Source organism: Mesorhizobium sp. M0496 (genome assembly GCF_040321205.1).
GTDB lineage: Bacteria > Pseudomonadota > Alphaproteobacteria > Rhizobiales > Rhizobiaceae > Mesorhizobium.
This window is the reverse complement of sequence record NZ_JAMYRC010000002.1, coordinates 221925-276417: the sequence shown is the minus strand read 5'-3', so window position 1 is coordinate 276417 and position 54493 is coordinate 221925. Positions and strand designations below refer to the sequence as shown.

62 protein-coding genes (2 of these 62 only partly in view) are annotated in these 54493 nt (G+C 61.6%); 40 read left to right on the top strand and 22 right to left on the bottom strand.

What is annotated here, in order from left to right:
- A protein-coding gene (locus NKI73_RS04550) for a diacylglycerol/lipid kinase family protein (protein WP_352627655.1) crosses the window boundary here: on the bottom strand, nucleotides 1–803 show its 5' portion. 136 nt of this gene lie to the left of the window's left edge; only the first 803 of its 939 coding nucleotides appear in the window; the start codon lies at nucleotides 801–803; the stop codon falls past the left edge of the window.
- Between the two features lie 676 nt (nucleotides 804–1479).
- On the opposite strand from NKI73_RS04550, the gene NKI73_RS04545 reads away from it, so the two are divergent.
- The 3 genes from NKI73_RS04545 (at nucleotide 1480) to NKI73_RS04535 (ending at nucleotide 3762) form a co-directional block, all read left to right on the top strand.
- The gene (locus tag NKI73_RS04545) at nucleotides 1480–1914 is read left to right on the top strand and encodes a DUF4383 domain-containing protein (RefSeq protein ID WP_352627654.1); all 435 of its coding nucleotides are present in this window, start codon (nucleotides 1480–1482) and stop codon (nucleotides 1912–1914) included.
- A gap of 6 nt (nucleotides 1915–1920) precedes the next feature.
- Nucleotides 1921–3051, top strand: coding sequence for a hypothetical protein (locus NKI73_RS04540; protein WP_352627653.1), 1131 nt, complete (start codon nucleotides 1921–1923; stop codon nucleotides 3049–3051).
- Between the two features lie 189 nt (nucleotides 3052–3240).
- Nucleotides 3241–3762, top strand: a complete 522-nt coding sequence (locus tag NKI73_RS04535) for a hypothetical protein (RefSeq protein ID WP_352627652.1) — start codon at nucleotides 3241–3243, stop codon at nucleotides 3760–3762.
- Nucleotides 3763–3829: 67 nt separating this feature from the next.
- On the opposite strand, the gene NKI73_RS04530 is transcribed toward NKI73_RS04535, so the two are convergent.
- From NKI73_RS04530 to NKI73_RS04515, 4 genes are all read right to left on the bottom strand, one after another.
- Nucleotides 3830–4360, bottom strand: coding sequence for a dihydrofolate reductase family protein (locus tag NKI73_RS04530; protein ID WP_352627651.1), 531 nt, complete (start codon nucleotides 4358–4360; stop codon nucleotides 3830–3832).
- A gap of 104 nt (nucleotides 4361–4464) precedes the next feature.
- Complete coding sequence (locus NKI73_RS04525) at nucleotides 4465–5088, bottom strand: hypothetical protein (RefSeq protein ID WP_352627650.1); 624 nt, start codon at nucleotides 5086–5088, stop codon at nucleotides 4465–4467.
- A gap of 18 nt (nucleotides 5089–5106) precedes the next feature.
- Entirely contained in the window at nucleotides 5107–6729 is a 1623-nt protein-coding gene (locus NKI73_RS04520; RefSeq protein ID WP_352627649.1) for an FAD-binding oxidoreductase, read from the bottom strand.
- A 218-nt stretch (nucleotides 6730–6947) separates the two neighbouring features.
- Nucleotides 6948–7190, bottom strand: a complete 243-nt coding sequence (locus tag NKI73_RS04515; RefSeq protein ID WP_140745412.1) for a DUF1344 domain-containing protein — start codon at nucleotides 7188–7190, stop codon at nucleotides 6948–6950.
- A gap of 109 nt (nucleotides 7191–7299) precedes the next feature.
- Between NKI73_RS04515 and NKI73_RS04510 the strand changes: the two genes are divergently transcribed.
- The gene (locus NKI73_RS04510) at nucleotides 7300–8136 is read left to right on the top strand and encodes a YegJ family protein (protein ID WP_352627648.1); all 837 of its coding nucleotides are present in this window, start codon (nucleotides 7300–7302) and stop codon (nucleotides 8134–8136) included.
- Between the two features lie 6 nt (nucleotides 8137–8142).
- Here the strand turns inward: NKI73_RS04510 and NKI73_RS04505 are convergent, their stop codons facing one another.
- Together NKI73_RS04505 and NKI73_RS04500 are read right to left on the bottom strand one after the other, a co-directional pair.
- Entirely contained in the window at nucleotides 8143–9111 is a 969-nt protein-coding gene (locus NKI73_RS04505; RefSeq protein ID WP_352627647.1) for a hypothetical protein, read from the bottom strand.
- Between the two features lie 65 nt (nucleotides 9112–9176).
- The gene (locus NKI73_RS04500) at nucleotides 9177–10235 is read right to left on the bottom strand and encodes a CapA family protein (protein WP_352627646.1); all 1059 of its coding nucleotides are present in this window, start codon (nucleotides 10233–10235) and stop codon (nucleotides 9177–9179) included.
- A 107-nt stretch (nucleotides 10236–10342) separates the two neighbouring features.
- Here NKI73_RS04500 and NKI73_RS04495 point away from each other — a divergent pair, with 107 nt between their 5' ends.
- The 8 genes from NKI73_RS04495 (at nucleotide 10343) to NKI73_RS04460 (ending at nucleotide 20802) form a co-directional block, all read left to right on the top strand.
- On the top strand, nucleotides 10343–11599 hold the full coding sequence (locus NKI73_RS04495; protein ID WP_352627645.1) for a hypothetical protein: 1257 nt from the start codon (nucleotides 10343–10345) through the stop codon (nucleotides 11597–11599).
- Between the two features lie 495 nt (nucleotides 11600–12094).
- Entirely contained in the window at nucleotides 12095–13717 is a 1623-nt protein-coding gene (locus NKI73_RS04490; RefSeq protein WP_352627644.1) for a DUF2778 domain-containing protein, read from the top strand.
- Between the two features lie 129 nt (nucleotides 13718–13846).
- Nucleotides 13847–16924, top strand: coding sequence for an excinuclease ABC subunit UvrB (gene uvrB, locus NKI73_RS04485; RefSeq protein ID WP_352627643.1), 3078 nt, complete (start codon nucleotides 13847–13849; stop codon nucleotides 16922–16924).
- A 127-nt stretch (nucleotides 16925–17051) separates the two neighbouring features.
- Complete coding sequence (locus NKI73_RS04480; protein WP_352627642.1) at nucleotides 17052–17957, top strand: DMT family transporter; 906 nt, start codon at nucleotides 17052–17054, stop codon at nucleotides 17955–17957.
- Between the two features lie 305 nt (nucleotides 17958–18262).
- Nucleotides 18263–19789 carry an ABC-F family ATP-binding cassette domain-containing protein gene (locus tag NKI73_RS04475; protein ID WP_352627641.1) on the top strand — a complete coding sequence of 509 codons (1527 nt, stop codon included), beginning with the start codon at nucleotides 18263–18265 and terminating at the stop codon, nucleotides 19787–19789.
- Between the two features lie 87 nt (nucleotides 19790–19876).
- The gene (locus tag NKI73_RS04470; RefSeq protein WP_352627640.1) at nucleotides 19877–20155 is read left to right on the top strand and encodes a type II toxin-antitoxin system RelE/ParE family toxin; all 279 of its coding nucleotides are present in this window, start codon (nucleotides 19877–19879) and stop codon (nucleotides 20153–20155) included.
- Nucleotides 20156–20182: 27 nt separating this feature from the next.
- Nucleotides 20183–20491 (top strand): HigA family addiction module antitoxin, encoded by a 309-nt coding sequence (locus NKI73_RS04465; protein ID WP_352627639.1) that lies wholly within the window; start codon nucleotides 20183–20185, stop codon nucleotides 20489–20491.
- Between the two features lie 137 nt (nucleotides 20492–20628).
- Nucleotides 20629–20802, top strand: a complete 174-nt coding sequence (locus NKI73_RS04460) for a hypothetical protein (protein WP_352627638.1) — start codon at nucleotides 20629–20631, stop codon at nucleotides 20800–20802.
- 16 nt (nucleotides 20803–20818) lie between these two features.
- Here the strand turns inward: NKI73_RS04460 and NKI73_RS04455 are convergent, their stop codons facing one another.
- Nucleotides 20819–21433 carry a glutathione S-transferase family protein gene (locus NKI73_RS04455; RefSeq protein WP_352627637.1) on the bottom strand — a complete coding sequence of 205 codons (615 nt, stop codon included), beginning with the start codon at nucleotides 21431–21433 and terminating at the stop codon, nucleotides 20819–20821.
- 243 nt (nucleotides 21434–21676) lie between these two features.
- Here NKI73_RS04455 and NKI73_RS04450 point away from each other — a divergent pair, with 243 nt between their 5' ends.
- On the top strand, nucleotides 21677–22105 hold the full coding sequence (locus tag NKI73_RS04450; protein ID WP_352627636.1) for a VOC family protein: 429 nt from the start codon (nucleotides 21677–21679) through the stop codon (nucleotides 22103–22105).
- Nucleotides 22106–22179: 74 nt separating this feature from the next.
- Nucleotides 22180–22533 (top strand): DUF1428 domain-containing protein, encoded by a 354-nt coding sequence (locus NKI73_RS04445; protein WP_352627635.1) that lies wholly within the window; start codon nucleotides 22180–22182, stop codon nucleotides 22531–22533.
- A 160-nt stretch (nucleotides 22534–22693) separates the two neighbouring features.
- On the opposite strand, the gene NKI73_RS04440 is transcribed toward NKI73_RS04445, so the two are convergent.
- Both NKI73_RS04440 and NKI73_RS04435 read right to left on the bottom strand, forming a co-directional pair.
- Nucleotides 22694–24328, bottom strand: a complete 1635-nt coding sequence (locus NKI73_RS04440) for a tetratricopeptide repeat-containing sulfotransferase family protein (RefSeq protein WP_352627634.1) — start codon at nucleotides 24326–24328, stop codon at nucleotides 22694–22696.
- A gap of 186 nt (nucleotides 24329–24514) precedes the next feature.
- The gene (locus tag NKI73_RS04435) at nucleotides 24515–24739 is read right to left on the bottom strand and encodes a hypothetical protein (RefSeq protein ID WP_352627633.1); all 225 of its coding nucleotides are present in this window, start codon (nucleotides 24737–24739) and stop codon (nucleotides 24515–24517) included.
- 330 nt (nucleotides 24740–25069) lie between these two features.
- Between NKI73_RS04435 and NKI73_RS04430 the strand changes: the two genes are divergently transcribed.
- The 6 genes from NKI73_RS04430 (at nucleotide 25070) to NKI73_RS04405 (ending at nucleotide 27006) form a co-directional block, all read left to right on the top strand.
- Nucleotides 25070–25276: a cold-shock protein gene (locus NKI73_RS04430; protein ID WP_352627632.1), complete on the top strand. Its 207-nt coding sequence runs from the start codon at nucleotides 25070–25072 to the stop codon at nucleotides 25274–25276.
- Between the two features lie 143 nt (nucleotides 25277–25419).
- Entirely contained in the window at nucleotides 25420–25689 is a 270-nt protein-coding gene (locus NKI73_RS04425) for a hypothetical protein (protein WP_352627631.1), read from the top strand.
- On the top strand, nucleotides 25686–25934 hold the full coding sequence (locus NKI73_RS04420) for a hypothetical protein (protein WP_352627630.1): 249 nt from the start codon (nucleotides 25686–25688) through the stop codon (nucleotides 25932–25934). The genes NKI73_RS04425 and NKI73_RS04420 overlap by 4 nt, the downstream gene beginning before the upstream one ends.
- Before the next feature lie 45 nt (nucleotides 25935–25979).
- Nucleotides 25980–26117, top strand: a complete 138-nt coding sequence (locus NKI73_RS04415; protein ID WP_164482279.1) for a hypothetical protein — start codon at nucleotides 25980–25982, stop codon at nucleotides 26115–26117.
- Between the two features lie 98 nt (nucleotides 26118–26215).
- The gene (locus NKI73_RS04410; RefSeq protein ID WP_352627629.1) at nucleotides 26216–26440 is read left to right on the top strand and encodes a hypothetical protein; all 225 of its coding nucleotides are present in this window, start codon (nucleotides 26216–26218) and stop codon (nucleotides 26438–26440) included.
- A gap of 38 nt (nucleotides 26441–26478) precedes the next feature.
- Nucleotides 26479–27006 (top strand): flavodoxin family protein, encoded by a 528-nt coding sequence (locus tag NKI73_RS04405; RefSeq protein ID WP_352627628.1) that lies wholly within the window; start codon nucleotides 26479–26481, stop codon nucleotides 27004–27006.
- Here the strand turns inward: NKI73_RS04405 and NKI73_RS04400 are convergent.
- From NKI73_RS04400 to NKI73_RS04390, 3 genes are all read right to left on the bottom strand, one after another.
- Complete coding sequence (locus tag NKI73_RS04400; protein ID WP_352627627.1) at nucleotides 26999–27640, bottom strand: MAE_28990/MAE_18760 family HEPN-like nuclease; 642 nt, start codon at nucleotides 27638–27640, stop codon at nucleotides 26999–27001. The two genes, NKI73_RS04405 and NKI73_RS04400, sit on opposite strands and share 8 nt — an antisense overlap.
- On the bottom strand, nucleotides 27637–28719 hold the full coding sequence (locus tag NKI73_RS04395) for a GmrSD restriction endonuclease domain-containing protein (protein ID WP_352627626.1): 1083 nt from the start codon (nucleotides 28717–28719) through the stop codon (nucleotides 27637–27639). The genes NKI73_RS04400 and NKI73_RS04395 overlap by 4 nt, the downstream gene beginning before the upstream one ends.
- 229 nt (nucleotides 28720–28948) lie before the next feature.
- Nucleotides 28949–29365, bottom strand: a complete 417-nt coding sequence (locus NKI73_RS04390) for a Kazal-type serine protease inhibitor family protein (protein ID WP_352627625.1) — start codon at nucleotides 29363–29365, stop codon at nucleotides 28949–28951.
- 503 nt (nucleotides 29366–29868) lie between these two features.
- Between NKI73_RS04390 and NKI73_RS04385 the strand changes: the two genes are divergently transcribed.
- The 3 genes from NKI73_RS04385 to NKI73_RS04375 all read left to right on the top strand — a co-directional run bounded on the left by NKI73_RS04385 (nucleotide 29869) and on the right by NKI73_RS04375 (nucleotide 31221).
- The gene (locus NKI73_RS04385; protein WP_006202520.1) at nucleotides 29869–30081 is read left to right on the top strand and encodes a cold-shock protein; all 213 of its coding nucleotides are present in this window, start codon (nucleotides 29869–29871) and stop codon (nucleotides 30079–30081) included.
- A gap of 316 nt (nucleotides 30082–30397) precedes the next feature.
- Nucleotides 30398–30610 carry a cold-shock protein gene (locus NKI73_RS04380; RefSeq protein ID WP_352627624.1) on the top strand — a complete coding sequence of 71 codons (213 nt, stop codon included), beginning with the start codon at nucleotides 30398–30400 and terminating at the stop codon, nucleotides 30608–30610.
- Nucleotides 30611–30789: 179 nt separating this feature from the next.
- Nucleotides 30790–31221 carry a BA14K family protein gene (locus NKI73_RS04375; RefSeq protein WP_352627623.1) on the top strand — a complete coding sequence of 144 codons (432 nt, stop codon included), beginning with the start codon at nucleotides 30790–30792 and terminating at the stop codon, nucleotides 31219–31221.
- Nucleotides 31222–31348: 127 nt separating this feature from the next.
- Here the strand turns inward: NKI73_RS04375 and NKI73_RS04370 are convergent, their stop codons facing one another.
- The 3 genes from NKI73_RS04370 to NKI73_RS04360 all read right to left on the bottom strand — a co-directional run bounded on the left by NKI73_RS04370 (nucleotide 31349) and on the right by NKI73_RS04360 (nucleotide 33481).
- Complete coding sequence (locus NKI73_RS04370; RefSeq protein WP_352627622.1) at nucleotides 31349–31987, bottom strand: MBL fold metallo-hydrolase; 639 nt, start codon at nucleotides 31985–31987, stop codon at nucleotides 31349–31351.
- A 137-nt stretch (nucleotides 31988–32124) separates the two neighbouring features.
- Nucleotides 32125–32442, bottom strand: a complete 318-nt coding sequence (locus tag NKI73_RS04365; RefSeq protein WP_292189671.1) for a hypothetical protein — start codon at nucleotides 32440–32442, stop codon at nucleotides 32125–32127.
- 145 nt (nucleotides 32443–32587) lie between these two features.
- A complete protein-coding gene (locus tag NKI73_RS04360) occupies nucleotides 32588–33481 on the bottom strand; it encodes a branched-chain amino acid aminotransferase (protein WP_352627621.1) in 894 nt (297 codons plus the stop codon).
- Between the two features lie 249 nt (nucleotides 33482–33730).
- Between NKI73_RS04360 and NKI73_RS04355 the strand changes: the two genes are divergently transcribed.
- The 4 genes from NKI73_RS04355 to NKI73_RS04340 all read left to right on the top strand — a co-directional run bounded on the left by NKI73_RS04355 (nucleotide 33731) and on the right by NKI73_RS04340 (nucleotide 37714).
- Nucleotides 33731–34264, top strand: a complete 534-nt coding sequence (locus NKI73_RS04355; RefSeq protein WP_352627718.1) for a MarR family winged helix-turn-helix transcriptional regulator — start codon at nucleotides 33731–33733, stop codon at nucleotides 34262–34264.
- Nucleotides 34251–34970, top strand: coding sequence for a response regulator (locus NKI73_RS04350; protein WP_013530014.1), 720 nt, complete (start codon nucleotides 34251–34253; stop codon nucleotides 34968–34970). Before NKI73_RS04355 ends, NKI73_RS04350 begins: the two co-directional genes overlap by 14 nt.
- A gap of 49 nt (nucleotides 34971–35019) precedes the next feature.
- Nucleotides 35020–36435, top strand: a complete 1416-nt coding sequence (locus NKI73_RS04345) for an ATP-binding protein (protein WP_352627620.1) — start codon at nucleotides 35020–35022, stop codon at nucleotides 36433–36435.
- Nucleotides 36436–36691: 256 nt separating this feature from the next.
- Entirely contained in the window at nucleotides 36692–37714 is a 1023-nt protein-coding gene (locus NKI73_RS04340) for a glycosyltransferase family 4 protein (protein ID WP_352627619.1), read from the top strand.
- Here NKI73_RS04340 and NKI73_RS04335 read toward each other — a convergent pair.
- The 3 genes from NKI73_RS04335 to NKI73_RS04325 form a co-directional block, all read right to left on the bottom strand.
- The gene (locus NKI73_RS04335; RefSeq protein WP_352627618.1) at nucleotides 37711–38070 is read right to left on the bottom strand and encodes a tRNA-binding protein; all 360 of its coding nucleotides are present in this window, start codon (nucleotides 38068–38070) and stop codon (nucleotides 37711–37713) included. The genes NKI73_RS04340 and NKI73_RS04335 overlap by 4 nt on opposite strands.
- Nucleotides 38071–38095: 25 nt before the next feature.
- Nucleotides 38096–38596 (bottom strand): type III secretion system chaperone family protein, encoded by a 501-nt coding sequence (locus NKI73_RS04330; protein ID WP_013893499.1) that lies wholly within the window; start codon nucleotides 38594–38596, stop codon nucleotides 38096–38098.
- A 344-nt stretch (nucleotides 38597–38940) separates the two neighbouring features.
- Entirely contained in the window at nucleotides 38941–39243 is a 303-nt protein-coding gene (locus NKI73_RS04325; RefSeq protein WP_109659791.1) for an accessory factor UbiK family protein, read from the bottom strand.
- A gap of 162 nt (nucleotides 39244–39405) precedes the next feature.
- Between NKI73_RS04325 and NKI73_RS04320 the strand changes: the two genes are divergently transcribed.
- From NKI73_RS04320 to NKI73_RS04285, 8 genes are all read left to right on the top strand, one after another.
- Nucleotides 39406–39666, top strand: coding sequence for a type II toxin-antitoxin system ParD family antitoxin (locus tag NKI73_RS04320; RefSeq protein ID WP_352627717.1), 261 nt, complete (start codon nucleotides 39406–39408; stop codon nucleotides 39664–39666).
- Nucleotides 39663–39965, top strand: a complete 303-nt coding sequence (locus tag NKI73_RS04315; protein WP_352627617.1) for a type II toxin-antitoxin system RelE/ParE family toxin — start codon at nucleotides 39663–39665, stop codon at nucleotides 39963–39965. Before NKI73_RS04320 ends, NKI73_RS04315 begins: the two co-directional genes overlap by 4 nt.
- Nucleotides 39966–40042: 77 nt before the next feature.
- Complete coding sequence (lgt, locus tag NKI73_RS04310; RefSeq protein ID WP_352627616.1) at nucleotides 40043–40897, top strand: prolipoprotein diacylglyceryl transferase; 855 nt, start codon at nucleotides 40043–40045, stop codon at nucleotides 40895–40897.
- Nucleotides 40894–41982 carry a class I SAM-dependent methyltransferase gene (locus NKI73_RS04305; RefSeq protein ID WP_352627615.1) on the top strand — a complete coding sequence of 363 codons (1089 nt, stop codon included), beginning with the start codon at nucleotides 40894–40896 and terminating at the stop codon, nucleotides 41980–41982. Before lgt ends, NKI73_RS04305 begins: the two co-directional genes overlap by 4 nt.
- Before the next feature lie 126 nt (nucleotides 41983–42108).
- Complete coding sequence (gene pgeF, locus NKI73_RS04300) at nucleotides 42109–42903, top strand: peptidoglycan editing factor PgeF (RefSeq protein ID WP_352627614.1); 795 nt, start codon at nucleotides 42109–42111, stop codon at nucleotides 42901–42903.
- Nucleotides 42903–44054, top strand: a complete 1152-nt coding sequence (locus NKI73_RS04295; protein ID WP_352627613.1) for a M24 family metallopeptidase — start codon at nucleotides 42903–42905, stop codon at nucleotides 44052–44054. Before pgeF ends, NKI73_RS04295 begins: the two co-directional genes overlap by 1 nt.
- Nucleotides 44055–44097: 43 nt before the next feature.
- Nucleotides 44098–44733, top strand: a complete 636-nt coding sequence (locus NKI73_RS04290) for a hypothetical protein (RefSeq protein ID WP_352627612.1) — start codon at nucleotides 44098–44100, stop codon at nucleotides 44731–44733.
- Nucleotides 44734–44969: 236 nt separating this feature from the next.
- The gene (locus NKI73_RS04285; RefSeq protein ID WP_013530002.1) at nucleotides 44970–45905 is read left to right on the top strand and encodes a ribose-phosphate pyrophosphokinase; all 936 of its coding nucleotides are present in this window, start codon (nucleotides 44970–44972) and stop codon (nucleotides 45903–45905) included.
- Between the two features lie 15 nt (nucleotides 45906–45920).
- On the opposite strand, the gene NKI73_RS04280 is transcribed toward NKI73_RS04285, so the two are convergent.
- The gene (locus NKI73_RS04280; RefSeq protein ID WP_352627611.1) at nucleotides 45921–46805 is read right to left on the bottom strand and encodes an AraC family transcriptional regulator; all 885 of its coding nucleotides are present in this window, start codon (nucleotides 46803–46805) and stop codon (nucleotides 45921–45923) included.
- A gap of 150 nt (nucleotides 46806–46955) precedes the next feature.
- Here NKI73_RS04280 and NKI73_RS04275 point away from each other — a divergent pair, with 150 nt between their 5' ends.
- Nucleotides 46956–48206: an MFS transporter gene (locus NKI73_RS04275; protein WP_352627610.1), complete on the top strand. Its 1251-nt coding sequence runs from the start codon at nucleotides 46956–46958 to the stop codon at nucleotides 48204–48206.
- A gap of 62 nt (nucleotides 48207–48268) precedes the next feature.
- Here the strand turns inward: NKI73_RS04275 and NKI73_RS04270 are convergent, their stop codons facing one another.
- The gene (locus NKI73_RS04270; protein WP_352627609.1) at nucleotides 48269–49126 is read right to left on the bottom strand and encodes an alpha/beta fold hydrolase; all 858 of its coding nucleotides are present in this window, start codon (nucleotides 49124–49126) and stop codon (nucleotides 48269–48271) included.
- A 149-nt stretch (nucleotides 49127–49275) separates the two neighbouring features.
- On the opposite strand from NKI73_RS04270, the gene NKI73_RS04265 reads away from it, so the two are divergent.
- Complete coding sequence (locus NKI73_RS04265; RefSeq protein ID WP_352627608.1) at nucleotides 49276–49707, top strand: MarR family winged helix-turn-helix transcriptional regulator; 432 nt, start codon at nucleotides 49276–49278, stop codon at nucleotides 49705–49707.
- Between the two features lie 120 nt (nucleotides 49708–49827).
- On the opposite strand, the gene NKI73_RS04260 is transcribed toward NKI73_RS04265, so the two are convergent.
- Complete coding sequence (locus NKI73_RS04260) at nucleotides 49828–51834, bottom strand: putative bifunctional diguanylate cyclase/phosphodiesterase (protein ID WP_352627607.1); 2007 nt, start codon at nucleotides 51832–51834, stop codon at nucleotides 49828–49830.
- 294 nt (nucleotides 51835–52128) lie between these two features.
- On the opposite strand from NKI73_RS04260, the gene NKI73_RS04255 reads away from it, so the two are divergent.
- The 3 genes from NKI73_RS04255 to pth all read left to right on the top strand — a co-directional run.
- A complete protein-coding gene (locus tag NKI73_RS04255; protein WP_352627606.1) occupies nucleotides 52129–53163 on the top strand; it encodes a class I SAM-dependent methyltransferase in 1035 nt (344 codons plus the stop codon).
- 250 nt (nucleotides 53164–53413) lie between these two features.
- Nucleotides 53414–54055: a 50S ribosomal protein L25/general stress protein Ctc gene (locus NKI73_RS04250; protein WP_352627605.1), complete on the top strand. Its 642-nt coding sequence runs from the start codon at nucleotides 53414–53416 to the stop codon at nucleotides 54053–54055.
- Nucleotides 54056–54078: 23 nt separating this feature from the next.
- A protein-coding gene (gene pth, locus NKI73_RS04245) for an aminoacyl-tRNA hydrolase (RefSeq protein WP_352627604.1) crosses the window boundary here: on the top strand, nucleotides 54079–54493 show its 5' portion. Its footprint extends 311 nt past the window's final position; 415 of the gene's 726 nt are visible here — the first part of the coding sequence; the start codon lies at nucleotides 54079–54081; its stop codon lies beyond the right edge, outside the window.

Genomic DNA, 54493 nt, shown 5'->3' with positions numbered 1-54493 from the left:
CGCAGGATGGTGATGTCAGGATGGTCGCGGTGCCGGCCGCCATAGAGCAGGCGGATGTCCCAGATCAGCTTCAGCTTGCCGGCCGCGCGCAGGATGACGATGTCGAACTGCCCGTCGGTCAGTTCGGCATCCGGCGCGATCATCATGCCGCCGCCGAAGAATTTTCCATTGGCCACCGCCACCAGCGCCATGCGCGCCTCGACCGGGGCGCCTTCGTCGACGGTGATCCTGACGTCCTGGAAGCGGTAGCGGATGAACTCGACCACGGTGCGCCACAGGAACAGCGCCTTGGCCGACATCCTGCCCTTGCGCTTGTCGGCATTGACGGCACGATCGGTGGCGCCGGACAGGCCCAGGCTGGCGATGTTGATGAAGTGGCGGCTGGCCAGCGCGCCATGATCGTCGATGTAGCAGATGCGCCCGGCATCGACCTTGCGAGCCTTGGCCTCGGCGATCCGCTTCAGCACCGCATCCACCTCTTTCGGCAGGCCGAGGCCGCGCGCGAAATCGATGCCGGTGCCGCACGGCAAGAGGCCGAGTTCGGTCGTCCGGCCGGTCTCCTGGAATGCCTGCAGCAGGCCATCGGCCACTTCGCTGGCGGTGCCGTCACCACCGGCCGCGATCACCAGATTGAAACCTTCAGCCGCAAGATCGAGCGCCAGCCTTTCGGCATCACCTTCGGCCTGCGTCTCGCGCAGCTCGAATTCGCCGAAATGCTTTTTCAGCGACGCGGCGACATCAGGCCAATGCCGTTTCAGCCGGCCGCCACCGGCAATCGGATTGAGAACCACCCCGACTTTCAATACGCACCCTCCCCCAGCGCCGAGCAAGCAGCGCTCGATCCTTTGCCGGCATTGAAGCTCGCGCCCGCCGGCGGAGCAAGTGGCGAAACGCGCTGTCCTGTTTTCGGCGTGACCGGCAAATGCGGCAATGATCCCCGATAATCCCGCTATCCACAGGCCCTGGGCCATTCCCCAAGACCCTTACCCGGCGTACGTTAAACCCATCTCAGGCGGCTACCGATCGCCCAGCCGAAAGGCGAAGTGAAAGGCGGATTTCCTGAGGCCCGTACGGCCCGAAGCGAGAGCAGGCTTGCCTGTTTCGAGGGACGGAGCCGAAACCTACGGGGCCGCGGAAAGCGTGCCAACGCCGACGGCGGACCGATGCTGCCATGAAGGACGGCAAAAACCTTCGATGGTGCGCAGGGCAAAGCTCGCAAGGGTGGCGACCGGCGTGGTCCCGAACGGACGCTGCTTTCGGGTGGCGGACTGGCAGGACCGTCAAAATCAAGGCCGGCAAGGCGCGACGACTTTACGGAAGTTGCTGCCGCGACCGTGTCCTGATCTGACAGGGAGGCGCTGGGAGAAATCCCGGCGCCGACTGTCTTTTTGTCCCCATATTTTTACGGTGTTTTCGGTTGGGGCTGCAACCGGCGGTAAAATCAGCTAACGTTCGGCGTCACTCGGAGGGGGATACTTCATGACGCTGATCCAGAAGCTTGCTGTTGCCTATGCCTTCCTGTTTTTCGGTGTCGTCGCCATCGGCTACATACCGGCGTTCAACGATGCCAACGGCAATCTGTTCGGCCTGTTCTCGCTGCAATGGTATGACGACCTGCTGCACGCCTTCTCCGGCGTCTGGGCGCTCGCCGCAGCCTTCATCTCGCACCGCCAGGCGGTGTTCTATTTCAAGCTGTTCGGTTCGGTCTACCTGTTCGACGGCGTGCTCGGGCTGATCACCGGTTCCGGCTGCCTCGATGCCGGCATCTTCATCAACGGCTTCCGCTCCCTCAACGACATCGAATTTCCGGCCCGCTTCTTCGCCAACCTGCCGCACATCGTCATTGGCGGCTTCGCCGTCTATGTCGGCTTTTGGCTGGCAAAGCGCATACACGACCACTTCGCCACGGCCTGATCGGGCATGTTCCTGTTTCGCTGGCTGAAGCGTATCATCAAGACGATCCTCTGGCTGATCGTCATCGTCATTCTCATCCCGATCGCCGGGCTGAGCTATGGCTTCCTGACCACGTCGTCGCTCGACAAGACGCCGCTGCCCGGCATTGCCGACGGCGCTCCGCCCAAGGCGCTGGCCGACAAGGTCCGCGCCGAGATTCCCGGCTACCAGCGGCCGGAGGAATCGACCTTCCTCACCTACCCGGAATGGGCGATCGTCTACGCCGCACGCGAATATGCCGGCTTCGTCAACAAGGACCAGCCGAGCGGCTTCCCCTACTGGTCCTATGTCGGACGCTTCTGGCAGGACTACGCCATGGTGATCCGCGCCAGCTCTCCCTACAAGTTCAACTACGCCAACCACCAGATGCTGGTCATCATCGGCACCAGCCACTCGATCGAGCATATCCTGCAGTGGGCCTATGAAAACACCGTCGGCCGCATCACCGAGGCGACATCAGCCAAGCGAACCGCTGCCGACATCTATCAGGCCAAGGTGGCGGCCGACTATGCCGCCTTCCTCGATCAGGTGCCGTGGTACCAGTTCCCCTATGCCGAAAAGCGCGCCGGCCTGTTTGCCGTGCAGCCAGCGCCGGGCGACAGCTCCATCCGCACCAGCGAACGCAAGCTGGCATTCAGCCTCGCCGACACCATCAAGCAGGCCTATGCCGACCTGATCAAAAAGGCACTCGCCGCCACGACGAACCCGGCCTTTCTCGATATCCATGTCTGGGCCAAGGGGCCGGTCGGTGAAGCCACACGCGACGAGCCGGACACCTTGCTCGAACGCGACATGGGTGCCGACGGCGCCATCTTCGTCACCAAGCGCTATCAGGTGTTCACCGACATGATCCCGCGCCTGATCGACAAGGGCGTCTCCTTCGTCGAGATCGGCGGCAACGACGAGATCATGATCACCATGCTCTCCACTGACTCGATTGCCATCCCCGAAGGCATGCGCATCCTGTTCAGCTATCCTCTGCCGGCCGATCCGGGAACGCGCCGCACCGGCATGGTTGTCGCCGTACGCAAGCTGCATCTCGTGCTGCCGGCGCTGATCAAGTCGGGCGCCAGGCTCGAACATGTCTATGACTACTGAGACGATCCGGCCACTTTCCGCAAAGATCGGCTATCGCGAGCGCCCCGCCACGCTCATTCCACAATCGCGGCCAAATCCCGCCTTGTTCGCGCGCGATGGAATGTTGCATGTCGCCCAAAAGCGGAAACCGGTTTTGGGATCATGACATGCGAATGGGCTGCCAGGGAGCCATCTCGAAGGGACGAGACCGTGATCAAGACCGCCCTTGTCGCCATGACCATCGTCGGCTGCGACTGCGACGCCAAGCTTTGCGAATATATCGGCGAGACGCCGGCCAAGTGGTCGACCGTCGCCGAGTGCGAAGCGGCGATGAAAAGCCAGATGCTGCACGAGCGCAATTTCAACTATCCGCTCGTCTCCGGCATCTGCCGCACCAAGGGCTCGTCGTCCTCCTCGCAGCTGGCCGCGACCGCGTCGCGCCCTGAACTGAAGCCCGCCAGCCGCGTTGTCAGAACCGAAAGCCCGTTGCCGCCTGAACTGAGCCACCGGCCGAGCGTCTCGGTCGGTTCGCCGACGACGGCCATGGAAGCCGACGCCGCCCGGCCCGTCGCCTATGAACAAGTGGTCGATGGCGGAATTGGCGTGCTCTATCGCACGAAGAACGGTTATGCCGTGGTCAAGACCGATCTCGGCCGCGCCGCCTCTGCGACCGCCGATGCCGCGAGACGCTCTGTGAACTGGCTGGCCGGACTGGTGCCGAAGGGACTGTAGTCCGGCTAGCGTCTAGGTTTGACGACCGCAACATGCGGCATCCTATCGTCGCACCGGGTGTCCGAGATTAGGCAGGAATATAGGTTAACCTGATCACGTCATCGCCAATCAGATCGCTAGCCACAAAGCGAAGCGGCGGCCGGGGGCCGGCGAAGAATGGCTTGCCATGACCAAGCACGAACGGATGGAAGTAGAGTTGGTACGCATCGATAAGATCAAGGTCGGTCAGGCTTCGTGCCAGGTTTGGTCCAGAAACTGAAATCTCCCCAGCGAGTTGGGCCTTAAGCCCACGTATCACCGCCTCGACGTCATCCGCGACAAGTGTGGCGTTGGGGCCGACCGACTTCAGCGAGCGCGACACAACCCATTTCGGTTGGCTCCGCCACGCCGCCGCGAATTCATGCGCCTCCGCGCTCCACTCTGGATTGTCTTCGTCCCAATAGCGCATGACTTCGTACATGCCGCGACCGTACACACTGCCGCTCAGGTTGCGCACTTGCTCTATCCAGTGACGAAAGATTGTCGGGCCTGACGGCATTTTCTGGTGGTCGACATAGCCGTCGAGGGACTGGTTCATTCTGAAAATGAGCTTCGCCATGCTGCAAGGTCTCCAACCCAGGGTCTTCAGAATAACTGGGGCCGCCGTTACGCAAAAGAGTGGACCCCCAGCCGAAATCCAAACTGGGACACGACCCTGATCTCCTACAGCTTGACCTTCAGGCTCTGCCAGAACTTGTCGATCAGCGGCTTTTCGGTGGCCGCATCCTCGCCTGCAATTCGGGTGATGAACAACAGCCCATGTTCGGCAACGCCAAAGCCGACGATCTCGAAATCGGCCGTGTCGGTGCGTGTCTTCACCTGAGCGCGAATGCCGGTCAATTCCTTGCCGTCGGCGAGCTTGCGCGTCGTCGGCTGCTGCGTCAACTCAGCACCGGCCTGCACCGATTCCTTGGTCATCTCCTGCAGCATCAGCTGGCTGAGCGACACCGGATTCATCTCGCCGTATTCCTGCACGACGACGATCGTGCCCAGCGCCGACGCCATCAGGTACTGCGTGATATCATCGCCGAGATCGGTCTTGGTCACCGAAATGTCGCTCGGATGGACGAAGGAGAAATCGCTGCCGGAAAAGGTGGCGAAGTCGTTGCGCTCGAGCCTCACCTTGCTCTTTCTGCCGCCGGGCAGCGTCATGCTTGTGCTCTCGCCGGGATCGATATCGACGGTCACGCCGTCGATCGTCAGCTTGAAAGCCTTGATATCCTCGGCCTGGACCGGTCCAGCGCACAGCGCAATGAGGGTGAGTGCCGCCGCCGATGCCATCCGCATGGGTTGTTCTCCTGCTTTTTATGCCACCCCGCTCAGCGCCTTGATGGCACGGTAGAAGGTCGAGGAAAACAGTTCCGTCGGGTCATATTGCCGCTTTGCCGCCAGGAAGGCCGGCAGCTCGGGATAAGAGGCCAGCAACTCCCTGGCGGTATAATGCAGTTGGTAGGGCAGGAAGAACCGGCCGCCATGCTTGATCGTCACGTCGATCAGCGCCCGGGTCAGCGCCCGCATCCTGGCATTGCCGTCGGCATCGGTCGGCTGGTTGATGTAGAGCACCAGCGAATAGGCAGGCTCCGGCGCGTAGGTCAGCGCGACATCCTCCTTGTGGACGATGCGCACCGAGGCGTTGAGCACCGGCAGCGACTGGTTGCGCAGGATCTCGCGGGCTTCCGTGATGAACTCGACATACGCGGCGCGTGGAATAAAATATTCGTGCAGGATGTCGGTCTCATCCAAAAGATCGTTGAACAGATACGGTACTGAATCGTGCATCGGGTTGTTGCGGGTGACGAGGCAGGCCTCGCCTTCGGCCATGGCTGAGGTGCGCGCCACCGTGCAGCTCTCGAATTTCGGCTCCAGCGTCTTTTCGGTGAACCACTTCAGCTCCTGGAACAGGCTGCCCCATTTCGCCAGGTTGATGATTACCCGCTTCAGCCCGACCGAACCCGGCTCGCCGATACCAGGCTGGTCCGCCGGCGGCTGGTCGGCCACCTTGTCATAGCGGTAGACGATCATGTCCTCGAGGAAATTGCCCGGCGCCGTCGACAGATGGCCGTAAAACAGACCGATCGTCCTGTTCGGCTCCAGCACCTCGGCAAAAAATTTCGGGAAATCGTCGGATTTGATGATTTCGCGAGAGGTCCGGTAGACGGCATTGTCGACGATATCGAGCGTCGCCTCCAGCACAACGCCGAACAGGCCGTAGCCGCCGACGACGTGGCGGAACAGGTCGGTGTTCTCGGTGGGCGAACAGGTGGTCACCGAACCGTCCGCCAGCATCACCCGCATCGAGCGGATCGAACTCGCCACCGAACCCGCCTGATGGTCCATGCCGTGCGCGTTGACCGACAGCGAGCCGCCGACCGAGAAGATGTCGGTGGACTGCATCGCCTTCACCGCGAAACGCGGATGCAAGAGGTTCTGGATGTCGTGCCAGCGCGCACCCGGCTGCAGCGTCACGGTCTTCGCCACGGCGTCGACGGTCACCTTGTTGAATTTTCTGAGGTCGAGAACCAGCGCGTTGTCGTCGAAGGCGTGCCCGCCCATCGAATGACGGATGGCGGCCAGAGACAATTTCAAGCCATTGGCGCGCGCGAATGCCAGCGCGTTGGCGATGTGTTCTTCCTCGCTGACCTCGACGACGCCATAGACCGGCGTCCTCGACAGGCCGCTGGCATCGTTGATGTCGCCGCCCTTTGCCGACCAGGGCAGCGAAGGATCGAACGCCGGCGCATTCTCCAGCGGCTTCAGCGGCAGCGCGATGCCGTCGATATCGGCGATGCGGCCTGCGTTCTTCGGTCCCAAAGGCCCGCGCGCCAGCCGCGCCACGGTGGTGCCGCCCCACAGCACCGCGCCGCCGACGACAGCCGCGCCCAGTAGCAATCGCCGCGACAGGCGAAACCCTTTTTGTTGCTCAGCCATGAATATCCCCCGTTGGCCAAGGGATAGCGTGGCTTCCTGGCAAAAACCATAGCGGCGCTGTCTGGACGGCGTTGCGTCAGCCGTCTCTGGGATATCCAAGCGGGAGACCTCTGGTCGCCTGGCGTTAAGGGTGAAAGACTGTGAAAATGGCCGATCCCCGAAGGGACCGGCCGGGACAGGGAAAAATTCCGTCAACAGATCTGCTGACTCGCTACGCCTTACGAAGCCTTCTTGATCGACGTCACCATGCCGGTCTTGTCATCGACAGTCACCGCCACCTTGGCGCCCACTTTCAGTTTCCCGACCGTCGCTTCCGGCGACAGCTGGTAGATCTTGCCGTCGTCGAGGGTGATCGACTTGGTCGTCGGGTCGACGGCCTGGATGGTGCCCTGAACGGTCGCGGCATAGGCCGTGCCGAGGAAGGCGAGCAGAGCAGCGGTGGTTGCGAGGGTCTTCTTCATCGTTAGCACTCCGTGCTGTTTCACTTTTCCGGGCCGCCGCCTTGGCAAACGACAGCACCGAACGGCCTGAAACTGGAACGGAAAGCCTCCCCTTCGCAAATCACGTTGGGTGAATTTTCGCAAACAATATCATAGGCTTAATTCCGACACATTGCCTGAGACTGATACCATTTCAAGCCGCTTCGGCTTTCCCAACGAACGCACTTCTGTTCGCGAAAAGAGTCGTTTAGCCGGATTGTGGCAAGCGGCTTTCGATCACGGCGCAGCCGCGGCAATCCACCTCGGGCGGCATCACGAAACAGATCGCTGGCCGGTCATCGATACACATTTTGTTTCATGGACAAGTTCAAATCGCCACTCCGAAGCGGATGAAACTCGCGCTCCGGTTGCAAACCGGGAACGGATGCAGGATGGTGTCAACCTCTACGATGAAGGGGGGCCTTCCATGAAGCTTACAGTCCAGACCATGATATCCCTGATGCTGATGCTGGCGCTCGCTCCGGGATCGGCCGGCGCACAAGGCGCGGATCCGGGCGACGACAAGACGGTTATCTTTACCCCGGGCGATCCCGACATGGCGGCGGCGACCGCGCAGGCGCTCGCCGGCTTGGACGACTTCCTCGCACTGTCCGTGGCGCCGCCCTCGGGCACTGACAGGTTCAAATTGAAGGTTAAGGTGCGGGACGGGAACGTCACCGAACACTTCTGGGTCATACCGTTCCGCCGCACCGAGACCGGATTTGTCGGCATACTGGCCAACCAGCCGGAGGGAGTGCACAACGTCGTTCTCGGCCAAAACATAGAATTCACCAGGGACGACATTTCCGACTGGGGATACACACGCGACGGGCATCAGGTCGGCAGTTTCACCGTCTGTGTGATGTTCAAGAAAATGTCGAAGGAAGAAGCCGACTACATGCACGATCAATACGGCTTCGACTGCTGACAGCCATTAGCCGATCTTGTCCTTCGCGCCGATCTTGCGCACCAGCGCTGCCGTCGCCAGCATCGCGCCCATGTCTGATATCATCGGCGCGACATGCGTGGTGTAGTCGAGCGGCACTGAAATATCCGGCAGTTCGAAGAAGTTCTTCGTCTGCGGCAACAGCAAGAAACCGTCGCTGCCGTTGAGTGCGACGCGGGCCGGGTCGTCCGGCCAAGTTTCGCCAAGCCATTTCAGTGCCTGCGCCAGCCGGCCGGTCACCAGCGGCCGCGCCGCCTCGGCGTTGTCGGTGCGGAATTCGTAGGCGGCGTCGAGTTCGGGCACACCGGACGACAAGTCCTGCATCTTGCTGGCGAACATGCCGCGGAAGAAGCCGACGACCGCATTGGTCCGGCGCGTTGCCACCAATACCCCCGGGAACGGCTCGATCGCTTCGAAAGCAACAATGACACCCTTGAAGACTCGCGATGAATCCTTGCCCGACCCTACTCGCAGTTCTGCTTCGTAAAGCTCGAACGGAAATTCTTCGTAACGGCCCGAAACGACATCGTCGAACGACTGCTTGTTGAAGGCGCCGACCGCCTCGCGCGGCAGCCGGTCGAAAGAATTCGGCCTCCCTCCATGCTGGTAACGCATATCCGCGATGAAGCCGAAGATGATTGGCAGCAGAGTCTCGCGGAAAGATTGCTGCAGCCGCGTCGCCGGTCTCATGGCCTCGAAGTAGAGCACGCTCGAAGCCACCAGGCCGATGCCATAGAGAAACACATGTGGCGTCGAGAACCATTGCTCGTTGGGGTCGGCGACCTTGTTGAACAGCCAGGCGACCAGCGCCACGAACACCAGCACAAGGCCGACGAACAGTGGCACCCGCCAGCGCACCTGGCGGACCGCGGACGCCCTTGCCGCCTCATAGGCCCCGATGTCTTTCCGGATACCGGCAATCACCGCGTCGCCAGGCATGAAATCTGCTGTTTCCACCGCCACCCCCGCCAGCTTGCCTCTGCCGGCGCATGATAGCCGGTTTTGCAGGGGCCGCCAGATGGTTAGGCGGTGACGTCCTCTTCGCTTGAAGAGGCAGGAAAGATCGCTCTCAGCCGGCCCTCGGCCTTGCCGCGCATTTGCCCCACCAGTGCCTTCACCGGTACCAGCCGCTCATGGTCGCCGGGGCGCAGGCGCATGAAGGGATGCAGCCGGTAAGACGCAATGGCGCCGCGTGTGCCGGCATCGGCACTGACATCGACAATGAGGATGCAGCCGATGCGACCGGGCCATGGCTGGCGGGCAAAGGCGGTACCGAGGAAATCGCCGAGCCCATAAGCGACGATCGTCTCGTCGATCCTCTCCACCGGCTGCACGACATGGGCGTGATGGCCGGCAATCAGCCCGACCCCCTGCCCGGCCAGCCGCTTGGCCAGCGCTCGTGTTGCAGCACGCGGAAAATGCCTGAACTCCCAGTCCCAATGCGGCACGGCGCAAAGAAGATCGACACCGTCATGCGTCCAGCGAGCCGGATCGCTGTCCATCGACACGCGCCCGGCGAACAGGTTTTCATCCACGTTGCGCCACAGCGTGAAGGCGGCAAAGCCGATATCAAGCGGTCCGACCTGTACAGGCACCACCGGGCCGTCGGCGGCCAGGCCGATCATGCGGATGCCAAGCCGCTGCAACGCCGCGACCGTCACGTCGAAACCGGCGACGCCCTGGTCGAGCACATGGTTATTGGCCAACGACAGCACGAGCTTTTCGCGCGCAATGCCGACCGCCGCGAGCGCCTCGGCCAGGAACCGCACGCTCATCGCATGATGCGTGCCGAGCCTCGTCCCCAGCACCGCGCTTGGTCTGTCCACAACAGGGCTTTCGCAATTGCCGATCACCAGATCGGCAGCGCCGAGCAACGCCTTGATCTCCGGATCACAGTCCGGCGCGCTGCGGTTGGCCACAGCCGAGATATCGCCGACGAAGGCCAGCCGTACCGCCTGCTTTGGCGGCGGATCCATCAGCGTCCCGGCCATCGGCGCAAAGTCTTGCTCGTCACCGGCCAGCGACGGCTTCAGGAAGCGCGGCAGCCAGGACAGCTTGTAGGAAAGCGGATAATTCGACACGCGGCGCCCAATTGTTTGCCCTGTGTAGACCGTCCGCGGGGCGGGTTGAAGCGCGACGCTGCAAATGGTGTATATTTGCTCTGCGCGACAAATATTGGGGGGAAAAGATGACACGACTGGCAAGCCTGCTGACATCCGCTTTCATGCTGATTGTGCCGCTGTCTTCCGCGTCGGCGGCAATGCCCGAAGCGGCATCCGCTCTGTTCGAGGCGAAGACCGTGGCCGCGCGCGACAGCGCCCTGTCGACGCTGGAGGCCGCCGCGCCAAAAGACCCGGCATCAGCTTACGCCGCCGGCGCCGGCGAGTTCTTCACCGCGCTGGAGATCCTGGCCAGCGGCCTGCACCGTCATGGCTTCGAAAGCCCGCAATCCTTCGTGCTGCCGCTGATGCGGCTGCCGGTGCCCGACAATCCCAATCCCGAGCCGCTGACCTATGAGCAATTCCGCGCCATTCTGGTCGCCTTCCGCGACCGGCTGGAAAAATCGGCCGCCACCTTTGCGTTGGTGCCGGCGGACGCCGATATCGGCATGGCCATCGACCTCACCCATGCCGGCATCGACCTCAACGAGGACGGCACGATCGCGCCTGATGAAAGCATGGCGGCGATCATCGCCTCGTTATCACGCGGCGGCATCTCGTCGGACGACGCCGCCCCCACGCTCACATTCCGCTTCGACCGCGCCGATGGTTTCTGGCTGCAGGGTTATGCCGAGTTCCTGATGGCGCAGGCCGATTTCTGGCTGGCGCATGATTTCCGGAGCACTTTCGACGGCTCGTTCCACATGCTGTTCCCGCGCGCCAAGCTGCCGTTGCAGGATATTCTCGTGCCGCCGGCCGGCGACATGGGCAGCAGCATCTTCTCGTCGGAGTGGCGCATCGCCGATTTCATCTCGCTGGTGCATCTCGTCAACTGGCCGGTGGTCGAACCCGAGCGCCGGCAAGCGGCACGCCGCCATCTGCTGGAAATGATCCGGCTGTCACGCGAGGACTGGAAGGCGATCCGCGCCGAGACCGACAATGACCGCGAATGGCTGCCGGGACCGCAGCAGAAGGGCGAGAACCCACTCACCGGCCTCGAAGTCGGCGAGGAGCAGGTCCAGGCCTGGCTCGCCACCTTGACCATGGCCGAGGACCTCCTGGAAGGCCGCGTGCTGCTGCCGCATTTCCGCATTGCCGATAAGGGCATCAACATGAAGCGCTTCTTCGACGAGTCCAAAAACTTCGACCTGGTGCTGTCGATCACCGGCCCGGCCATCGCGCCCTACCTCGAAAGCGGCGAGATCGTCTCCAGCAGCGATTTCGACCAGATCCAGCGCCAGTTCGGCGGCGGCGGGTTCCTGACCTTTGCGCTGTGGTTCAATTGAGGGCGGTCGTCTCCGGCTGGGATTCTTGTGACCGGAGCGAGCCAGGCTCCTAACACGAGTCGATGGCCGTCCGGGGCGGCCGTCTGGGCGAGGAATTTGGGGCCGGACAGCGACAATTTGCCGATGCCATCGGCTTTTTCGGCCTCGCAAAATCGCCCTGCGATCACCGCGTGGCTCGCCGGACCTGCCTCTATCACAAATTGGCAAGGGCTGTTTTGCTTGACTCGGCTGTCAAAAACAGGCAGCAAAACCATCTCGGAGAGGCAACAACACCATTTTCCTGGCCGTGGACGAAGCCTGATTTGGCCCAAATCCACATCTCGTCGTTGGTTTTGAGAGGGATTAATTAACCAACTTTGTCCATATTTTGAAGCAATCGGCAACCAAAGACAGACGCGGCAAACGCGTCGGGGACCACCTGGGATCACTCACAGAATGGTCGTCGCGGCTCTCAAGGCCACGTACGGGGAAACCGGTTGGAGCAAGATTGGTTGCATGGCGTTGTTGAGTAAAAAAATTGTCGGGGACGAGCGTTGGGACGGCGTGACCGCCTGCGACGCGCCGCGTTCCTCTTCCTTCACCCCTGAACGGATCGTCCGCTGGGTCGCCGTGCCCGGTATCAGCGCTGCGGTTGGCCTGTGGCTGATCGGCACCATGGCCGGCCTCAGTTCCGTCGGCGCCTCGCTGTCGGCGACATCAGGTGGCCTTCCGCAGACCCTGTCGATGCCGGGATCCTTTGCCCTTGCCGATCCGCTCAAGCAGCATTTTTTGAGAGCACCCTTCGTACTTGCCAATGCCCATGGCGGCACGCAGGCCCTTCACGACCATGCCGTGCAGTGCGGCGCCAGCTGCTTCAAGCTTGCCCGGTTGAGCCCGCAGGCGGAGAAATCCGCGCGCCTTGTGGCGCAGGCAAAGCCCGTTCCCACTGGTGCAAAGTCGAAGTCGCAGGAGCGTTTCGAGCGCATGGAGGCGTCGCTTTCGCCAATGAAGCTCGCCGCTGCCTTTGCCGGCGTTGGAAAGCCCGTAGTCGTGGCCAACGCGCCGGTGCACCCTGTTATTCCCACCGTCGCGCCGCAAATTGCCGAGGCGTCGCTGGTGCCGTCCGTCCAGGTCATGGCCAGCCTGTCCGACGACATGCCGGCTCCGGCGGCCGAACGTTTCGCCCGGCTGGATACCGGCTCCGCTGTCGTGCAAACCGCGCCGCAACCGATGGGCTTTGCCCAGTCGGATTCGCAGACGCCGGATAATTCGCAGTTGGCGCTGGCCCTCGTGCAGTCGCTGCCGGTCGACGACGAGGCGTTTGCCTCACCGCTGCCGATCGAGGAATCATCGGCTGACGTCGCGGTTTCGCCTGTCGAAACCCAGCACGGACAACCTGGCGATGCTGCCTCGCTGCCGGACGCGCTCACCGACGATGTGCCTTTGCCGACCCGGCGCCCACAATTCGACGCACCGCAGCCCAAGGTTGTACAGCAGTCCAAACCTGTCCAGCAGCCGAATCCTGTCCAGCAACCGAAGCCGGCTCGCGGGACCGTCCAGCAAGCCCAGACTGCCCAACCGGCCAAACCGGCCCGGCAAGGACGGCCGGCCGATGGCGGCAACGTGCTGGCCTATGCCAAGCCGGACACGCCTTCGGGTGGCCTCGGCAAGGCTTTCAGGAACCTGTTCAACTCGCCAGGGTCCAGGAGCGGAGCCAGCAATGGCGTCGCCGTTTACGACATCAGCGCCGGGACCGTCTACATGCCTGACGGCTCGAAGCTCGAGGCGCATTCAGGCATCGGCGCCATGACGGACCAGCCGCGCTATGCCAACCAGAAGAACCGCGGACCGACACCGCCCAACACCTACAATCTGTCGCTGCGCGAGACGCGCTTTCATGGTGTGGAGGCCTTGCGCCTGACACCGGTCGATGGCCGCAACAAATACAATCGCGACGGCTTTCTGGCCCATACCTACCTGCTTCGAGGCCGCTACGGCCAGTCGAGCGGCTGCGTCGCCTTCAAGGACTATGCGCGCTTCCTCGCCGCCTACAAGAAGGGCAAAATCAAACGCCTCGTTGTGGTGCCGCGCCTGTCGTCTTCGCCGACGCAGGTCGCATCGGCCGCCCGGGGCGCGTAGTACCAACGGGCATTCGGCCGCATCTTTCGCGCCTGCTCCTGACAGCCTACTGTCAGGAGCCACGTTGTCCGGTTCGCCTCTCCCCACCGCGCTCTTTCCATTTTGGCCAGGAAATCCCATATTCGGGACATGGCCAAATCTCCCGATAAAAAAACGCCGCCGACGGCGAATGACGACCGCGCCGCGCCGAAGCGGCGCAGTCCGCTGACCGATTTCCTCCACGCTTCCGAGCCGCTGCACAAAGGCGGCTTCGCCGAGATGCCCCAGCCAGAGCTGTCGGGCACGCCGCTGTCCGGTTCGATCGCGGATTGGGCCGACCAGATCGAGCAGGAGGCCGAGAAGGAAGGCCGCGCCACAGGCAAAGGTGGCGGCGCCAAATCGCAGAAAAAGATTCCGGAACGCTCGTCTTCGCCCGGCCGCACCGCACGCGGCACCTCGATGGGTGGCGCGGCATCGGCGCGCGAACGCACGGCAGCCGGCCTCAATCCGGTCGCCGGTCTCGACATTTCGCTGGAAGACGCTGAGACGATGGCCTCGGGCAGCGTCACCGCGACGGTGGCAGCGCTGTCGGCGCTGATCGAATCCGGCAATCCGCTGCACAAGGACGGTGTGCTGTGGACGCCGCACCGCCCTGCCCGCCCGGAAAAGTCCGAAGGCGGCATCGCCATCAAGATGGTGTCGGATTTCGAGCCGGCCGGCGACCAGCCGACGGCGATCAAGGATCTGGTCGAAGGCGTCGACAACTACGACCGCACCCAGGTGCTGCTCGGCGTCACCGGCTCCGGAAAAACCTTCACCATGGCCAAGGTGATCGAGGAGACCCAGCGGCCTGCTCTCATCCTGGCACCGAACAAGACGCTGGCGGCCCAGCTCTATTCCGAGTTCAAGAAATTCTTCCCCGATAACGCGGTGGAGTATTTCGTCTCCTATTACGACTATTACCAGCCGGAAGCCTACGTTCCGCGCACCGACACCTTCATCGAGAAGGAATCCTCGATCAACGAACAGATCGACCGCATGCGCCACTCGGCGACGCGTTCGCTGCTGGAGCGCGACGACGTCATCATCGTCGCCTCGGTGTCCTGCATCTACGGTATCGGCTCGGTCGAAACCTACACCGCGATGACCTTCCAGATGCAGATCGGCGATCGGCTCGACCAGCGCGCTCTGCTCGCCGACCTCGTTGCCCAACAGTACAAGCGGCAGGACATCAATTTCGTCCGCGGCTCGTTTCGCGTGCGCGGCGACACGATCGAGATATTCCCGGCCCACTTGGAAGATCGTGCCTGGCGCATTTCGATGTTCGGCGACGAGATCGAGCAGATCACCGAATTCGACCCACTGACCGGCCAGAAGACCGGCGAGCTGAAAAGCGTCAAGATCTACGCCAATTCGCACTATGTGACGCCGCGCCCGACGCTGAACCAGGCGATCAAATCTATCAAGGAAGAGCTCAAGCACCGACTGGTCGAACTGGAGCGCGCCGGTCGCCTGCTGGAAGCGCAGCGGCTGGAACAGCGCTGCCGCTTCGACCTAGAGATGCTGGAGGCCACCGGCTCCTGCGCCGGCATCGAGAACTATTCGCGCTATCTCACCGGCCGCCAGCCGGGCGATCCGCCGCCGACCCTGTTCGAGTACATTCCCGACAATGCGCTGGTCTTCATCGACGAAAGCCACGTCACCGTGCCGCAGATCGGCGGCATGTATCGAGGCGACTTTCGCCGCAAGGCGACACTGGCCGAATACGGCTTCCGTCTGCCGTCCTGCATGGACAACCGACCGCTGCGCTTCGAGGAATGGGATGCCATGCGCCCGCTCTCCGTCGCCGTCTCGGCAACGCCCGGCGCGTGGGAGATGGAACAAGCCGGCGGCGTCTTCGCCGAACAGGTCATCCGCCCGACCGGGCTGATCGATCCGCCGGTCGAAGTACGCCCGGCCAAGAGCCAGGTCGACGATGTCGTCGGCGAAATCCGCGACACCACCAAGGCCGGCTACCGCACGCTGGTGACGGTGCTGACCAAGCGCATGGCCGAGGACCTGACCGAGTATCTGCACGAACAAGGCATCCGCGTCCGCTACATGCATTCCGACATCGACACGCTGGAACGCATCGAGATCCTGCGCGATTTGCGCCTCGGCGCCTTCGACGTGCTGGTCGGCATCAACCTGCTGCGCGAGGGCCTCGACATTCCCGAATGCGGCTTCGTTGCCATTCTCGACGCCGACAAGGAAGGTTTTCTGCGCTCGGAAACCTCGCTTATCCAGACCATCGGCCGTGCCGCCCGAAACGTCGATGGCAAAGTCATCCTTTATGCCGACCAGGTCACCGGTTCGATGGAGCGGGCGATGGCCGAGACCAACCGCCGCCGCGAGAAGCAGGTGGAGTGGAACGAAGCCAACGGCATCACCCCGGAATCGGTCAAGTCGCGCATCTCCGACATTCTGGACTCGGTCTACGAGAAGGACCATGTCCGCGCCGACATCTCGCAGTTCACCGACAGCGCCGGCGCCATGATGGGCAACAATCTGAAAGCCCATCTCGACGCCATGGAAAAGCAGATGCGCGACGCCGCCGCCAATCTCGACTTCGAGAAAGCGGCCCGCATTCGCGACGAGATCAAGCGGCTGCGCGAGATGGAACTGTCCATCTCCGAAGACCCGCTGGCCAAATACGCCGACATGGAAAGCCCGGTTTCGGGTCGCGAAAAGGGCAAGCACAACAAGGGCGTGGCCAAACATCGTACATCAGAGGAACAGGAGCGTTTTCGCAAGCTCGACCGAGCACGCGCCGCCGAAGAGGCCACCAAGGCTGCCCGTCCTAACCTCTTCCGCAAGCCTGATCTCGACGAGATGGGCGCCGATGGCGCCGTTCCGGTGAAGAAGCCGCTGTTTTCGAAGCCGTCGCTCGACGCGATGGGCCCGGGCACCGATATGCCAACGCCAGCGGGTGCGGTGTCACGCTCGCTGTTCAAGAAACAGTCGGCGGAAGAGGCGCATGGTTCCGATTTCGGCATCCCCGGCGACGCAACCAAACCGCTGTTCAAGAAGAACTCACTCGATGAGATGACCGTGCGGCGGACCGAGACGCCGATCGAGGGTGACAAGCCGGTCAAGCGTGAGCGCGCCGGCATTGGTTCGTATGAGGATCCTGGCGACGCCCGCCGTGAAAAGCGCCGGCCGGGGAAGACAGGCAGACCGGGACGGTAGGGCCTGGAGTCATACTGTTGACTGGCTGGACCACGCTCCCAGCCTTGTCAGTTGCCAGTCGAAGCGATACGGGCCACGGCAGCTTCGCCGCTCCCTACCGCAAGAAACTCCCACGGCCGCCCGCACAATGAAACCCACGGACATCGCCGCCTATATCTTCCTGGCCATCACCTGGGGCTTGTCGTTCCTTGTGCTGCTCAAGGTGGTGCACGCCTTCGGCTGGGTCGGCGCGGTCACCTTGCGCTCGCTGATCGCCGGCATCACGCTCCTGCTGCTTGCCGCCGCGACCCGACGCCGGCTCGATTTCAGCGCCGGCTGGCGGCGCTTCGCCGTTGTCGGCGCGACGACGGTTGCCGCGCAGCTTGTCGGCCTATCCTATGCCACCCCGCGCATCGGCACGGCGGTGGCGGCCATCCTTGTTGCCGCGATCCCGCTGTTCTCGATGATCCTCGGCCAGCTATGGGGGCTTGAGCGCATCACCGTTCGCGGGTTGGCCGGACTACTGCTCGGCGCCTTGGGCATCATCGTCCTGGTCGGTTTTCCCGCAGTGCCGATCACGGCATCCTTCGCTTTCGGCTGCGCCGCCTCTCTGTTCAGTTCCTTCTCGGCCGCTTTCGGCAGCAATTATGCAAACCGACATCTGCGCTCGGCCGGCTCGTGGGAACTCACCAGCGCCGCCTTCCTGTTAGGCGGCCTGATGACGCTGCCACTGCTTCTCGCCGTACCGGTGCCAGCGATGCCGCGCGCCATCGACTTCCTCTATCTCGCTGTCCTCGCCTGCCTGATGAGCGCGTTGACCTACATCGTCTATTTTCGGCTGGTTGCCAGTATCGGCGCGACGAGGACGATCAGCGTCGAATTCGCCGTGACCGTGATCGCGGTGTTGGTCGGCACCAGCATGCTTGGGGAGTCGCTGACCGTAATCCAGGGCTTCGGCGCTGTCGCGATCATCGGCGGCTGCATACTGGTGCTCGATCCGTTCCCGGGCCGGGCGAAAGCGGTAGTCTTGCCATCCGCCACGCCCTTGGTGTAGTCAGTCCGCACACTCGAACGTCTTGAAAGGAGGGCTCACGTGTTCGATTTTTCTCGTCACCATCGTCAGCGTGGCCCGATTTCTGCCCTGCGAGCTTGCTTGCAGGGCTGACCAGGGACGGTCCGGGTTTTCCCGCTTCGATTTTTTGGTCTGCCCTTCGTGGTGCCGCAACGCCGAGCCTGATGGCTGGTAGGCGCACCGTCAAAGTGCATTGAGCCGCTAGAGCATGATCCCGAAAAGTGGGAACCGGTTTTCGGAAAAGATCATGCTCCGACAAAGAGGCGGCCAAGACCAGAGAAATCAAAATGGCCCTGATCAGCCTCAAATCCCTCGGCGTCACCATGAGTGCGCCGCTGTTTTCCAACCTCGACCTCACCTTCGGCACCGGCGACCGGCTCGGCATCGTCGCCGCCAACGGCCGCGGCAAGTCGACCTTGCTCAAATGCCTGACCGGCGAGATGGAACCGACCTCCGGCGACATCACCCGCACGCGCGGCCTGCGCGTCGGCCATGTCGAACAGTCCGTTGCTCCGGCCCTTCTCACCCGCACGTTCCATCAAGTGGTCGCTGACGCCTTGCCGCCGGAGCAGGCCGAGAGCGAGATGTGGCGCGTCGACGTGGTGCTCGATTCGCTCGATGTGCCGGAGCCGATGCGCGAACGGCAAATGCAGGCGCTGAGCGGCGGCTGGCAGCGGCTGGCGCTGATCGCCCGCGTCTGGGTCACCGATCCGGACGTGCTGCTGCTCGACGAGCCGACCAACCATCTCGATCTGGCCCGGATCAGCCAGCTCGAAAGCTGGCTCAACACGCTGCCGCGCGAGGTGCCGGTGGTGATCGCCAGCCATGACCGCGCCTTTCTCGACGCCACCACCAACCGGACGCTGTTTTTGCGCCCGGAACAGTCGCCGGTGTTTGCCCTGCCCTATTCCCGCGCCAGGCAGGCGCTCGACGAAGTCGATGCCTCGACGGAGCGCAAGTTCCAGCGCGACATGAAGGTGGCACAGCAATTGCGCCGGCAGGCGGCCAAGCTCAACAACATCGGCATCAATTCGGGCAGCGATCTGCTGACGGTCAAGACCAAGCAGCTCAACCAGCGCGCGGAAAGGCTGGAAGAGGCGGCGGCTCCGGCGCATCGCGAGAAATCGGCCGGTGCCATCAGGCTGGCCAATCGCGGCACGCACGTCAAGGTGCTGATCACGCTCGACGACGCGGCGGTGGAAACGCCCGACGGCACGCTTCTGTTCCGGACCGGCAAGCGCCACATCTGCCAGGGCGACCGCATCGTGCTGCTCGGCCGCAACGGCGTCGGCAAGTCGCGCTTCGTTACCCTGATCCGCAATGCCATCGTCGAACCGGACACGGTGCCGAATGTGAAGGTGACGCCGTCGACCGTGCTCGGCTATAGCGACCAGGCGCTGTCCGGCATCAGCGGCGACGACACGCCGCTGGCGCTGGTCTCACGCCGCTACGAGGTCGGCGAGCAGCGCGCACGATCGTTGCTGGCCGGCGCTGGCGTGGTCATCGAGATGCAAGAGAAAAAGATCGGCGTTCTGTCCGGTGGCCAGAGGGCACGGCTGATGATGCTGGCGCTCAGGCTCGCCAATCCCAACTTCTACCTGCTCGACGAGCCGACCAACCATCTCGACATCGACGGCCAGGAAGCGCTGGAAGCCGAGCTGCTGGCGCATCAGGCAAGCTGCGTGCTCGCCTCGCACGACCGCTCCTTCATCCGCGCTGTCGGCAACCGCTTCTTGCTGATCGACAAGCGGCGCCTGATTGAAGTCGAAGATCCCGAGGAGTTCTTCCGCTCGGTGGCCAAGGCGGCAGGATGAGGCCCACGGACCATGAAGGGCGACTGGCGTGTAAATTATTTGCTTACAGCCTCTTGATCTGTGTAAGCAATCTGTTTACATATATCAATGATCAAGTCCTTCAAGAACAAGGCGCTATCGGACCTCTTTCAAACCGGAAAAACCGGCAAGATCGACGCCAAGATGCACAAGCGCATTCTTGTCCGGCTTGACCGCCTGGAAGCGTCAGAGAAGCCGGAAGAGATGAACCTCCCCGGCTTCGATTTCCACCTGCTGAAAGGCTTCGATCCCATCCGTTACACGGTCCACGTCAACGGCCCGTGGTGCATAACATTCGAGTTCGACGGCAAGGACGCCGCCCGCGTCGATTTCGAGCAATACCACTGAGGCGGCCAGATTGGAGACGTTAGACTTATGACTGTGCACGAGCCGACGCGTCCTATTGAGCGTTGTCCCTCCCACCCGGGAGCGCTGCTTGAGGACATTATCCCGGCAACTGGAAAGACCAAGGTGGAAATTGCAAATCTGCTCGGGATCTCCCGGCAGCAACTCTATGACATCATCCGCGAAAAGAAGTCGGTTTCGCCGGCTGTGGCCGCTCGCCTCGGGAAGCTGTTCGGCGACGGCGCCGCGATCTGGCTTCGAATGCAGGCGGCTTTCGATGCCTGGCACGCGGAGCGTGAAGTCGATGTTTCAGCCATCCCAACGCTCAAGGTTGCGTAGGCGCCGCTCGGCAGCGCCTGAATAAGATATCAAACGCTGCCAGCAAAAATTTTCGACCGTCTGTCGGATGACCGCCACGCGCCACGTCCTTGGGATGCCGACACGATGATGCCGGCTTCAACCGAGGAGAAAGCATCATGTTCACCCTGTCATCCATAGGTCGCGCTGCCACCCGTTACGCGCAGGCTCGCGCCCGCTATCGCAGCGAGCGCGCCCTCCTTTCACTGCCGATCGAACTGCGCAAGGACATCGGCTGGCCCGAAATCGTCATCGATCCGCAGAACGGCCCTCGTATCTGCAGAGCACCCTGATCGAGGCGCCCGCTGATCAGTCATGCGTATCGCCCGAAAGCGGCGTCGCCTGCATCGATACACGCTTTTCGAAAGCCTTGAACCAGCGCATCAGTCGCGCCCGTGAGCGAAAAGGCGGAAGGTGCCGGAACGCCATCCAGGACAAGGTGGTGGCGAGCGCAATATGGCCGACATGGAGCGGTGCCTCGTCGTCCAGCATGCTTTCGATCCAGTCGTAGCTCGCCTCGATCTTTTCGCGGAATCCGTCGGCAAGAGCACTGTAGCGCAGCTGTTCGGGTCGCCTGTCCGTCTCCCAGCGCAAGCCTATGCCTGTCTGCGCGAGGCCCTGGGCGACCGACTGCAGCCGCAACGCCTGCCAGCGCGCCTCGCCGTCTTGCGGCAGCAGCTTGCGGCCATCATGCAGCGTGTCGAGATAGGCGCAGATAACATCGGAATCGAAGATCGGCGACGCGTCGGGCCGCAGCAGCACCGGTACTTTGCCGAGGGGATTTTCGGCGTAGACGCGGGCATTGTGCAACGTCGGACTGGTCTCGTGATGAATGACCTCGAGCCGATCGGCAATACCGACCTCATGAGCGAAGACGAGCGCCTTGCGCGCGAAGGGTGAGTGGGTCTGATAGTAGAGGATCATGGTCGCCTCAGGAGTTGAGGAAGCATCGGATGATCCACCTGTTCTAGACCGGGAGCTGCGAGAATTGCGCTCTGATTGCGGGGCGTCGGCGCAAGTTCATTTCACGCCTCTCGCTCAAGCCCGCCGGTTGCCCGGTCCGTCCAGACACAGCCTTCGAAGAAAATTCGAGGCCATGTAGGATCGCCGTCATCTCATGCGTCCTATGTCTCGCAAGGCCAAGCCAAACGCAAAGAGGAGCAAGACATGACTGATCAGACCCCCGTTCAGCCCGCGGCCAAAGTGCTCGGCGGATTGACCCCTTATCTGCAGCTGGATGGCGCCTTCAAGGCCGCCGAATTCTACAAGAAGGCCTTCGGCGCGGAGCAGGTCTTTGCCTATCCGGCGGACGAAAAAGGCCGCACCATGCACATCCATCTCCACATCAACGGTTCGACGCTGATGCTCTCCGATTTCTATCCCGAAAACGGGATGCCCGCCGTCAAGCCGCAAGGCTACACCATGCAGCTCCATCTCGGCAGCGACGACATCGATGCCTGGTGGAAGCGCGCCGTCGATGCCGGCTGCGAAGTCGCTGTGCCGCTCCAGGTCATGTTCTGGGGTGACCAGTGGGGCAATATGCGCGACCCGTTCGGCGTCGAGTGGGCGATGAACGCGCCGACGAAGAAAGCCTGATCTATCGCCAACGGCCAGGTCCCTCACCGGCTGGCGCCGGTGGGGCGCTTTGAACTTCCACGAGGAGACCCACAATGTCCTATGTCGATGGCTTCGTGCTTGCCGTACCCAAGGCAAAACTCGACGACTACAAGAAGCTGGCCAATCTCGCAGGCCCTATATGGATGGCACACGGCGCGCTCGCCTATGTCGAATGCATCGGCGACGACGTACCCTATGGCGAGGTCACGTCCTTCCCGCGTGCCGTGCAGGCCAAGGACGACGAGATCGTCGTCTTCGCCTGGGCCGTCTATGAATCGCGGGAGAGCCGCGATGCCGTCATGGCCAAGGTGATGGCAGATCCGCGTTTGAAGGCCGATTGGGAGAAAATGCCGTTCGACGGCAAGCGCATGATCTTCGGTGGCTTCAAGCCATTCATAGAGCTGTAGGCCCGCACACGAAATACTCCAAGCGCGTCGCGCGAGTTCCTTTCGCGCGGCGCTTCCATCGCTTCGTCATCCTATGGCGGAGCCAGGAGCGAAGCGACGCGGCGCAGACCATGGGATCCATGCCGCGACGTGGCCCTTCGCCTAAACTGCAACCAGGCCGCTAATCCAGCCTATCCAGCAGCGGCTTCAGCCGGTCGCCATAGCGCTTCCACAGATCGACCGAGCCCTGATACATCGGCTGGCGCACCTGTGCGGCGGAAGCCGTTCGCACCGGCCGGTCGGTCTCGTGGAAGGACAGCGCCGCATCGTCCCAGGGCAGGCCGAGATGGGCGATCAGCGCCCGCGTCTGGCCTTCCTGGTCGGCGACGAAATCCTCATAGCGCACATCATGCACGACGCCTGGCAGCACGGTGTGCCAATGCGCCATGATATCGGTGTAGAGATTGTGGAAATCGGCGAGTTCGCCGAGATCGTAGCCATAGCGATGGCTGTCGCCACGGAAATGCACCTTGTAGATCGACAGGCAGGTGGCCGCCGCATCGCGTGCGCAATGGACGATCTTGGCCTTCGGCAGCATCAGATGCAGGAAGCCGATCAGCAGGAAGTTGCCCGGCATCTTGTCGGTGACATGCTTGAAGCCGGGATAGCGGCCGTGCAGCATGTCGAGATAGGCCTCGCCGGCCTCGGCAAAGGCCTTGTCGGGCATATCGGCGATCCCTGCCGGGAACCCGCCCTTCATGGTCAGGGGAAACTGCCTGCCGACCGCCGTTTTCAGGATGCTGAGCTCGCCCGCGCCGTAGATCTGGGGATGGCTGGCGATGATCTGCTCGACCAGCGTCGTGCCCGAGCGCGGCATGCCGACGACGAAGATCGGCGTGTCGTCGCTGATTGAGCTGGGCTTGTGCTTTTCGAAGAAGCCGGCATCGAAGGTTGCCTTCATCGCCTCGAACTCGGCCCGCGTCTTGGCCTGGTCGTAGTCGATGCCCTTGCGGCGGATCGCATTGCCTTCGGCGAAATAATCGAAGGCCCGGCCATAATCCTTCAGATCGTCATTGGCCTTGCCGAGACCGAAGGACAACTGCATGCGCGCCAGGCTGTCTTGCGGCGCCTTGGCATGCTGAGCCTCCATGCTGGTCAATTCGCTATCACGTTCCTTCTGGCGCTTGACCTGCGTCAGCATCAGCCAGGCTCTCGCCATGCCGGGATCGACCGCCAGCGCTTGCCGGAACAGGTCGGCCGCTTCATCGAGCTTGCCCTTTTCCATCAGCCCGACGCCGAGCCCATGCAGCAGGTCGCCATCCTTGGGCCGGATCGCCAGCGCTTCGCGGAAGACGGCGAGCGCCTCGTCCAGGCGCCCCGCTTCCTGCAGCGTTTCGGCAAGACCGATGCGGGCGCGGGCGTGGAAAGGGTTGCGCCCGACCGTGCCGCGATAGATCTCTTCGGCGCCCTCGAACTGGCCGAGTTGCTTCAGCGCTGAACCGAGATTGTCGCGCGCCGCCAACTGATCGGGCCGCAGCGTCACCGCCTTGCGGAACCAGTCGACGGCTGCAGCGACCCGGCCGAGGTCGCGCAGCACCGTGCCGAGATTGTTTTGAAAATCCGGATTGCCGGGCTGCAGGTGCACCGACTGTTCGATCAGGTCCAGTCCTTCGGCGCTGCGCCCGGTCTGGTGCAGCAGCAACCCGAGGAAATGCGCGGCGGCGGCGTGATCGGCCTTCTGCGCCAGCACCTGCCGGTAGATCGCCTCGGCCTCTTGCCGGCGCCCGGCTTGATGCAGCTGCAGCGCTTGCTGCACACGCTGGTCAAGCCCCAGCGGTGGCTGTCCTCCAGCGCCAGATCTGGCTCCCGTGCCCGCCGCTCGTCTCTGATCTCTGTTGATGGGAAACCTGCCGTGTTTTGTCCGCCTGTGGCGATCTAGGCCATCGGCGCGGCAGGTTCAAGGCTTCGCTTGGGGTCCAGCCCTTCCCATCGGTGGCGAAGGTCAGATCAGGCGGTTGGTCTCGGCGACCTGTCTGGCCCGCCTCACGGTGCCATCGGTATCGGCGATCGTTCGCCTTGCCGCCTCATCGCTTCTGATGGTCAGGCGTGCCGACTTGACGATCATCGGCTTGCCGGTCGGGCCGGCGGCACCGGCGTGTATGTTGGTTGGCTTGATGATCGGGTTGATCGCTACGGTCGTGCCTCTCGGGGTTTTGACGGAAACCATGTTTTTGTCCTTTCCGGGGGAACAAATAAAATGCAAATGCCGGGAAAATCGACCCAGCGTAAATTTAAGCATTTTTTTGAAAGCCAATGAGCCATATCAGGATTTTTCAAATAATTATAGCGATCTATTTTTTTGCTGTCGTCCGAGCTCTTCATGAATCTTCTTGAACAATCAGCCCTATCAGCCTATATAGACAGGATCGTTTTGGGCCAGAATTGGCATCTCGCGGCGTCAGAGGTTCTCGACCCGCCAATCTCATTCCAAATCATCGATACCGGGCGCGCGGCCTATTCGCTCCGCGGCCATGTCTCATTCTTTCGAAAGACCCACATGAACACCGGAACCGTGAAGTTCTACAATGGCCAGAAGGGCTTTGGCTTCATTCAGCCAACCGATGGCGGCAAGGACGTTTTCGTCCATGTCAGCGCGCTGGAGCGCGCCGGCTTTCCCGGCCTCGCCGAAGGCCAGAAGCTACGGTTCGAGTTGGAGCGCGACACCAAGGGCCGCGAGTCGGCCGCCAGTTTGCAATTGATCTGATCCGGCCGAATTCGATGAACGCTGACCACGGATGTACTGGCAGCTCTCGAAAGCGGCTTCCTTCCAGCGACTGCCGGAAATAGGAAAGCGGGGCTCGTCCCGCTTTTTTGCTTTCAGCACCGCTGCTTTGCATAGGTAAGACAATGCCGGACCGCACCACCCACTCCATCGTGCATTTCGCGGCACCTTTCGTGCTCGGCGGACTGGAAGGGCAACTGCCGGCCGGCGACTACGACATCGATCACGACGAAGAGCTGATCGAGGGCATGTCCCGGCTTGCCTGGCGCCGCGTCGCCACCTTCATCCATCTGCCGGCAAGGGCAGTGAAAAACCCGCCCACCAGCCAGCTTGTCGCCATCGATTACCTCGAACTCGAAACAGCGCTGAAGCGCGACAGGGAGAATGCAGCATGATCCGTTTCCAGCAGAATGCGCGCCCGCGCACCGACACGCCCGCGCACCAGTTTGCGATCGGTCAGACCGTGCGCATGAAGAACCGCACCGGCCTGGTTCAGAAGACCGCCGAACTGTTCCAGATCAAGAGCAGGCTGCCGGTCAAGGACGGCTCGCCGCAATACCGCATCCGCAGCGAGCAGGAGACCCATGAGCGGGTCACCACCGAAGACAATCTCGAACCGGCCAACGACCCGGTCGTCTGAGACCCCACCGCAAAGCCGAGCCAACACGCAACAGGAGCACACACCATGTCCAAGGGTCAACAGCGAAGCAACCGCGAGACGCGCAAGCCGAAAAAGGACAAGGTCGTGGCCAAGCCCGCCTCCCCGTTCGGCTCGTCGGTCAAGCAGGCCGAGAGCAGCCTGAAGCCGAAATCGAAGGGCTGACAAACTGGAGGGCGCGCCTCGTGCGCCCTCTCCGCTGTGTGAGGCGGCGAATTGACTGACTGAGAAGGCCCACGCAATGCTCTGCCACGGAGGCGCGCTTGAACTTCGTCATCGAGTTCTACCGGTCGCGCGACGCCGACGAAGCCACGCTCGACAAGGTGTCGCTGGAAGCGCCGAACCTGCGTGCCGCGCTGCAGGGCGCCACCGCGCTGTTCCACACGCTGGCCATGCCGCAAATCCCCGATCGCCTGCGCATTTGCGACGACGATGGCAGCGAGCTTTACGCTGGCCCGGCCGACGGGGCGTATCCGGCAGGGGTGTGAGGAGCGCCGCGCACTTCCACAGAGTTCTCCCCAAACGGTTGGACGCAATCCTCCCGCGCAACCGGGCCCACGATCATAACATCAGGCTCGGCGTTTTCTCCGACATGGGTAAGGGCGACGACTGGCCGGAGCTGTGCGAGAAGATCGTCACCGCCGACATCTTCATCCTCGGCCTGCCGATCTGGATGGGCCAGCCATCGAGTGTCGCCAAGCGCGTCATGGAGCGCATGGACGCCTTTCTCGAGGAAACCGACGGCAAGGGCCGTATGCCGGCCGCCGGCAAGGTGGCGCTGGTGGCGATCGTCGGCAACGAAGATGGCGCCCATCATTGCCACGCCGAATGCTTCGAGGCGCTCAACGATGTCAGCTTCACCATTCCGGCCAATGGCGGCGTCTACTGGGTTGGCGAGGCGATGGGCGACGTCAACTATGTCGACTTGCCGAAGACCCCGAAGAAGGTCGCCGTCATGATCGAGATGGCCGCGTCAAATGCCGCCCATCTGGCCGCCCTGCTGAAGGGCAAGGCCTATGTCGGGGTAGGGAACACGAGCTCATCATCTAGTTGAGATAAGATTTTAACACAGCTCCATTCTCCAAATCAGTTTTTAGCGTACGCATTATCTCAATCACAAGATCAATGGCTTCCACGATCTCCGCCTCATCCGACTGAAGGAATTCTCCATGGGCGACCTTATTTCTCTTCGCGACTATAATTTCATCGATAAAATTCTTTTTGGTCTCGTAGTACGTCATGTCGAGTCCGCAGACATAGGCGATCTCAGAGAAAACGTCATAGTTAAGATTTCCGACGTGTGAGAGACGACCAAATAGAGAAATTTTAGGCTTCTCATCAGCAAGTTTTTTCACCAACTCTGAGCCTTCGTGCCAAAGTTTGAATGATCTCTTCGACCCAACAATGTCGTCAAATTTCGCCTTAAGCATCGGGCCCATAAAGCAGCTCTTCAAATCCGACATCTTTGCGACTTGGTCGGAAACGAAACTTCCATAATGGTCGGCAACCGTTTTTACAAACCCTTCCCAGTGACAATAAATGATAGGGATCGCCGCCCGCCGAAGGCATTTCCTATGTTCTTCATGGCCAGATAGAACAAGTCTCTTAAAAATCGATATCTCTTTAATTCTCCAAGAAAATTCATTATCCATCAACTCAGAAAAATGATAGATGCTACGGACTTTCATTGCTGAAAGAATTGTTCCGCCGAAGCGAAAATTAGATTGCTCAGACGCTGGGTACCTCGAACACCCGCACCAGTATTTTGCTCAATTTGAGGGTGATTTGGAATATCATCTATCCTCTGCCGAACAAAATCCACATCGTCGCCACCCCGATTAATATATTTTGAAACACCCAAGCATATAAACTCGTAGTATGCCAAAGAGAACCTATTATTCTTTTCAAAAGCTTCAGATTCCTTAGCTTGCCAAATTATATCAAATGCTCCACGAATAACGTTCAGCTCTGCATCTATATCAAAGGCAGAATTTTCACAAATTGCAATGGAGCTCTTGTCAAGATATTCGTGAACGTCAAGCCTACTGTTGTATGGAAAATTCCTATAGACAAGTATCCTAAGAACAAGCTCCGTAAGATACTGTCGAGACTCCCTAACCCCACCAACCGGAACCATCTCCGTAAAATTGTCATCCTGTGACAAGTTGCGCAGAGATATCAAAAGCTCAGGACGTAGAGAGAAAATTATACAATTCCTAATTTCCTGCTCAGATAGATTTGAGCCGCCCGTATTCAGCCTTTGAAACAGCTCAAACTTAACTGTTGCGTCCGTTTCAGGCCCAAGTATTTCTACACGGACTCTCGACCTCTTAATCGTAAGTTGATGCGCTGGCGACAACACATCTACCGGCAGATTGGCGCCATCGATATCTTGCTCTTCTTTTGTCGGCCATCTAACTCCAGTTAACGAGGGCAGGAGATTAGTTCCATCGCACACAAAAGAGGCCTCCTCCCGCAAAATACCAAGGAATTGAAGAAGCGTGGAGACCCGCTGCAACCCATCAACAAGTTCCCACTTACCATTAGGCCGCGTGAAAACAAATATCGGCGGGATTGGGATATTCAAAAGAAGAGATTCTATAAATCTCGTTTTTTGCGTTTCTTCCCAACGGAAGAGTCGCTGATACTCAGGATTAATTACCAGCTCATCCTTCTCATACAATGTCGATATCTCACCAAACGACATATCATATCCGTCACGATAGATAAGTTTTCGCGCCGAGGATATTTCTTCTGCTAAAGGCATGCTCTTCTCTCTATCAAAGCTAAAAATTCGTCAGAAGGGTCCACAGAGATTTTCACCATAGAGGGTGCCCAAAAATAGCAATTGGATTGGGCTTTGCTTTCGGCAACCAAGTCAGTCCGTTTTCCGATATTCCCAGATCAATGGCTCATCAGCAAGAGGCCACATAATACCTATCTGCCTCGGCGTTTGCCTTACGCCAATTCTCCCACCGGATAGGGAAATGAGAACCTCAGCACGGCCCGTCTTCAACGACGCGATAGTCCGCGGCGCGGGCTTCGCAGGAATTGGGGAAGGTACGCGTCTCGCCGTGCCGGCGCGCGCACACCGGCGCATATTCGCGGGTGCAGAACGTCTGCTCTTCGCCGCCACCACCGCCACCGCCACCGCCGCCACCGTCGCGGCACGGACCGTCGCGCACGATGCGATAGCCGGCCCGGTCGGCAAGGCAGGCATTGGCGAAGGTCTGGCGGTCGCCGCCGCGGCGGGCACAGACCGGCTCGTACTGCTTGCTGCAATATTGCGGTTCGGGCCGTGGCGGGCGCGGCCCCGGTCCGTCATCGACCACGACCGTGCAGGCGGCAAGAATTGCCGACAGCAACAGGATGACAAAACCCTGCCGCGAAAAGATTGCCGCCAGAAATTTCATGATGATCTCCCACGATCGCGTCCCCGGTTGCCGATCCTCGCCATTCCCTTGCCAATTGCAACCCCCGTTTGCAGCCCTTTCAGCCGGAAACGGCGCCTGGGCCGTGGTTGGCGACAGCCTCCTCGGCCACCTCGACATCTGGCCCATTCGTGGCCCGGCTCTGGCCGATGACCCCGCCGGCAAGCAAGCCTATGCCGAGCCGATCGATGTTCAGGTCAGTCGATCCATGCGTCGGGATGCGCCAATGCGGCGGCCCGCGGCGCTATCTTGCAACCATCACGTTTCCGTGCGATAAATTCCGTGTTCGGGCATTTGCGACCCGGAGAGCGGAACGTTTTGGACGACCTTTCCCCGATACTGTGAATCTCTGACGGCCCCGTTTTCGGCGGGGGGTTTTGACCATGCGCCAATGCATGACTGCCGAAGCAACCACCGGGAACTGCCCTTTGCGCCAGGCGGCGGGCAGGACCACCAAAGACTGAACGGGTGAAGGAGTTTCCCCAATGGCCCAGACCGGCACCGTTAAATTCTTCAACGCGACCAAAGGCTTCGGTTTCATCACGCCCGATGGCGGCGCCAAGGATGTGTTCGTCCATATTTCCGCGATCGAGGCCTCCGGCCTGCGCACGCTCGTCGACGGCCAGAAGGTCACCTTCGACGTCGAGCCGGACCGCATGGGCAAAGGCCCCAAGGCCGTCAACCTCCGCGCTGCCTGAGCCATCGGGACGTCCCTCGGACGCGCGACGGAGGCTCCAATGCCTGAACCTGGCTTGGAGAGGGATCTGAATTTTGAAAGGCGCGGCGATATTCGTCGCGCCTTTTTCGTGCCGAAGACGCAGACCAATGCATGTCGCCCAAAAGTGGCCGATTCGGGGGAACGATATGCATGAAAACAAGGATCTGAGGCGCGCCGTGACGCCCTTTGGCTGCCCGCAAAACTTTCTCTTGCCGATGACGCTAAAATAAAGGACAAATTTCCACTCGGGCATTTGCCGGCCCGAGACTGGAGTTTATGGGACAAAGGAGCTTCCCATGCCGCAGACCGGCACCGTCAAATTCTTCAACCATGCCAAGGGCTTCGGCTTCATCACGCCCGATGATGGCGCGAAGGATGTTTTCGTCCATATTTCAGCCGTGCAGGCGTCAGGTCTTTCCGGTCTCGAGGATGGGCAGAAAGTGTCATTCGACACCGAGCCGGACAAGCGCGGCAAGGGTCCGAAGGCCGTCAACCTGTCGGTCGGCTGAGCCGGCTCGGCGACGGCAAGCAGTTTCGCTCCCTTGAGAGCGTGTGATCCTTGACGCCTGTTTTTGAATCAACACGTCGAAATCCGTTCAGCCCCCGTTCAGCCACGGTTGCATATTAGTCTTTGGTAAAGCCGGACCGCATCCCCGAAACTGCACGGGCCGGTACGAAGGAGACCAAGATGAACCGAATTTTCAAGACCGCCGTCCTGTCCGCTGCGGTGGTCGCCACCACGCTTTCGGCCTTGCCCGCCGCCAACGCACGTGACTGGCACCGTCATCATGGCCATCACGGCAACGGCGATGCCATTGCCGCCGGCGTGCTCGGCCTCGCGGCCGGCGCCTTGATAGGTGGCGCATTGGCCAATGACCGGCCGCCGCCCGACGCTGACCGCTACTACGATGACGGTTACTATGATCGTGACGTCGTGGTGCGCCCGGCTCCTGTCCGCCGCTACTATGCGGAGCCGCGGGTCGTCTACGCCGATCGTTACGCCGAGCCGTGGACGCGTGATTGGTACGAATACTGCTCGGACCGCTACCGCACCTTCAATTCCCGCACCGGCACGTTCACCGGCAATGACGGCGAGCAGCATTTCTGCACGGCTAACTAAGACCAAGGGCTTCCCTGCCCCAAACAAAAAGCGCTGACCGCGAGGCCGGCGCTTTTTTTTGTTTGTAGCATCGCCTTTGAAGCCGCCCGATATTCGCAGGCCGGCCTCACCTGAATATCAGCACAGCCTAGACCAGGAACGGATTGGTACGCCTCTCCTCGCCGAAGCGGCCGCCGGGACCATGGCCGCAGATGAAGCCGATATCGTCGCCGAGCGGCAGGAGCTTGTCCTTGATCGAGGCGATCAGCGCCGCATGGTCACCGCCCGGCAGGTCGGTGCGGCCGACCGAACCGCGAAACAGCACGTCGCCGACATGGGCGAACTTGGCCGCGCGGTTGTAGTAGACGACATGGCCGGGGGCGTGGCCGGGGCAGTGCAACACCTCGAACACATGCGAACCGAACGAGACGGTCTCGCCTTCGGTCAGGAACCGGTCGGGCACGCAGTTGCGCGCGCCAGCGATGCCGTAGCGCCTGCCCTGGTTTTCAAGGTTGTCGAGCAGCGACTTGTCGGCCTCGTGCGGGCCGATGATCTCGACTCCGAGCGCTTCCTTCAGCTCCATGGCGCCGCCGGCGTGGTCGATATGGCCATGCGTTATCCAGATCGCACCGGCTGATATCGCATTGTCCTTCAGCGCCGCCAGCACCTTGTCGATATCGCCGCCCGGATCGACGACGACACCATGCTTGTCGTCCATGTCGAACAGGATGGTGCAATTCTGCTGGAACGGTGTGACCGGCACGATGCCGGCATTGAGCTGACCCATGATCGTCCTTTCGCTATGCCAGCGGTGATGTAGAGATGCGAGTGAAGGGCGTCCACCCTTCGAAAGACGAACAGTCAGTAGCCCTAAAACGGAAATGGGCGGCCGAAGCCGCCCATTTGAAAAGACCGAATGGCCGCTTACTTCTTCATGGCGCCCATGACCGCACCGAGAATGCCGGTCAGGATCGCGCCGCCGCCGGCGCCGCCGACGATGTTCTGCAGGTTCAGCGCGCTGCCGAGACCGCTCGTTGCCGCCGCAGCCGCAGCCGGATCGACCGCACCGCCGCCGAGCAGGCTGCCGAGGATCGCCGCACCGCCGACGCCGCCAATGGCTCCGCCCAGGATTTTGGGAAGCTGACCCATCGCCGCCGTCTTGAGCGCCGCACCGACCGCCTGACCACCGATGATACCCGTAATCACCTGTATAATGATCGGAAGAAGCGTGTTCATGTCCATATGATTAGTCCCTCCATAGCTGCCAGCCTCCCAGGCCGACAGCATCATGAGACGCCGAATTGGACGAAAGTCAAATGCAAGAATGCTTAAATAAAAGGGGCGGCCCTAAAACCGCCCCTGCTTGCTAAAAAAGCTGTGACTATCGTTATTCTGCGGCGATCGCGTGCTTGGGTTGAACGGCGGCAGAATAGTCGTTCATAAGGTTTTTGGCAATTTCACCGACCTCGAATCGGTAAGGTCCGATCTCCGAAACCGGCGTCACTTCCGCCGCGGTGCCGGTCAGGAAGCATTGCTCGAAGCCCTCCAGTTCTTCCGGCAGGACGGCGCGTTCGATCACCTCCAGGCCGCGATCCTTGGCCAGCCCAATGACCGTGCGGCGGGTGATGCCGTCGAGGAAGCAGTCGGGCTTGGGCGTGTGGATCTTGCCGTCCTTGACGAAGAAGATGTTGGCGCCGGTCGCTTCCGCGACCTGGCCACGCCAGTCGAGCATCATGGCGTCGGCATAGCCCTTGGCCTCGGCGGCATGCTTGGACATGGTGCAGATCATGTAGAGGCCGGCGGCCTTCGATTTGGACGGTGCGGTGCGCGGGTCCGGCCGGCGCCATTCCGCCACGTCGAGGCGGATGCCTTTCAGCTTCTGCGCCGGATCGAAATAGCTCGGCCACTGCCAGATGGCGATGGCGCAGTTGATGCGGTTGTTCTGCGCCGAAACGCCCATCTGTTCGCTGCCGCGCCAGGCGATCGGCCGGACGTAGGCGTCCTGGAAATCCTGCTTCTTCAGAAGCGTGGTGGAGGCGTCGTTGAGCTCGGCCACCGAATAGGGAATCTTGAAGCCGAGCAGGCGCGCCGATTCGTGCAGGCGCTCGGTGTGTTCGTTGAGCTTGAAGATCTCGCCGCCATAGGCGCGCTCGCCCTCGAAGACCGCGCTGGCGTAATGCAGGCCATGGGTCAGCACATGGACCTTGGCCTCACCCCATTGGACGAATTCGCCGTTCATCCAGATGAAGCCATCCAGTTGATCGAAGGGAACGGATGCCATGGTAACCTCCCGCGGGCGGCAGCCCGCATAGTGTTGTATCGTTGTGTGTTTCGTGTCGGTCGCGCAAAGCGGCCATTTGTGCTGGAGCGTAAGCGGATAATTGCGCTCTGGCAAACTCAGGAAGTTCCGGAAAAACCGGCTTGCCTTGCCTTTTCGTTCGCAATCCGCCCAAAAGCTTGTCAAAAATTACCATTGCAGGGAAATTACGTCAATAGTACTGACATAATCTCTCTTTCCCATGGAGAAATGATGACGGATCGAAGCCACGCAGCCGGGAAACCGATCAGGACCGCGATCACGGACGAGGACGGCATCGACTTCGCCATCATCGAACTGCTCTTCTTCGCCTATCGTGACTTCACTTCCGATCCGGATCAGATCCTGGCCGATTACGGCTTCGGCCGCGCCCATCACCGGGTGCTGCATTTCGTCAACCGCAGGCCGGGCCTGACGGTCGCCGAACTGCTCGACGTTCTGAAGATCACCAAGCAGAGCCTGGCCCGCGTGCTCAAGCAATTGATCGACACCGACCATGTCGTGCAGTTGCAAGGTCCGCGCGACCGCCGCCAACGCGAGCTTTATCCGACGGCCAAGGGTCGTGCGCTGGCGCTGGCGCTGGCACGGCCACAGTCGCGCCGCATCCATGCTGCATTGGGAGATTCCGGAATAACCGAACGGACCTTGGTGGAACGGTTCCTCGAAGCGATGGTCGATCCGGAACTGAGGGCGCAGATCGACGTGGGGTCCGCAAAAATGTCAGGGAAAAACCATGGAGAGCACTGAACGGGTCGATCACGCGGCCGCACCGGACGACGACGCGCCGCATTTGCTTGTCGTCGACGACGACACCCGCATCCGCAATCTTCTCAAGCAGTATCTGACCGAAAACGGCTTTCGCGTCACCGTCGCCGGCAATGCCGGCGAAGCCAGGCGCAAGCTCGCCGGCCTCGACTTCGACCTTCTGGTGCTCGACGTCATGATGCCCGGTGAGACGGGCGTCGATCTGACCAAGTCTCTGCGCGCCGAAAAGAACGTACCGATCCTGATGCTGACAGCGCTGTCGGAAACCGATAGCCGCATCAGTGGGCTGGAGGCCGGCGCCGACGACTACCTGCCAAAACCTTTCGATCCGCGCGAGCTGATCCTGCGCATCAACAACATCCTGCGCCGCGGTGGCCCGGCGACCACCCCGAAGGTCGAACAGCTGGTTTTCGGCCCCTACACCTTCCAGATCGCCAGGCGCGAATTGAAGCGTGGCGGCGAGGCGCTGAAGCTGACCGATCGCGAGCAGGAGATCCTGGCGATCTTCGCTGCGCGAGCAGGCGAGACGATACCCCGCCACGAGCTCGTTGGCGACGATTCGGAAGTCGGCGAGCGCACCATCGACGTCCAGATCAACCGGCTGCGCCGCAAGATCGAGCGCGATCCGTCCAATCCGGTCTGGCTGCAGACCGTGCGCGGTATTGGGTATCGGCTCAGCGTGGAATAGAATGCCGCCTGCGGCCGGCTGAACGGCTGCGGGCAAGCGAAAAGAGCGGATGGCAACCACGGAACTGGAACAGCCGGGCAATGGCGGCTTGAGCGCACGCGCGACGCGGACGCTGAAGGCGGTGCCGCGCGCCTGGAACCGGTTCTGGCGCCTTGTTTCGCTGTATATGCCCAAGCGGCTCTATGCCCGCTCGCTGATCATCGTCATCGCGCCGATGATCCTGTTGCAATCGGTCGTCGCCTTCGTCTTCATGGAGCGCCATTGGGCAACCGTGACGCAGCGCCTGTCGCAGGCCACCGTGCGCGACATCGCCGCTATCATCGACCTGATCGAGACCTATCCGCACGACGCGGACTACACCAACATCATCCGCATCGCCCAGGACCGCATGCAGCTCAAAGTCGACCTGCTGCCGCCCGATCCCTTGCCGCCGCCAGGGCCCAAACCCTTCTTCTCGATCCTCGACGATGTTCTCTCGTCCGAAATCACCCGCCAGATCAACCGTCCGTTCTGGATCGACACGGTCGGCAATTCCAACATCGTCGAGGTACGCGTCCAACTCGAGAACAAGGTGCTGCGCGTCTTCGTGCGCCGCAGCCAGGCCTATGCCTCGAACACCCACATCTTCCTGATCTGGATGGTCGGCACCTCGCTGGTGCTGCTGATGATCGCCATCCCCTTCCTGCGCAACCAGATCCGCCCGATCCTGACACTTGCCGAAGCCGCCGAAAGCTTCGGCAAGGGCCGGCCGATGCCGCGCGATTTCCGGCCGCGCGGCGCCGAGGAGGTTCGCCGCGCCGGCTTTGCCTTCATGCAGATGCGCGAGCGCATCGAACGCCAGATCGAGCAGCGCACCGCCATGCTGACCGGCGTCAGCCATGACCTCAGAACCATCCTCACCCGCTTCAAGCTGCAGCTGGCGCTGGCAGGCGGCAAGGCCGAGACCAAGGCGGCCCTCGACCAGGATATCGACGACATGCAGTCGATGCTCGAAGGCTATCTCTCCTTTGCCCGTGGCGAGGCTTCGGAAGATGCCGGACGGTTCGATCTCGAGGCCTATTTCCAGAAACTCGACGAGGAAGCCAGGCTGCGCAAGCGCAAGCTGTCGACGACGCTTGCCGGCGATCCCGATGTGCATGTGCGGCCGAACGCCTTCGCCCGGCTGATGTCCAACGTCATCGGCAACGCCTTCCGCTATGCCAAGACAGTGGAGGTCAACGCCACCCATGGCCGCGGCTCGCTGCTGGTCACCATTGACGATGACGGCCCGGGCATTCCGGCCGACAGGCGCGAAGACGTGTTCAAGCCCTTCGTGCGGCTCGACGAGGCGCGCAACCTCGACGCCAGCGGCACCGGGCTCGGCCTGTCGATTGCCCGCGACATAGCCCGCAGCCATGGCGGCGACATCACCCTGGACGACAGCCCGCTCGGCGGCCTGCGCGCCGTCATCAAGGTTCCAGCATAGCGGAGTATGATCCCGAAAAGTGGAAACCGGTTTTCGGACGAGATCTTGCTCCACTAAAACACGGGCTTCATCCGCCCGTCATGAAACCATGGTCAAGAGCGCAAATGAAGCGCGCGACCTCTATTGATTCGGCCTTGCCGCCTCACTTCGACCCCTTGCCCGCCCGGGTGCGCTGGAGCGAAGTGAGGGTAGCCTGCTGGTCGCCGTTCCGGCATCGTCTCAAGGCAACCGTCGACCTTTCCTGCAAAGGGCCGCCATGCGCATATTGATGGTCACCGACGCCTGGCGCCCGCAGGTCAACGGCGTCGTCCACACGCTGGAGCGGCTCACCGAAACGCTGAAATCCTTCGATGTCGCGGTGGATTTCCTGACACCCAACATCTTTCACACCCTGCCCTTGCCGACCTATCCCGACATAAGGCTGGCGCTGACCACGCCCGGCCATGTCGCGCGCCTGATCGAAGCCGGCAAGGCGGACCATATCCACATCGTCACCGAGGGTCCGCTCGGCATCATGGCGCGGCGCTATTGCCGCAATGCCGGCCGGCCGTTCACCACCAGCTATCACACACGTTTTCCCGAATATCTCAGCGCCCGCCTGCCGGTGCCGGAGAGCTGGGCCTATCGCTGGCTGCGCGATTTCCACAATTCCGGCCAAGGCACGCTGGTCGCCACCCAGTCGCTCGCCGACGACCTTTCGGCGCGCGGCTTCAACAAGCTGAGGCCGTGGACACGCGGCGTCGACACCGACCATTTCCGGCCGGACAAGAAGAAGGATCTCGGCTTCCCCGGACCGGTCTTCCTCTGCGTCGGCCGCGTCGCCATCGAAAAAAACCTGAGCGCCTTCCTCGACCTCGACTTGCCCGGCAGCAAGGTGGTCGTCGGCGAGGGTCCGGAGTTTGCCAGGCTCAAGGCAAAGTACCCACAGGCGCATTTCCTAGGCCACCGCCCCAATGACGAACTGGCCGAGATCTACGCCTCGGCCGACGTCTTCGTCTTCCCCAGCCGCACCGACACGTTCGGCAACGTCATCATCGAGGCGCTTGCCAGCGGCACGCCGGTCGCCGCCTATCCGGTGACCGGACCGATCGACATCGTCGGCGACGGTTTTGGCGGCGCGGTTTCGAACGACCTGCGCGAGGCAGCGCTCGCCGCGCTCAACGTCGACCGCGCCGAGGCGCGCGAACGCGCCATGCGCTACAGCTGGAAAGCCTGCGCGGAAATGTTTCTCGACACGGTCGAGGAAGCACTGGGAACGACGCGGAAGCTGGCGGCCTAAAACAACCTGCCGCCGTCCGGCACCCTGCGCTCGATAGCGCCAAGCACCACGGCGCCCTCTTCGTCGGGAAAGCCGAGCGTCAGCACCTCCGACATGAACGGGCCGATCTGGCGCGGCGGGAAATTGACCACCGCGAACACCTGCCGGCCGATCAGCGTTTCGGGCGTATAGTATTTGGTGATCTGCGCCGACGATTTCTTGATGCCGATGCCGGCGCCGAAATCGATCTTCAGCTTGAATGCCGGCTTGCGCGCCTGCGGAAAAGGTTCGGCTTCGACGATCGTGCCGGCGCGGATGTCGACACGATCGAAATCGGCAAAACTGATCTCGGGCTTAAGCGCGCTGCTCGAACTCATCTCTGTCTTGTCTGCCTGCTGTGGTTCAGGCGTTGCCATAGGTCTCGAACAACACGCCGGCCAGCGCGTCCTTGGCCGAGGTTCCGGACCAGACGACGAATTGGAAGGCCTGGAAATAGCATTCGCAGGCTTCCAGCGCCGACGACAGCAAGACTTCGACCTGCTGGCTCGACGGCTCGACTCCACCGGCCAGCAGCAGCGACTGACGGAACATGATCGCGCCCTCCTGCTCCCAGAGGTCGAAATGGCCAAACAGCATCTGTTCGTTGATCAGCGACAGCAGCCGCATCACTTCCAGCGCGCGGGTCTCCGGCACCTTGATGTCGAAGGCACAGGCCAGGTGCAGCGCCTCGAAATCCTCCATCCACGAGAAGGAGACGTGATAGTCGGTCCAGCTTCCGGCAACCGAGATCGAAATCTCGTCGTCGCCGGCCCGCTCGAAGGACCAGTCGTTGTTGTGGGCCACCTGCTCGATAACATCCACCGGATGGATTTCGCGGGAGAATTCGAGTTCGAGAAGTTCCATGGAATGCTTCCTGTCGTTCTGTACGAGCGCCGCCACACGCTCCGCGGGAGGGCACACACAACGAACAATCTTGTCTAGAACTCGGACGGCCAGGACTTTCTTCGCGCAAAGAGCACTTCTCGACACAAAGACCCCAGACCGGACCCCACCGCCCGGCCGCATGACCCTGCTCCGAATCATGCAACAAATTCAGTCTATTGATCGGGAGTCGCGTGAACAGCCCAATTTTTCGCACTGCGTCATTCGCATGTGGAAAGCCGCTGTCACAAAGATTCATGCAATGCCGTTAAGCGATTCACGGCAAAGCGCTTTTCAGGATCGGGCTATGTGGAAAAGTTTAACGATTATTTTTTTGCGCGGGGCTTGGCCGCCGCCGCCGGTGCGGCGTCGCCGGCCAGTTCGGCAAGCTTCGCCTCGAGCGCCTCGATGCGGGCGGCAAGGCGGGTGTTTTCTTCCCGAGCCTTGGCGGCCATCTCGCGCGCGGCTTCGAACTCCTCGCGCTGCACCACATCCATGGTGTTGAGAATGCGCTCGGCCTGCCCTTTGAAGGCGGTCTCCACCTCACGGCGCACGCCCTGGGCGGCCCCGGCGGCATCGGTCATCAGCTTCGCGAATTCATCGAGAATGCGGTTCGGTCCGGTCGACATGGCAAATCCTCGCTTGCTCAAATTGACGTAGTGGCGCTGCGCGCGGAATGCAAGAACGTTGGAGCCTGCTGCGGCATCACGTCGGATCCACCCTTTATCCAAACACTGGCAAATCCGGTCAATAACTATTATTGTTTGGAGCAGTTTCGCAGGAGCACCGACATGGCCATTAGCGCAGACTTAGGCACCCGTCTCGAAGACATCGTCAACCAGCTTGTCAGCACCGGTCGCTATAATTCGAAGAGCGAAGTGCTGCGCGAAGGCGTGCGCCTTGTCGAAGAGCGGGAGAAGCGCCTTGCCGCTCTCGATGCAGCTCTCGCCAAAGGCATTTCGGATGCTGATGCCGGGAGGGTGAAGTCCGCAGACGAGGTGCTTGACCGACTGGAGGCCAGATACAGAGCGATGGCAGAAAAGAGCAAGTGAAGCGGCTGGTCTTCACCAATCAGGCGGAGGCAGACCTTGAAGCCATTGGCGACCATATCGCACTGGAGAGCCCGTTTCGTGCTGCGACATTCATCCAGGAATTGCGCCACGATTGTGTCGAGTTGCGTGCCATGCCTGAACGGTATTCACTCTTCGAGCGGCATCGATCCTCAGGCATTCGGCGACGCGTCCACGGCAACTATCTGATTTTCTATCGCGTTAGCGCTGAAACCGTGGAGATATTGCACGTCCTGCATGGCGCGATGGACCTCGGGGCAATCCTGTTCCCCGACGACTGACGGCAACCCCTTGCCTTGACCCTGCCAAAACCCTGCCGCATGGTCCGCCAAACGCGATCGCAACCAAGAGTTCCCATTTGAACGAATATTTCCTGCTGCCGCTGGCCTCCTTGCCCTTCCCCAACATCAACCCGATCCTCATCCAGATCGGGCCGCTGGCGGTGCATTGGTACGGCGTCGGTTACATCGTCGGCATCCTGTTTGCCTGGTGGTATGCCAAGCGGCTTGCCGCCAATGCCAAGCTGTGGCCGAACGGCGTCCTGCCGATGAAACCGGAGGACCTCGACGATTTCATCGTCTGGGCGGCCATCGGTGTCGTGCTCGGCGGCCGCACCGGCTATGTGCTGTTCTACGATTTGGCGCGCTATATCGCTCACCCGCTCGACATCTTTGCGGTCTGGCAAGGCGGCATGTCGTTCCATGGCGGCTTGCTTGGCGTCATCCTCGCCATGACGCTGTTTTCCATCAAGCGCGGCATCCGCACATGGTCGCTGTTTGACATCGTGGCCGCCGGCGTGCCGGTCGGCCTTGGCCTGGTGCGCGTCGCCAACTTCATCAATTCCGAGCTGTGGGGCCGGCCAACCGACGTGCCCTGGGCGTTCGAATTCCCCAATGGCGGCCCGTTTGCCCGCCACCCGAGCCAGCTCTACGAGGCCCTGCTCGAGGGCGTGGTGCTGTTCCTCGTGCTGCGCATCCTCACCCATTCGCGCCTCAAGCTGAAGACGCCGCGCTTCGTCGGCGGCGCTTTCATCTGCGGCTATGGCCTGTCGCGCATCTTCGTGGAATTCTTCCGCGAGCCCGACCAGCAGCTCGGCTATCTCCTCGGCACCAACTGGCTGACCATGGGCATGATCCTGTCGACGCCGATGGTGCTGGCCGGCATCTGGGCGATGCTGACCGCCAAGCCGGTGGCGCAGCCGCAGCCGGCATGACACCGCTGAAAACCCGCATCGTCGACCTGATCGAGGCACTGGGGCCTCTTCCCGTCAACGAATACATGGCTCTGTGCCTGTTCGACCCGCAGGACGGTTATTATATGACGCGCGAGCCCTTCGGTGCGGCCGGCGACTTCATTACCGCACCCGAGATCAGCCAGATGTTCGGCGAACTGGTCGCTGTGTGGATGTACCAGGCCTGGCTGGCGAGCGGCCGGCCGCTGCCGGCCGTCATCGCCGAGATCGGCCCTGGGCGCGGCACGCTGATGAAGGACATGCTGCGCACGCTGTCGCGGCTTGATCCCGATCTGGCCAACGGCGCCACATTCGCCATGATCGAGACCAGCCCGCGTCTGGCCGAGGTGCAGCAACAGACGCTTGGCGTCACACCCTTTGCGATTGGCTGGCACGAAACCATCGACAGCTTGCCGCAACAGCCGCTGTTCATCATCGGCAACGAACTGTTCGACGCCGTGCCCGTCCGTCAGTTCGTCCGCGCCGGCGCCGGCTGGCGCGAGCGCATGGTCGGCCTCGATGACACCAACGCGCTGCGCTTCTTCGCCGGTGCCGGCTCGGTTGACCCGACGCTGCTGCCCGCCGATGCCGCTGACGCGCCGCAAGGTGCGATCGTCGAAGTGGCACCGGCCCGTACAGCACTGATGGCAGCCATCGCCGAGCGCATAGCCCGCCATGGCGGCGCCGGGCTATTCCTCGACTATGGCCATCTCCAGCCGGGTGTCGGCGACACGCTGCAGGCCTTGCGCGGCCACAATCACGAAGATGTGCTGGCCAACCCCGGCGAGACCGACCTGACCACCCATGTCGATTTCGCCGCCCTTGCCGCAACCGTGCGCGCGCACGGCCTTGACGCCCATCTGTCGACGCAGGGCGATTTCCTGCTCGGCATGGGTATCCTCGAGCGCGCCGGCCGGCTTGGCGCCGATGCCTCCCAGGCCGCGCGCGACAAGATCACTGAGGCCGTCGAGCGCCTCGCCGGCCCGCAAGCCATGGGCGAACTGTTCAAGGTGCTTGCGGTGCTGCCGCACGGCGTGGGGGTTCGGCCCTTTGCCACGGCGGATTGACTTTTCACCGCCGCCCCTCCCAATCTCTCGTCTGGCAAAAAGAGCGGCCCGACCGCCAGCCCCGCCTTCTTCTCAACGAAGCACCTTCTTCTTGACGAAACCGCCTACACGGACAACAACGCCCGCATGCTGAATCAGACCAAACCGGATCCCGTTCGGTCGCCGCTGCTGGACAAGGCGCAGGCACAAGGCATCCGCCACGGCTATTTCACCCGCGTCGGCGGTGTCTCCAGGGGCATCTATCAGGGCCTCAACATCGGCACCGGATCGAATGACGACCAGGCGCTGGTGGCCGAGAACCGCGGCCGTGTCGCCGCCTGGATGGGTGTACCGGCAACCCATCTGTTGACCGCCTGGCAGATCCATTCGCCCGATGTCATCATCGCCCGGGAGCCCTTTGCGGGCGAGCGCCCCAAGGCCGACGCCATCGTCACCGACCGGCCCGGCATCGCCATCGGCGCCTCGACCGCCGATTGCGGCCCGGTGCTGTTCGCGGATGCGCAGGCGCGCGTCATCGGCGCCGCACATGCCGGTTGGAAAGGCGCTTTCACAGGCGTGCTCGAAAACACCATCCTCGCCATGGAAAGCCTCGGCGCCCGTAGCGAAAACATTGTTGCCGTGCTCGGTCCCTCGATCGGCCCTGATAACTATGAGGTCGGGCCGGAATTCGTTGCCCGCTTTGTCGAGGCCGACGCCGAAAATAACAGCTATTTCGCGCCTTCGGCCAATGCCGGCCATGCGATGTTCGACCTCAACCGCTACACGGTCGACCGGCTGACCAAGGCCGGAGTGACAGCCGAGGGCCTCGGCCGCTGCACTTATGCCGAGGAAGATCTGTTTTACTCCTACCGGCGCACCACGCACCGCAAGGAGCCCGATTATGGCCGGCAGGTTTCGGCAATCGTTTTGGAGAGACAATAATGGCGCTGCATTTTGAACGATCCGAATTCGACGCGCGGCGCGACCGGCTGATGATCGAGATGGCCGAGAAGAAGCTCGACGCCATCCTGCTGTTCGCGCAGGAGAGCATGTACTGGCTGACCGGCTACGACACGTTCGGCTTCTGCTTCTTCCAGTGCCTGGTGGTGAAGGCCGATGGTTCGATGGTGCTTCTGACCCGCTCGGCCGATCTGCGTCAGGCGCGCCAGACCTCGATCATCGACAACATCGTTCTGTGGACCGACCGCAACGGCGCCAATCCGGCGGTCGACCTGCGCAATCTGCTCAACGAGCTCGACCTGCTCGGCGCCCGCATAGGCGTCGAATACGACACTCATGGCCTGACCGCCTTCAACGGCCGCCGCTTGGATGAGCAGTTGCAGACCTTCGGCCAGATCGCCGATGCATCCGGCATTGTCGGCCGGCTGCGCCTGTTCAAGAGCCCGGCCGAGATCACCAAGGCCGAGAAAGCCGCCAATCTCTCCGACGACGCGCTCGATGCGGCCTTGCCGCTGATCAAGCAGGGCGGCGACGAAGCCCTGATCCTGGCCGCCATGCAGGGCGCGATCTTCGCCGGCGGCGGCGATTATCCGGCCAACGAGTTCATCATCGGTTCCGGCGTCGACGCGCTGCTGTGCCGCTACAAGGCCGGCCGCCGCAAGCTCACCAAGAACGACCAGCTGACGCTCGAATGGGCCGGCGTCTTCAACCACTACCATGCGCCGATGATGCGCACGGTGCTGACCGGCAAGGTCTCGAAGCGCCATCAGGAGCTGTTCGACGCGGCCCGCGCTGCTCTTCTGGCCGTCGAGAAGGCGATGACGCCGGGCAACAGCTTCGGCGACGTGTTCGATGCCCATGCCCGCACCATGGAGGCACACGGCCTGACCAAGCACCGGCTAAACGCCTGCGGCTACTCGGTCGGCGCCCGCTTCACGCCGTCCTGGATGGACATGCCGATGTTCTACCAGGGCAACCCCGAACCGATCGCGCCGAACATGACGCTGTTCGCCCACATGATCATCATGGATTCCGACACCGAGACGGCAATGACGCTTGGCCGCACCTACCTGACCACCGAATCCCAGCCGAAGCCCCTGTCCCGCCATGATCTCGACTTGATCGTACAGTGAATCCATAATGGGAGGCGTTCTTCGCCAAGGAGTTAGAAGGCAAATGAGACGATCGCATGTGACGACCGTGTCATTGCTTGTGGCATTGGCTCTTGGCGCCTGCACCAACGCAAAGGACGTGCTCGAACCGTCGGCGATCACCCCGCCGGCGACATCGGCACAGACGCAGCCCGCCACGCCGGGCAACGCGGCAACAGCGGTTCCGGCACCGGCCCCGCCTGCCACCAGCACGGCGAGCGCTCCAGCAACCACCACCACACCGGTCACATCAGCCCAAAGCGCTGCCATCCTGTCGAAGACCCGCCTGCAGATCGCGCCGATCGTCGGCGCGTCGGTGGAAGCCGCGACACCGCTGACGGCGGAGTTGCAGACCCGCGCCAGGCAGCGCGGCATTACATTGGCCGGCAGCGCTGACGCAGCCGCGACCCATGTGCTTAAAGGCTATTTCTCGACGATGTCGGAAGGCGCGGACACCACAGTCATCTATGTCTGGGACGTTTATGATCCGGCCGGCAACCGCCTGCACCGCATCAACGGCCAACAGAAGGCGCCTTCGGTCAATTCCGGCGGCAGCGGGGGCGGCGACAGCTGGAAGGCGGTCTCACCGGCCACCATGCAGGCGATCGCCGACCAGACGATCGACCAATTCGCGGCCTGGCTTGGCGGCAAGGCTGGCTAGGGGCATCGGACCAAAAGTGGAAACGGTCTTGGGAAAATCCGATGCCCAAACGAGAGGAGGAGCAGCGGAAGTCCGCTGCTTCCTGTTGCCTGCCGGCGAAGGCGCGGAGCTTTCTTGAGTTTAGCCGGCGGATTCCCGATCTCGGCGCTTGCAATACCGGCGCGGGCCGCTAAAAGCCCGGTTAAAGGGCGCAAGCGAGTCCGTCAGGGCTTTCCATCCTCCACCAGGAACGGTGCATGAAACTCTTCGCGGGCAATTCCAACAGGGTGCTGGCCGAAGCGGTCGCCCGGTACCTCAACGTCCCGCTGGGCAAGGCTACTGTCAGGCGCTTCGCCGATCAGGAAATCTTCGTCGAAATCCAGGAAAATGTGCGCGGCGAGGATGTCTTCATCCTGCAGTCGACATCGTTCCCGACCAACGATCACCTGATGGAACTGCTCATCATGATCGATGCCTTCATGCGCTCGTCGGCCAAGCGCATCACGGCGGTGATCCCGTATTTCGGCTACGCCAGGCAGGATCGCCGCGCCTCCGGCCGCACTCCGATCTCGGCCAAGCTGGTCGCCAACATGATCACCCGCGCCGGCGTCGACCGCGTCTTGACGCTCGACCTGCATGCCGGCCAGATCCAGGGCTTCTTCGACATCCCGACCGACAATTTGTTTTCCGTGCCGGTCATGGCCCGCGACGTGAAGGCAAAATACAAGCAACTCGGCAACGTCGTGGTGGTATCGCCCGATATTGGCGGCGTGGTACGGGCTCGCGCGCTTGCCAAGCGCTTCGATGCACAGCTCGCCATCGTCGACAAGCGCCGCGAGCGTCCCGGTGAATCGGAAGTCATGAACATCATCGGCGCGGTCGCCGGCAAGGATTGCCTGCTGATCGACGACATCGTCGATTCCGGCGGCACGCTGTGCAACGCCGCCGATGCGCTGCTGGCCAACGGCGCCACCAGCGTCACCGCCTATATCACGCACGGCGTGCTGTCGGGCGGTGCGGTTGCCCGCATCAGCGGCTCGAAATTGCAGGAACTGGTGATCACCGATTCCATCCAGCCGACGCAAGGCGTGCTCGACGCTCCCAACATCCGCGTCATCTCGATCGCCGATCTGATGGGCGAAGCCATCTCGCGCACGGCGACCGAGGAATCGGTGTCGAGCCTCTTCGACTAAGACCGATACCTGACCTTACGGCGCAGGACTCTCCAATCGAACCGGGCCAATCAGGCGGCGAGCGACTTCGACGCTTTCGCGTGCGCCACGCATATAGCCACGCGGCGACGCGCCCAGCATGCGTTTGAACATGGTGATGAAGGCCGGCACACTGTCATAGCCAAGATCGAGCGCCACCCTGGTGATCGGTTCGCCATCGGCCAGCCGCGGCAGCGCCGCGAACAGGCAGGCTTGCTGGCGCCATGTCGACAGCGACAGGCCGGTCTGGCGCTGGAAGGCGCGGGTGAAGGAGCGGCGGCTCATGCCGGCGGCATCAGCCCACTCGTCGATCGTCGCGTGCGGCGAAGGTGCGGCGACGAAGCGCCGGCATAGCGCCGACAGCCTGGGATCGGACGGAAACGGCAAGCCGAGCGGCCGTTCCGGCAGAGTCGGGATTTCGTGCAGCAGCAGTTTCATGATCAACCCGCCGCGCCCTTCCAGCTCGCCGCCCTGTGGCAGCTTTTCCGATTCCACGATCAGGCTGTGCATCAGGTCGGTGACGCCGACGACGCGCAAGCCTTCGGGCAGCCCGGGGATCGCCTGCGGCATGACATAGACCGAACGCATCGAGACATCGCCCAGCATCTCGACGGAATGCTCGGTGCCGGCTGGAATCCACATCGCGTGGTCGGGCGGCACCATCCAGCGCCCGTAGCGCGTCGTCACCAGCACCACGCCAACCAGCGCATGCAGCAGCTGGCTGCGGCTGTGGCGGTGTTGCGGCACACGGTAACCGTCCGGATATTCGGTCGGCAGCGCCACCGCCGGCCCGGCCACTTGCTCCAGCCACTGCCAGCGGCTCTCGTGCAACTGACCGAGACTGGCATTGCCAGCGTGAAAGACCTCTTTGCCGTGCGGCATCCTGTATGGCCCACTTGCGAAACTATTGGACCAAAGCACGAAAGAAGTCGTGCGGCAAGCGGCTTATAAGGCACAGTCCTTAAGGGCGGCCGCAGGAGCGTCCGTCTACTGCCTGCGGGCGTGCCCGCCAAAAAGACCACGGAGCCTACCTTGACCGATACGACAGCCGCCAGCGTCGCCCCACCGGCGAGCGCCAGTCACGCTTCAGCCCAGGCGACGGCCTTCACCGTCATCCTGGCGGTGAGCTTCTGCCACTGCATCAACGACATCATGCAGTCGCTGCTATCGGCCATCTATCCCCTGCTGAAAGAGAACTACGGCCTCGACTTCTGGCAGATCGGCCTCCTGACCTTCACCTTCCAGGTGACCGCATCGCTGCTGCAGCCGGTGATCGGCATGATCACCGACAAGCGGCCGATGCCCTATTCGCTGCCCTACGGCATGGCGTCATCGCTGATCGGCCTGGTCGTGCTCGCCTATGCCGGGCATTATTCGCTGCTCCTGATCGGTGCCTCGCTGATCGGTATCGGTTCGGCGATCTTCCACCCGGAATCCTCGCGCATCGCCCGCTTCGCCTCCGGCGGCCGTTTCGGCCTGGCGCAGTCGCTGTTCCAGGTCGGCGGCAATTTCGGCCAGTCCATGGGACCGCTGCTGGCCGCCTTCATCGTCGTGCCCTTCGGCCAGACCAGCATATCCTGGTTCGCCGTCGGCTCGCTGATCGGCATCATCGTTTTGTGGCAGGTCGGCGGCTGGTACAGCCGGCTGCGCGCCGCACAGGGCAACCGCAAGACGGCGAGCTTCGTCTCGCCCTTCCCGCGCCGCAAGGTGATGTGGGCACTGGCGGTGCTGACGCTGCTGGTGCTGACCAAGAACGCCTACATCGCCAGCCTCGCCAGCTACTACACCTTCTATTCCATCCATAAGTTCGGCGTTTCGGTGCAGATGTCGCAGGTCATGCTGTTCCTGTTCCTCGGCGCCTCGGCGCTGGGCATCCTGCTCGGCGGCCCGTTCGGCGACCGCTATGGACAGAAGGCGATGATCTGGTTCTCCATCGTCGGCGTGCTGCCCTTCACGCTCGCCCTGCCCTACGCCAATATGGAATGGACGATGGTGCTGACGGTGCTGATCGGCCTGATCCTATCGTCGGCCTTCTCCAACATCGTCGTCTTCGCCCAGGAACTGGTGCCGGGACGTGTCGGCATGATCGCCGGCATCTTCTTTGGCTTCGCCTTCGGCATGGGCGGCATCGCGGCTGCCGTGCTTGGCGTCGTCGCCGACATGAAGGGCATCGATTATGTCTTCCAGATCTGCTCGTATCTGCCGCTGCTTGGGCTGCTGACGGTGTTCTTGCCGAACATGAAGGAAGCCAGGAAGGCTCAGGCGGCCGCTGCAACCCGCTAGACCTGAACCGGGCGAGAAAGCCACCCGCCCGATGGCGGGTGGCTTTTTTCTTCGAAAATATTCTAGGCCTTGAAGAAGGCCAAGAGGTCGGCATTGATGACATCGGCATGGGTCGTCGCCATGCCATGCGGGAAGCCCTTGTAGACCTTGAGCTCGCCCTTCTTGAGCAGCTTGATCGTCAGCAATGCCGAGTCGGCGATGGGAACGATCTGGTCGTCGTCGCCATGCATGACCAGCACCGGCACGTCGATCGCCTTCAGATCCTCGGTAAAGTCGGTCTCCGAGAAGGCCTTGATGCAGTCGTAGTGCGCCTTGGTGCCGCCCATCATGCCTTGGCGCCACCAATTGTCGATGATCCCTTGCGAGACCTCCGCGCCCGGACGGTTGAACCCATAGAACGGACCGGCCGGAACATCGCGGAAGAACTGGGCGCGGTTGGCTGCCTGGGCAGAACGGAAGCCATCGAAGACCTCGATCGGCAGGCCGCCGGGATTGGATGCGGTCTTGAGCATGATCGGCGGCACCGCGCCGATCAGCACCGCCTTGGCGACACGGCCCTCGGCGCCGTATTTGGCGACATAGCGCGCCACTTCGCCGCCGCCGGTCGAATGGCCGATATGGATGGCGTTCTTGAGGTTCAGATGGGCGGCGAGTTCCGCGACATCGGCGGCGTAGGTGTCCATCTCATTGCCGATATCCGTCTGGGTCGAGCGGCCGTGACCGCGGCGGTCATGGGCAATGACCCGGTAGCCTTGTGCCAGGAAGAACAGCATCTGCGCGTCCCAATCGTCGCTGCTCAACGGCCAGCCGTGATGGAAGACAACAGGCTGCCCGGTGCCCCAGTCCTTGTAGTAGATCTGCGTTCCGTCCTTGGTGGTGATCGTGCCGCTGCCGGAGCTGGGCTTGGTCTGCGAGGTCATCTCAATCTCCGTTCTGTTGTTTCGCGATAAACAATATCGCGATAACGATATTGCTAACGCAGCCTGAAATCCTTGTCCACAAAAATATGTATCGCGATATTATTTTTCGTGGTAGGCAATTAACGATCAGTCGGCAAAAGGAATGCGCCGTGCCTCTCCCGTTGGACAATCAACTCTGTTTCACGCTCTACGCCACCAGCATGGCGATCAATCGTACCTACAAGCCGATGCTGGACAAGATGGGGATCACATACCCGCAGTACCTGGTGCTCAACGCGCTGGCGGAAGCCGACGGTATGTCGGTCGGCACGGTCGCCCACAGGCTCGCTTTGGAATCGAGCACCGTCACGCCGTTGGTAAAGCGGATGGAGCAGGCTGGCCTGGTGACCCGCCAGCGCAGCCAGGTCGATGAGCGCCAGGTGCAGGTCGATCTAACCGCCGCAGGGCGCGCGCTGCTGGTCCAGTGCAACTGCCTGAACGAGACCTTGATCGAGCGCTCGGGCATGACGCTGAGCGAGCTCGATGCGCTGAACCAGCAAATCCAGGCGCTGCGCAATGCCTTGAGCGGCAATCAGGAGTAGCCGAGCCCAGCCATCTACATCGCTGAAGCCGGAGGGATCCTGCGCAGCGGCTTCAGATCGCGCGGTGGCGGAGCGCCAAAGAAATGCCCCCAAGCCACGGTGCCACCGCCCGCATCGTCATCATGCGGACTTAAGCACGGTGAATGACCGTTTGCGCATGGACCGCTTTGCCTGAAAACTGACGGCGGGAGCGGGGCGGCCGACATGGAAGCCCTGGATCTTGTCTATGCCGAATTCGCGCATAAGGGTCATCTGTTCGTCGGTTTCCACCCCTTCGACCAGGATCTTGTGGCCGCGATTTCGAACCAGGGTGATAATGTCCTGGAGCATTGCCTTGCCGCTCGGGGCGCTGCAGTCGTGCAGAAACGAACGGTCGATCTTCACCGTATCGAAATCGATCAGACGAAGCCACGAAAGGCCCGCGAAGCCCGTCCCAAAGTCATCGAGCCATATCTTGATCCCGAGCAGCTTCAGGTCGCTGATGCAGCGCAGTATGTCCGAATGCATCTCCATCTCCAGTCCTTCGGTGATTTCGAAGGCCAGCCTGCTGCCGGCGACGCCGGTCTCGCCCAGAATGGTCGCGACAGACGTTGCGAAACCGGGCGTCTTGAGCTGGATTGGAGAGACGTTGACACTGACGACACGAACGTGGTCGTCCGCCAGGAGTTCGGCGCACACTGTCCTTATTGCCCAGCGCCCGAGTTCCAGGATAGCGCCTGTTCGTTCCGCGACGGGAATGAACAGGCTCGGCGGAACCGATGTGCCATCCAGCATTTTGAGGCGCATCAGAGCCTCTACGGCTTCAACCCGGTCCGTTTTGATATCCTGGATAGGTTGATAAACGAGTGAAACGAGGTTCTGGCCGATAGCGATCTTCAGCAAAGCCGCAATGTTCTCACTCTCGTCGCTGCTCTGGGGATCGGTTGGGTCGAAAAGCCGGGCACAGTTTCGGCCACCGGCTTTTGCCAGATAGAGCGCGCGATCGGCCTCGTGAATGATCTTCTCCAGCTTGGCGCCGGTCTGCGTCCTGGTGAATGCAGCGCCAACGCTCACCGTCACGATCGAGACGCCGTCGCGCCGCAGTTCGTGGGTAAGCGCCAGATTCTCCACCGTGCTGCAAATGGCTTCCGCGATATCCAGGATCTGCTCTTTTTTCTCCATGCGAGCCAGGACGATGAACTCTTCACCACCATAGCGGCCGATGGAGCCATTATACTGCTTGATCATATCGCTAAGCGCATTGGCGACATGGATCAGGCAGCGGTCGCCTTCTTGATGGCCGTAGCAGTCATTGAACTTTTTGAAGAAGTCCACGTCGATGAGGATCGCCCCAAAACTGGTGCCAACCTTTTGCCAGTCACTCCAGTAATCCCGCAGCTTCTCGTCGATCGCCCGCCGGTTCTCCAGGCCCGTAAGCGGATCGGTCCGCGACAATCTCAGCAGGGCCTTACCGCGTTCAGTCGCCTCGTTGTGCTGAATTTTGGCTTCCAGGGCGTTCAGGAAGACGTTGTAGCGTTCCTCATTCAGTTTCCAGTTCACATATGAGGTGAATGTGAAACAAGAAACGTAGAAAGCTCCAAATACCATTTTGTATGTTATGGTAGAAGGCACGAAATAGTTTACGATATAAAGTATACATAGAATTATTGCAGAAGTTACTATCGAAAGTCTAAAATTGAACGTGAAGAAAAGATTGGCACTCATCATGAAGATAGTGCCGAAGACCATATAGTAGGAGACGCTTTCCTTGTCCGCACCGAAAACAGCAGGGCACAGCCAACCGACATAGCCAAAGATGATGGCTCCGGCGCATGTCACGTCGAGCCATTGCGTTGCGACACCCCGGCGAAGCTGTTCTTCCAGGATCAAAAGCGCGGTCAGTCCGACCGCGAAGCGCGCCGTGATCGTATAGACGGCCACATCTGGAATCAGCAGCAGATCCGTTGCCGAAAACAAGAGATAGATGACAACGGCGATCCAAAGCCCTGGCCGGGCATCCCCCCTCCGCGTCGCGTGAGCTTCCGTGCGGTAAAGGGCGCGGAGTTCGTCCGCCCCCAGTTCGTAACGCTGTTCGTACGGTTCCGTGTGAGCACTATCGGCCAACGCGGATGACGCGTGATCGTTCATCACAGCAAACCCCGTTTGATGGGGATTTTCGGCACCGAACTCATTTCTAGTTTCTGCCCCCACGCAGGCCGACTCCCTGGGACGCGACAGCGATTGCGACGCTACGCATACAAATGCAATCGCGCAGGACAAGTTTCCGTTAACTCGAACCTGGAATCCGACCCGGAAGATGTGCAATGAATAAAGATAGTTAGCGGGAAATTAATCATACCGCTAAAATGCGCTCGGGACGTCATTGGCAAATGGAGCATTCTACGCAATAAGTTAACTGACTGTTAACTATGGAGTGATGGCGTGCAGACCGTTCTTGATGGCAAAAGCTTGATTACTGCCGAGATGCTGGCCGGCAGCCTCCCTCGAGGGAAGCTCGAGCATCATGGCGAAGCGTTCGAAACCGCTCGCGCGGAGCTGGCGCTCATTCTCCACGCGACACACCAGCAAGTCGAACAGAGCAAGGATCCCGCCGAAATCGTTGGGCGCCTGCTCTCCTACTTAAGCGCGCTGCGTTCCAAGGTTCATCCCGACGTTTGGCATGCATTGATACCGGTGGCGCAGAACCACCCGATCCTGAAGTACTTTCTCGAGGATCCGCTGACCCACTGGTCCTTCACCAAGCCCCGGGGCTATTCCGGCGACGCGCAGTTGCTCGACTACATCTATTGTGATCCCCACGTGGCAGAGAGCGTGGCGAGCGCCTCGGAGATCGGCAAAGCCCTTTACAGCCACACCCAGAACGTACCGTCATGCGTCGCTGCACGGGAACGACGCGATCTCTTGACCCGATATGTCGATGAGATCGCGGCCAAGAACGGACCCCAAACCGAGGTCCTGGCGATAGCGGCCGGCCATTTGCGGGAGGCCAATCGCTCGGTCGCCCTGGCGGAGGGCCGTCTCAAGCGTTGGGTTGCGCTCGACCAGGATCCCCAGAGCGTCGGGCTGATCGCGCGCGACTTCCAGGGCACCGCGGTCGAGGCCATCGACGGCTCGGTGCGAACCGTGCTGACGAGAGGCCACAAACTGGGCAAGTTCGACTTCGTCTACGCCTCCGGCCTCTACGACTACCTCGCCCATAACGTCGCCGTGAAGCTCACGAAGACGTGCCTGCAGATGTTGAAGCCGAACGGGACATTCCTGTTTGCGAACTACGCCGAGGGCACCCCTGACGCCGGATACCGGGAGACGTTCATGGACTGGGTGTTGCTGCTGCGGTCGGAGGTCGATATGTGGAACATCGTCAATGCCAGCGTCGACCGCAACGCCGTCGACGCGCAGGTGTTCTTTGGCGAGAACCGCAACGTGCTCTATGCCGTCATCGAAAAGCGCGGATAATCGCCGCCCCGGACCGCGCGCCGGCGGGCGAGCCTTTGGCTTGCACCCCCGGCCGCCTTCGGCTATAGAGCCGCCACCCGCGTAGACACCCTTGGAGGCAACGCGGCGGAAGGCCGCCTTCCCGCATGATCCCGAAAAGTGGATTCCGGTTTTCGGACCAGATCATGCATGGGTATGTCGGCTTTCGACGTTTACGGTCCAGGCACTCTGCTAACCGTGAGCGCTCCAGAACAAACCGAAAGGAAATGCCATGAGCCACGACACTTACGAGCTCAAGGCCGAAGCACGCGAACAGGTCGGTAAGGGGTCCGCCCGTGCAGTTCGCCGCAACGGTAAAGTGCCTGCAGTAATCTATGGTGACAAGCAGCCTCCCCTGGCTATCGCACTCACCTACAAGGACATCTACTACAAGATCCATGGCGGCGGGTTTCTGACCACGATCGCCACGATCGATGTCGACGGCAAGAAGATCCAGGTCCTGCCGAAGGACTTCCAGCTCGACCCGGTCAAGGATTTCCCTGTCCATGTCGACTTCCTGCGCATCGGCAAGGACACCCAGGTCAATGTCGACGTGCCTGTCCACTTCATCAATGAAGAGAAGTCGCCCGGCATCAAGCGCGGCGGTGTGCTCAACATCGTGCGTCACGAAGTCGAGTTCCACTGCCCGGCCAATGCGATCCCGGAATTCATCACCGTCGATCTCACCGGCGCCAACATTGGCGACTCGATCCACATCTCGGCGGTCAAGCTGCCGGCCGGTGTGAAGCCTGTGATCTCCGACCGCGACTTCACCATCGCGACCATTGCCGGTTCGTCGGCGATGAAGCCGGAGACGGAAGAGACGGCTGAAGTGGCTGCACCCGAAGCGGCTCCTGCCGCCGAAGAGAAGTAACTCTTTCCCGCCCGGAGCAGACGATGCTTGTCTTTGCAGGCCTCGGCAATCCGGGCGCGAAATATGCCAACAACCGTCACAATGTCGGTTTCATGGCAGCGGACGCAATCGCCCGCCGCCATTCCTTTTCACCCTGGTCGAAGAAATTCCAGGGCCTGATTTCAGAAGGCACGCTTGGCGGCGAAAAGATCGTCCTGATCAAGCCGCAAACCTTCATGAACCTGTCCGGCCAGTCCGTCGGCGAAGCACTGCGCTTCTACAAGCTTGAGCTTTCCGCACTCACCGTCTTCTATGACGAGATCGACCTTGCCGAAGGCAAGCTGCGCATAAAGACCGGCGGCGGTGCCGGCGGCCATAACGGCATTCGCTCGATCGACGGCCATGTCGGCAACGCCTATCGCCGCGTGCGCATCGGCGTCGGCCATCCCGGCGTCAAGG

Coding starts and splice junctions, on each gene's coding strand:
- NKI73_RS04470 (WP_352627640.1), top strand. CDS start 19,877: ATGATCAAGTCCTTCAAGAACAAGGCGCTATCGGACCTCTTTCAAACC.
- NKI73_RS04400 (WP_352627627.1), bottom strand. CDS start 27,640: ATGAAAGTCCGTAGCATCTATCATTTTTCTGAGTTGATGGATAATGAA.
- NKI73_RS04460 (WP_352627638.1), top strand. CDS start 20,629: ATGTTCACCCTGTCATCCATAGGTCGCGCTGCCACCCGTTACGCGCAG.
- NKI73_RS04415 (WP_164482279.1), top strand. CDS start 25,980: ATGTCCAAGGGTCAACAGCGAAGCAACCGCGAGACGCGCAAGCCGAAA.
- NKI73_RS04395 (WP_352627626.1), bottom strand. CDS start 28,719: ATGCCTTTAGCAGAAGAAATATCCTCGGCGCGAAAACTTATCTATCGT.
- NKI73_RS04285 (WP_013530002.1), top strand. CDS start 44,970: ATGAAACTCTTCGCGGGCAATTCCAACAGGGTGCTGGCCGAAGCGGTC.
- NKI73_RS04385 (WP_006202520.1), top strand. CDS start 29,869: ATGGCCCAGACCGGCACCGTTAAATTCTTCAACGCGACCAAAGGCTTC.
- NKI73_RS04380 (WP_352627624.1), top strand. CDS start 30,398: ATGCCGCAGACCGGCACCGTCAAATTCTTCAACCATGCCAAGGGCTTC.
- NKI73_RS04365 (WP_292189671.1), bottom strand. CDS start 32,442: ATGGACATGAACACGCTTCTTCCGATCATTATACAGGTGATTACGGGT.
- NKI73_RS04545 (WP_352627654.1), top strand. CDS start 1,480: ATGACGCTGATCCAGAAGCTTGCTGTTGCCTATGCCTTCCTGTTTTTC.
- NKI73_RS04475 (WP_352627641.1), top strand. CDS start 18,263: ATGGCCCTGATCAGCCTCAAATCCCTCGGCGTCACCATGAGTGCGCCG.
- pgeF (WP_352627614.1), top strand. CDS start 42,109: ATGCTGAATCAGACCAAACCGGATCCCGTTCGGTCGCCGCTGCTGGAC.
- NKI73_RS04270 (WP_352627609.1), bottom strand. CDS start 49,126: ATGACCTCGCAGACCAAGCCCAGCTCCGGCAGCGGCACGATCACCACC.
- NKI73_RS04520 (WP_352627649.1), bottom strand. CDS start 6,729: ATGGCTGAGCAACAAAAAGGGTTTCGCCTGTCGCGGCGATTGCTACTG.
- NKI73_RS04530 (WP_352627651.1), bottom strand. CDS start 4,360: ATGGCGAAGCTCATTTTCAGAATGAACCAGTCCCTCGACGGCTATGTC.
- NKI73_RS04465 (WP_352627639.1), top strand. CDS start 20,183: ATGACTGTGCACGAGCCGACGCGTCCTATTGAGCGTTGTCCCTCCCAC.
- NKI73_RS04375 (WP_352627623.1), top strand. CDS start 30,790: ATGAACCGAATTTTCAAGACCGCCGTCCTGTCCGCTGCGGTGGTCGCC.
- NKI73_RS04445 (WP_352627635.1), top strand. CDS start 22,180: ATGTCCTATGTCGATGGCTTCGTGCTTGCCGTACCCAAGGCAAAACTC.
- NKI73_RS04430 (WP_352627632.1), top strand. CDS start 25,070: ATGAACACCGGAACCGTGAAGTTCTACAATGGCCAGAAGGGCTTTGGC.
- NKI73_RS04250 (WP_352627605.1), top strand. CDS start 53,414: ATGAGCCACGACACTTACGAGCTCAAGGCCGAAGCACGCGAACAGGTC.
- NKI73_RS04355 (WP_352627718.1), top strand. CDS start 33,731: ATGACGGATCGAAGCCACGCAGCCGGGAAACCGATCAGGACCGCGATC.
- NKI73_RS04345 (WP_352627620.1), top strand. CDS start 35,020: ATGGCAACCACGGAACTGGAACAGCCGGGCAATGGCGGCTTGAGCGCA.
- NKI73_RS04425 (WP_352627631.1), top strand. CDS start 25,420: ATGCCGGACCGCACCACCCACTCCATCGTGCATTTCGCGGCACCTTTC.
- NKI73_RS04540 (WP_352627653.1), top strand. CDS start 1,921: ATGTTCCTGTTTCGCTGGCTGAAGCGTATCATCAAGACGATCCTCTGG.
- NKI73_RS04435 (WP_352627633.1), bottom strand. CDS start 24,739: ATGGTTTCCGTCAAAACCCCGAGAGGCACGACCGTAGCGATCAACCCG.
- NKI73_RS04295 (WP_352627613.1), top strand. CDS start 42,903: ATGGCGCTGCATTTTGAACGATCCGAATTCGACGCGCGGCGCGACCGG.
- NKI73_RS04280 (WP_352627611.1), bottom strand. CDS start 46,805: ATGCCGCACGGCAAAGAGGTCTTTCACGCTGGCAATGCCAGTCTCGGT.
- NKI73_RS04260 (WP_352627607.1), bottom strand. CDS start 51,834: ATGAACGATCACGCGTCATCCGCGTTGGCCGATAGTGCTCACACGGAA.
- NKI73_RS04360 (WP_352627621.1), bottom strand. CDS start 33,481: ATGGCATCCGTTCCCTTCGATCAACTGGATGGCTTCATCTGGATGAAC.
- NKI73_RS04450 (WP_352627636.1), top strand. CDS start 21,677: ATGACTGATCAGACCCCCGTTCAGCCCGCGGCCAAAGTGCTCGGCGGA.
- NKI73_RS04330 (WP_013893499.1), bottom strand. CDS start 38,596: ATGGAACTTCTCGAACTCGAATTCTCCCGCGAAATCCATCCGGTGGAT.
- NKI73_RS04495 (WP_352627645.1), top strand. CDS start 10,343: ATGACACGACTGGCAAGCCTGCTGACATCCGCTTTCATGCTGATTGTG.
- NKI73_RS04420 (WP_352627630.1), top strand. CDS start 25,686: ATGATCCGTTTCCAGCAGAATGCGCGCCCGCGCACCGACACGCCCGCG.
- NKI73_RS04490 (WP_352627644.1), top strand. CDS start 12,095: ATGGCGTTGTTGAGTAAAAAAATTGTCGGGGACGAGCGTTGGGACGGC.
- NKI73_RS04525 (WP_352627650.1), bottom strand. CDS start 5,088: ATGCGGATGGCATCGGCGGCGGCACTCACCCTCATTGCGCTGTGCGCT.
- uvrB (WP_352627643.1), top strand. CDS start 13,847: ATGGCCAAATCTCCCGATAAAAAAACGCCGCCGACGGCGAATGACGAC.
- NKI73_RS04455 (WP_352627637.1), bottom strand. CDS start 21,433: ATGATCCTCTACTATCAGACCCACTCACCCTTCGCGCGCAAGGCGCTC.
- NKI73_RS04335 (WP_352627618.1), bottom strand. CDS start 38,070: ATGAGTTCGAGCAGCGCGCTTAAGCCCGAGATCAGTTTTGCCGATTTC.
- NKI73_RS04320 (WP_352627717.1), top strand. CDS start 39,406: ATGGCCATTAGCGCAGACTTAGGCACCCGTCTCGAAGACATCGTCAAC.
- NKI73_RS04515 (WP_140745412.1), bottom strand. CDS start 7,190: ATGAAGAAGACCCTCGCAACCACCGCTGCTCTGCTCGCCTTCCTCGGC.
- NKI73_RS04350 (WP_013530014.1), top strand. CDS start 34,251: ATGGAGAGCACTGAACGGGTCGATCACGCGGCCGCACCGGACGACGAC.
- NKI73_RS04340 (WP_352627619.1), top strand. CDS start 36,692: ATGCGCATATTGATGGTCACCGACGCCTGGCGCCCGCAGGTCAACGGC.
- NKI73_RS04390 (WP_352627625.1), bottom strand. CDS start 29,365: ATGAAATTTCTGGCGGCAATCTTTTCGCGGCAGGGTTTTGTCATCCTG.
- NKI73_RS04305 (WP_352627615.1), top strand. CDS start 40,894: ATGACACCGCTGAAAACCCGCATCGTCGACCTGATCGAGGCACTGGGG.
- NKI73_RS04370 (WP_352627622.1), bottom strand. CDS start 31,987: ATGGGTCAGCTCAATGCCGGCATCGTGCCGGTCACACCGTTCCAGCAG.
- NKI73_RS04325 (WP_109659791.1), bottom strand. CDS start 39,243: ATGTCGACCGGACCGAACCGCATTCTCGATGAATTCGCGAAGCTGATG.
- NKI73_RS04480 (WP_352627642.1), top strand. CDS start 17,052: ATGAAACCCACGGACATCGCCGCCTATATCTTCCTGGCCATCACCTGG.
- NKI73_RS04290 (WP_352627612.1), top strand. CDS start 44,098: ATGAGACGATCGCATGTGACGACCGTGTCATTGCTTGTGGCATTGGCT.